Here is a 53915-nt window from a genome sequence, read left to right on the forward strand (position 1 = left end):
TCGACGCCCTGCTGGGCCGCATGGCCGACAGCAAGGACCACGACCAAACACACAAGGAGACATCATGGCCATGACCAAGCACGAGACCGAGATCGTCGCGGACGAGTCGGTCCCGACCATCGAGATCATCCGGGAGGTCGACGCGGCGCCCGAGCAGGTGTTCAGGGCTCACGTCGACCCCGAGCTCTACGCGCAATGGGTCGGGCCGCGTTCGGTGACCACACGGGTGACGAAATGGGAGGCTCGCACAGGTGGTGAGTGGGCCTTCGCCAACGATCGTGACGGCGAGGAGATCGCCTCCTTCTACGGCAGCTTCCACGAGGTGCGCCCGCATGAGCGGATCGTGTGGACCTTCACTTATGAAGACGAGCCCGACGGAGTCGCGCTGGAGACGTTGACCTTCGAGACGCTCGAGGGCGGACGTACGCGGCTGAGGGTGCTGAGCGTGGTGCAGGACTTCGCGACCCGTGACGCCATCCTGTCCAGCGGCATGGACGTCGGGGTCAACGAAGGCTACGACAAGCTGGACGAGCTGCTCGCGAAGGGAGCCTGAGGTGGAGCCAGTACCCACGAGCCCGGCGCAGCGGCACGCCCACGACGCGGCACGCTTCACCGAGCTGGTCGAATCCGCCTCAGCCGGCGACTGGGAGCGACCCAGCCCGGTCGCGGAGTGGACTGCCCTGGACGTCGTGAAGCATCTGGTCGAGTGGTCTCGCGGCTTCCTCGCCGGTGCCGAGATAGAACTGCCGGCCCTGGACGTCGGTGCCGACCCGGCGGCCGCCTGGAAGCAGCACGTCACCGACATCCAGACCATCCTCGACGATCCCGCCGGGAGGGTGCTCAAGAATCCGCACACGGGTGACAAGCCCGTGGATCAGGCGATCGACGAGTTCTACACCGGCGACATCTGGATGCACTCCTGGGACCTCGCCATGGCGCTCGGTCGCGAGCCCGACCTGGGCGAGGAGCGCTGCCGCGCCGCGCTTGCGGCCATGGAGCCGATGGAGCAGGTGCTCCGCGACAGCGGGCACTTCGGTCGGGCTGTGCCCGTCGCTCGCGACGCTTCCGCGCAGGACAAGTTGATGGCGTTCATCGGCCGCGACCCCGCCTGGCGTCCTGAGCACGGGTGACGCCCGGCCCGCCGCGATCAGGCCGCTGCCGACTCGCTCGTCGACGCGGATGTCGGGCGGCGCGACCGGCGGCGACGGCGGAGCCTGACGACGACGGCCAGGACCAGCGCGCCCAGCACCGCGAGAACCACCCAGGGGACGGCCCACACGTGGCCCCCGGCGGAACCGGAGGCGGGCGGCGGTTCGAGGAGTTGGTCGCCGGACGACTCCGGCTGGACGGTCACGTCGACGTCGAGCCGGACCAGCGGCCACACGCCGTCGACCACCGCCGACGTCGTGACGGAGTCGCCGGGGAGCAACTCGGGGAGCAGTTCGCCCGTCACCTCCCGCGCGCCGAGCCCGAACGGGCCGGCGACGCGGACGGTGGGACGCCCGGACAACCTGACGTTGCCGGTGTTGCGGACGGTGTAGTCCACCCGGATCTCGCCGGGGGCACCGACCGGAAGGCCGGAGAACGAGGCGTGGACGTCGGTCACGTCGAGGCGGGGGTCGAGCGTTCCGGACACGCGGACGTAGATGCGGGCGCCGACCCGCCGGTCGACGGTCACCTCACCGGACGAGAGGCCGCCCGGCTCGGTGGCCAGGCTCGCTACGATGCCGCCGGCGTGATCGCCGGGCGTGGCGTTGGCCGGGACCCTGATCCGGAACGGGACGTCCACGCGAGAGCGCGCCGGGACGGTCAGCGGTGTCTCGTCGAGAACCACCCAGCTTCCGACCTCGATGGGCTCCTTGGCCGCCGGTAGCAGGTCGAACCCGCCGTTGGTGCTGCGCACAGCGTCGTGGGCGTAGACGGTGAGGGTGAGCGGCCGTTCCGAGTAGTTGGCGACCGCCACCACGTCGGTGCGGGATGCGCCAGGGTCCAGGACGAAGTCGAACGCGCCGCGGTCGCCGGGACCCTCCGGCCCGGACGGGACGATGCCCCACGTGAGCGGGGCCGCGGATTCCGGTGGCTCGTCTCCTGCGACATCCGAGGCGGTCGCCCAGGAAGCGGCGGCAAGCGCGCCTGCCAGCAGATGACGAAGCAGCGTCACGAGGGTCTCCGGTGGTCGAGGTCGTGTGTGGGACGGCCGGTCGCCTGGGCCGGCCGCCCCACGCGGGTGGTTGACGTGGTCAGATGGCGGTGAAGGTGATCACGGCCTCATAGGTGCCCGGCGTCAGGGTGGTCGGCGCTTCGATGCGCAGACCCGCGCCGAGTCGGCTGGTGCCGGTGCCCGATCCGGGCGGGGCGCTGGCCAGAGGGCTGCTGGCGGTCAGGCCGTCACCGGCCGGGTACCCCGGTGCGACAGCGGTACCCGGCGTGACGTCGCCACCATCGGGCTGGCCGGCGACGTTCGGGGTCCAGCCCAGGTGTCCGCCGGGCAGGACGTCGTCGCCGGCGACGAAGTCACCGACCTGACCGGACACCACCCAGCCAGGTGCGGTGGCGCGGGTGTCGGTGACGGTGACCGGCCGCAGTTCACCGGCCGAGGTCCATCGGTCACCGGCGGAGCTGAGCTCGAAGTCGCTCATCAGGACCTCGTTGTCCTCCGGGTCGAGACTGACCACCAGGGCGCCTTCGTCCTCCGGCAGCGTCGCGACGATGCGCTGGGACAGTGCCGGCGGTTCCGGGTCGGTGTGATCGTCGACGGCGACAGTCACCGGCGCGGATTCGGCCACGACGGCGTGGTCGTCGTCGTAGAGCCTGGCGATGATCTCCAGCCCGTCGTGTTGCGCGGTGGCGGTGAAGCTGTACTCACCGGTGCCGGCATCCGGGACGATCAGCCAGTCCTCGGTCCCGGGTGCGCGGGTGAACCAGTGGTAGTGGTCCAGCTCGGTCTGCGGGTCCTGCACCGCGGTGAGTGTGACGACGTCGCCGGTGTGGTAATGCCCGGCCAGGCCGGAGATGCTCAACGTGGTCGCCGGATCCGGGTCGGGGCCGGGGTCGACGCCGTCGCCCACCTGGAAGGTGTACGTGACCGGCGAGCTCGTGGCAGTGCCACCGGCTGCCAGGTCTCCGGCCGCCTCGACGGTGAGGCGGTAGGTGCCCTCGGCCGTGAAGGCCCAGTTGGCGTGGGCATGGACGTTGACGTTGGCCGGGATGGTGCCGGGGAGCTGGTGGCCGCCGCCGGCGAGGACCGGCAGCGACTGGCCGAACGAGCCGGTCTGCCAGAGGAAGACGTCGCCTGGGCCGTCGACGTCGGTGATCTGGATGCGCAGCGGATTGGTGAAGACCCCGGCGGGCAGGCTCTCGGTGCTCCACCCGGGCCAGATCAGCTCCTGGTCCTGCGTCTGCGGAAGGTAGTAGACGGTCTCGCCGGCGTCGCCGAGAAAGGCGAGGCTCTGTGGAACCGGGTCCGGGAGGGTCAGCGCAGCTTGGGGCTTGACCTGCAGCAGAACGTCTTCGGGAGCATGCCGGACGTGGTGCCCGGTGACGTCCTCCTGAAGCTCGACCACCAGCTGGTCGTTCTCCCATAGCAGCGCGAAGGCATCGATGTGGCCGTGGTCCAGGACCAGGTCGAACTCGCCGGCCGTGGCGCTTCCGGCAGCTCCGGTCGCCAGTACCGCACCGGCGACGATCGGGACGGCCAGCCTTCTGGCGCGTCGGGTGAGCAGTGTCGTCATCACGATCCTCTCTGTCGGAGATCAACACACTAATGAGAATCGTTACGATTAGCAACGATTGTCTCGCGGTGCTGCGGGGCGGACGGCAGAAGTGACAAGAGTGAGAATCGTTATCTATAGTACTGAGAACGCTTCGCATCTATGAGGAGACGACGTTCGCATGCGACGATCCATGCTTCAGGCGGCCGCGGCGGGGGCAGGCGTTGCAGCGCTCCTGTCAGCTCCGGTCGTCGCCGGACTCTCGGCCAGCGCCGACCCCGGTTTACCGCCTGCCCCGACCGAGCGCCGACTGCTCACGACCGAGCACGTCGACGCCATCAACGTCGGGTTCGACGGCGACCGGCTCACGGTGAACTCGAAGATCGGCCCACCGGCCGAGTACGCCGCGGTCGACGACCTGATCTTCCACCTCTCGGACCTCGGGCGGGTGGAAGGTCTGCCCGCGCACTACACCGAGTTCATCGGGACCAGCGACGTCTGGCTGGTTCCCCAGACCCAGGATCCCGACGTCCTGTGGGCGGGCTGGAGCACTGAAGAGATCGGCTCCGGGGTGGTCGATGGCGACGCCGTGGACGTCACGCTGACCGACGTCCGTGGGCCCGGCGAGGTCGAGGTGTGGCAGACCGTCGGGTTCGGAGAGATCAGCCGGATCTTCAGCTCCGACGAGGACTTCTCGACGCGGCGCCAGGGCGTCAACGCGCACGTGCACGCCAACTGGGCCTTCACCCAGCCGGGGGTCTACACGCTCTCGTTCACCGCGTCCGCGACGGTCGGTGGCCAGCCGGTGACCTCCGACCCCGTCGACTACACCTGGGTGGTGGGCGGTGAGCAGGGTACGTTGCCGACGCCTGCGACGTCCATGACGACCCTGACCGCACCGGCGACGGCGGCCGTCGGCCAGGAGACCGTCCTGGAGGTCGACGTCTCCACGGACACCGGCGACGGCGCGCCGCCCGCTCCTGGTGGCCATGTCGAGTTCCGCCGCGGCGACGCGCTGCTGGGCTGGACCGGCCTGACGGACGGCCGGGCCACCCTCCCGGTCACGTTCGACGAACCCGGCGAGCACACCATCACCGCGACGTACACACCGCAGGAGCGGCAGTTCTACGCGACGTCCGCTTCGCAGCCCGTGGTCGTCACGGTCGAGGGCGCGGAGCCGGGGACGGAGGCCGGCGGTGACGACCAGGGGACTGAGACGGGTGGCGAAAATCCGGATGATCCTCCGGGCCAGTGCGAGGACCCCCGCACGGTGCTGACCGACGAGCACGTCGATCTGCTCGCGCCGGTGCTCGACGGCTCTGCCTTCGGCCTGCGGGCGAAGGTCGGTACGGCCACAGACCACACGTTCTATGACCCCGCCGACCTACTGGTCCAGGTGAAGGACCCGGAGGCGGCTACCGCCGTCCCCGACGGTCCCGAGTACGCGTTCCTGGGCGAGGCCGGCGAACCGCTGTGGCTGATCCCGCAGGCCCAGGACCCGAACGTGGTGTGGGCGGGCTGGTCGACCGAGGAGCTGGCACCGGGCGCCTTCGCCGGCGACGCGGTCGAGTTCGCCCTGGTCGGCGTGGAGGGGCCCGGTGACGTCGAGGTGTTCCAGACGGGGAGTCTGGGCTCGGCGCCGACAAGGATCTTCAGCTCCGTCGACCAGCTGGAACCACGCAGCCAGAGCGTGGGTCAGCACGTCCACGCGAACTGGGCGTTCACCGAGCTCGGCGAGTACACGGCCACCTTCGAGGTCAGCGGGACACTCACCGGCGGCCAGAGCGTGACGACCGGCGAGGTCGCCTACACGTTCGTGGTCGGCGACCTGGCGTGCGACCCCGGTTCGCCCGGCGACGAGAACGGCACCGACGCGGGCGGCGACGCGAACGGCACTGACACCGGTGGTGACGCGAACGGCACCGACACCGGTGGTGACGGGAACGGCACCGACACCGGCGGCGACGCGAACGGCACCGACACCGGCGGCGACGCGAACGGCACCGACACCGGTGGCGACGCGAACGGCACCGACACCGGAGGTGACGCGAACGGTACCGACTCCGGTGACGACGCGAACGGCACTGACACCGGTGGCGACGCGAACGGTGCCGACGACGGTGGTGACGGGAACGGCACGGCCTCCGGAGGCGACGGCGCCGGGCCCAAGCCCACGACGAAGCCGACGAGTGACGTCTGTGTCCCCGCGCGTCCGACCTCGGCTCCGTCGGGATCGTCGACCACCCCGAACGGCGGTGGCACCCAGGCGCCGGACGGCGGCGGCGGCGACCAGCCCAGCGACTCGGTCGTGCTGACGAACGAGCACGTCGACCTGATCTCGCCGCGGCTGGAGGGTTCCAGCCTGTTCCTCGAGGCCAAGGTGGGAACGGCTGCCGAGCACACGTTCTACGACCCGGCGAACGTCCTGGTCCAGGTCAAGCCTGAGGCCCAGAGCACCGTTCCGGAGGGGGAGACGTACGCGTTCCTCGGCGCCGCCGGCGACCCGATCTGGCTGATCGGCGAGACCCAGAACCCGGACGTCGTCTGGGCGGGGTGGTCCACCGAGCAGTTGGCCGCCGGCTCGTTCCAGGCCGACGCGGTGGACATGACGCTGGTCGACGTCGAGGGTCCCGGCGTGGTGGAGGTCTTCCAGAGCGCCGGGTTCGGCGATGTGAACCGCATCTTCAGCTCCGAGGAGGCGTTGGATCCCCGGCACCAGAGCGTGGGTCAGCACGTCCACGCGAACTGGGCGTTCACCGCCGAGGGGAGTTACACGCTGACCTTCGAGGTGAGCGGGACGCTCGCCGACGGTCAGAGCGTGACGACCGGGCCGGTGGAGTACTCGTTCGTCGTCGGTGACGTCGCCGGCGCGCAGGGGGCGTCGGCGACCCGGTCGGCGGACGGCGTGGTCCGCCCAGCCGTGTACGTCCCCGCGGCCGACGGGGTCGTGGTCCGGGCCAGCGCCACGCCGACGCCCAGCGCCACGCCGTCGTCGACACCACGTGCCACGCCGTCGTCGAGCAACACGGGTCAGGACGACGAATGTGCCCTGGCGAGCACCGGGTCGCCGTCTGCCCTTCCCGCCTTGGCGGTGATGGGCGGGCTGCTCGTGGTGAGCGGAGCCGTGGCTTCGGCTTCCTACTGGAGGAGCCGGCGCAGCACGCCGTGAGAACAGGCGGAGGTGGCTGCCGTCACGAGCACGGCAGCCACCTCGCTGGTCCAAAGCTGAGGTCGATACATGAGGACGGGTCAGATGTTGCTCTCGATGCGTCGCGCGGCACGGGTCGCGGCCGTCGCGGTGCTGGCTTCCGCACTCGCCGGGTGCGCGACGAACGGGTTGAGCGTTACGGATGACCGTCTCCAGGTCATCACCACCACGGGCCTGTTGGCCGACCTGGCCAGGAACGTCGGAGGCGACCGGGTGAACGTGAACTCCCTGGTGCCCGGCAGCGCTGACCCGCACTCGTACGAGCCGAGCCTGCGGGACATCCGCAACGTCGTCTATGCCGACGTCGCCTTCAGCAACTACATGCTGCTCGAGGAGCAGAGCATCATCAAAGCGCTGGACGCGAACCTGCAGGAGGGCGTGCCGAACGTCTCGCTCGCCGAGGGCGCGGTCAAGTACGCCGCCGAGATCATCCCGCTGGTGGAGAACGTCGCGCTGGACACCGTCTGGTTGGGCATGCGGGTCCGGGGCACCGGCGCGGAGTACGGCGCGAACCGGTCCTCGGACGTCTACCTGAGCGGCACCGAGGTGAACGGGCCCGGCGACCTGGTGACCTACCTGACCGAGTCCTTCGGCAACCCGACCTTCTACGTGAACTCCGCCGACGGGTTCGACGCCTCCAACGGCTACAAGGACGACACCGCGACGCTGCCGCCCGATGCGCACACCCACATGAGCTGGGCGTTCACCGAGCCGGGTGTGTACACGCTGACGTTGTCCGCGAGCCTGGCCGTCACGTCCGACGCCAAGCCGATCCCGCTGGGGGAGGAGACCTTCACGTTCGCCGTGGGGGTCGACCCGCACTCCGTGCCCGGCATGGACGGCGCGGACGTGCTGGACGCCGGTCATGCTGATATCACGGTCGACCTCGACCAGAGCGGATTGTCGATCCTCGCCGACCCGCACGGTGGCGGCGATGCTCACCACACCGTTCACGACCCGGCCGCCACCGTGATCGAGGTCCCGAACAAGGCGCTGCACGACGTCCCAGCGGACCCGGGGTTCCGGTTCCTGGGCCGTCCGGGGGAGCAGATCTTCCAGCTGCCGCAGGCGGTGTTGGGCAAGCACGTCCACGGCGAGATCGATCCGCACCTGTGGCAGAACGTCCGCAACGTGATCTCGTACGTCGAGCTGATGCGCGACACCCTGGCCGGCGCAGACCCGGAGGGTGCCCGTGAGTACCGGGACAACGCGCGCGCCTACATCGCCGAGCTGGAGGAACTCGACGCCTACGTCCGCGAGACCATCGCGGAGATCCCGGCGTCGCGGCGGCACCTGATCACCACTCACGACGCGTTCGGCTATCTCGGCGCCGCGTACGGGGTGGAGATCTCGGGATTCGTCACGCCCAACCCGGCCGCCGAGCCGAGCCTGACGGACCGCCGCAAACTGGCGGAGACCATCCGCAACCTGGACCTCCCCGCGGTGTTCCTCGAACCCAACCTGATCGCACGTTCCTCGACGCTCACCGAGGTCGCCGACGACGTCGGGGTCGCGGTCTGCACGATCTACGGCGACACGTTCGACGACGCCGTCTCCGACTACATCTCGATGATGCGATTCAACGCCGAGTCGCTCCGAACCTGCCTGGCCGATCCACCGGAGAGGGACGAATGAGCAGCGAACCACGCCGCGCGCGGACGAGAGCGATCGGCACGGCGGTCACGGCCTCCATCCTGACGCTGGCCGTACCGGCCGCGGCGGCCGGGTCCGAGGACCCGGCCTTGGACCAGCAGATCGATGCCGATCAGTCGATCGCGACCGAACCCGCGGTGATCAGTGAGGGCCACGTCGACCTCGGGCCGCGGTACGTCGACGGCGAGTGGACGCTGCTGGTCCACGACGACAGTGCCGTCCCCCCGGTGTGGAGGCCGATGGACAGTGCGGTCTTCCAGATCACCGACGCCGCGCTCACCACCGTCCCGGACAACCCGGACTACGCGTTCCTGCCGGCCGAGCCCGGTTCCGACGTCCACGTGGTGCCGCAGGCGCAGCAGCCCGGCGTGGTGTGGGTGGGCTGGAACACCCAGGACCCAGCTGTCCTGGACACCATCGACCGCGGGGCCACGCTGACTCTGCACGGTGTGGAGGGTCCGGGCGAGGTGGTGATGTTCCTGCAGAGCGGCACCCTGGGCGGGCCCGAGGTGCTCTGGGACAGCCGTGATGCATACCCGCAGGACCTGTGGGTCGAGATGAACACCCACACGCACGCCAACTGGGTGTTCTCCGAGCCTGGGGTCTACCTGGTCGAGGTCGAGGTGTCGGCCGACCTGGTCTCCGGGGAGAGCGAATCCGACACCCAGGTGCTCCGGTTCGCCGTCGGCGACCAGACCAGCACCGACGACGCGCTCGCGGCGGACTACGTGCCGGCCGGCGGAACCGGCGAGGACGCGGCCGCCGCACCGGACGACACCACTGTCGACGATCAGGACGACTCCGGCCTGCGGGCCGGACTGCTGACCGCCGTGGCCGTGGCGGCGATGCTGGCCGTCGCGCTCGTGGTCGTCTCGGTCCGTGGCCGGCGTGCGAAGCGGCGGGCAGAGGACGCGCGGGCCGGCTCGGGAGCGTCCGCGGGGGACGGATCGTGACCGTCCTGCAGGTGGAGCGGCTCAGCGTGGCGCTGGGTGGCCGCCCCGTCCTGCACGACGTGGGCCTCAGCGTCGACGCCGGCGAGTTCGTCGGGCTGCTCGGCCCCAACGGTGCCGGGAAGACCACGCTGATCCGCGCGGTCCTGGCGTTGATCCGTATCTCGTCCGGGCGAGTACTCGTCGACGGCCGGCCCTCGAGGCCCGGGCGCTCACCCATCGGGTACGTGCCGCAGCGCCACGAGTTCGCGTGGGACTTCCCGATCTCCGTCGAGAACACGGTGATGACCGGTCGCAACGGTCGCATCGGTGTCTTCCGCCGGCCGGCGGTGGGTGACTGGACGGCCGTGGGCGATGCGCTGGAGCGGGTGGGGATGAGCGACCTGCGGCACCGGCCGGTCGGCGAGCTCTCCGGCGGCCAGCGCCAGCGCGTGCTGGTGGCGCGAGCGTTGGCTCTGCAGCCCAGCGCGCTGCTGCTGGACGAGCCGTTCACCGGTCTGGACATGCCGACGCAGGAACTGCTGAACCAGCTGTTCCTGGAACTGTCGGTCGAAGGAAAGGCCGTCCTGATGACGACGCACGATCTCCTGGGCGCGATGGAGTCCTGCACGAGGCTCGCCCTGCTCAACCGGACCGTCGTCGCCGACGCACCCCCCGACGAACTCCTGGACCGCGGTCCGTGGATGCGGACGTTCGGCGTCGGGGAGAACAGCCCGCTGCTGAAGATCCTGAAGGCGGTCTGAGCGCGTGCCGATCACCGATTTCATCAACGACCTGCTCAACCCCGACCTCGCCTTCCTGCCCAAGGCGCTACTGGTGGCGGTGATGTCGAGCATCGTGTGCGGCGTCGTCGGCTGCTACGTCGTGCTGCGCGGGATGGCGTTCATCGGCGACGCCGTGGCGCATGCCGTCTTCCCCGGCCTGGCGGTGGCGTTCGTCATCCAGGGCAGCCTGGTCATCGGCGGCGCCGTGGCTGGCGTGATCACGGCGCTGTTGGTGGCGGTGTTCTCGCAGAACCGCCGGATCAAGGAAGACTCGATCATCGGCGTGTTCTACGTCGCGGCGTTCGCGCTGGGCATCGTCATCATCTCCCAGGCACCCGGCTACGCCGGCTCGTTGCAGCAGTTCCTCTTCGGCTCCATAACCGGCATCCCGGACGAGGACATCTTCGTCGTCGGCATCACCGGTGCGCTGCTCCTGGCGGTGGTGTTCCTCTTCCACAAGGAGTTCGTCGCCGTCAGCCTGGACCGGGAGATGGCCCGCGCTCTGGGCATGCGGGTGTTCTGGCTGGACATCGTGCTCTACGTCATGGTGACCGTGGCGATCGTCATCTCCGTGCAGACCATCGGCAACATCCTCGTGCTGGCGTTGCTGATCACGCCCGCCGCGGCGGCGCGGCTGCTCACGGATCGACTCGCCGTCATGATGCTGCTCGCCCCGGTCGTGGGCGGGACGTCGGCCGTGCTCGGGCTCTACCTGTCGTGGAGCTACGACCTGCCCGTCGGCGGCACGATCGTGCTGGTGCTTACAGCCGTGTTCCTGCTCGCGTGGACCTTCGCCCCGCGCCACGGCCTCATCGCCAAACGCTGGCGGCAGGCCGCTGTCAGTTCCGTGGCGCCCGGATGAGCGCGGCGCTTCGCGGGTGAACGAGATCGATCGTCATCGACACCAGGACGTTGCTGTTGAACAGGGAGGACAGAACATGACCGTGGCCCTCGGAGCGGACGAATACCAGCGCTCGGCGGAGTACGTCGATGTGCTGCTGGCCGAACACTGGCGGGAGCTCGAACCGCTGGTCGCGGCCGGCCTGCGTGACGTCTCACCTGCCGCGGGACCGGTGGTGGACGTCGGAGCGGGGACCGGGCGCGGCGTGCTGGCGATCGTGAGCGCGCTGCCGGACGCGGAGATCATCGCGGTGGAGCCGTCGGCCGCCATGCGCGCGGTCCTGATGGCGCGGGTGTGCTCGGACGACGACCTGCGCCGCCGGGTGACCGTCAGCGCCGGTGAACTGTCCACGGCGCGGCTGCCGGAACGGGTGAGCGCCGTCGTGGCGATGAACATGATCGGTCACCTCGACCGGAACGCCCGGCGGACGTTCTGGTCCGCGCTGGCCGCACGGCTGGCGCCCGGTGCCCCGGCACTGGTCAACCTGCAGCCGCCGGCCGAGGCGGTGGAGATCCCCGAAACCCCCATGGCCGAGGCGGCCGTGGGGCGCTACACGTATCGCGGTTCCGGCCGGGCCGTGCCGACCGGGGCTGATCGGGTCACGTGGCACATGACCTACCAGGTGCTCGACGGGGACGTGACGGTCGCCGAGGATCAGGTCTCCTACGGGTGGTGGGTGCTGTCCGAAGCGCAGCTGCTGGACGAGGTCGCGGCGGCAGGTCTCCGCGCCGACTCGATCGGCCCCGACGCGGCCGGAGCCTACGTCCTACGGACCGTGGACACCTGACGAGGACCGCGCTGCTATGTGGCTGCGTCGTTGCGCTCGAGCGCTCGGGCGAGCGGGGATCGGCCGAGGGTGATGGTCCAGGCGGCGATGGCGAGAACGGCGACGGTGAGACTCTGCCAGATGTGCGGTTCTGGCTCGCCAACCGCGTCGGAGAACGGCAGCCAGGGTGCCACGCCGGGTGCGGCTTGCTGGATGAGGACGACGGCCAGGTAAGCGCTGACCGCGACGATAGGCCCTCCGATCGTTCCGAGCAGGCAGGTGGCGAGGAGCCCGATCGCAGTGATCATGACGACGTTGACCATGATGTCCAGCCAGGGCGCTTCGGACGGGAAGGTGAAGTGGACCAGCCACGGCCCAACCGCCGGGAGGGCCAGAGCGACGGTGACGGTGATCGCGTAGTACCGGCGCATGGGAGCGGTGCCGGTGCGTCCCCAGCTGTGCAGCCGCGGCGCGATGAACCCGCCGATCAGGGCTCCGTAGACGGCTGGGAGCGCCTCCCACAGCATGGTCCAGCGCGGTGGCTCGGCCCAGACGAGCCGGACCTCGATGAACACGCTGCGGCCGGCCAGCGACACGGCCGCGACGAGCACCCCGACGACGAGGGCGGCCCGGGCCGGCCGCGCGGCCAGGAACAGGCGCCAGCTCTCGATCACGACACGTCGCTCGGGCTGACCTCACAGGTGAGCAGCTCAGTGCGGTTGTCCGCGATCCATTGCCGGACCTGATCGGCTGGCTGCGCGCTCATGCTCTCGAACAATATCTGCGAGTCCGGGGAGAGGTACATGCCGCTACGTGATGCCGAGGTGTAACCGGCTTCGACCCAGATCCACTGCATGACGGCCCGGGCGACGGCGAACTCGTCCGGTTCGCCGGACACGTTCGCCGTGCCGCGCCGCAGCTCGTAGCAGGCTCTCGTGCCGGACAGCTCCATGGCCAGGTGCTGGGCCGCATCAGCCGTCCACGCCTCGCCGTTCTGGAACTGGAAGTGCAGCGCGACGTGACTGGGCGGATTCTCCTCCCACAAGACCGCATCGAGGACCTGCTGGACCGGCTGCGAGACCGCGGGTCCAGCCGCATCGAGGGTCCGGGACACCACTTGCGTCAGCGGGTCCAGGATCGCGGTGTTCGCCTGGTGGACGCACACCTGCACGTGTCCGACGTCCTCACAGGCTCGGGGAGCAGCCACGTCTCGGACCAGCGGATCGATCGGCCGGTTGACCGCGATCATCGCCAGCGCGGCCGGCAGCGCCAGCACCAGCAGGCCGGAGGTAGAAGTCCGCAGCGACGTCGGTGAACGGCCGAAGACCCAGCGTGCCGCGGCGGTCGCGCAGCAGACCGCGAGCAGCACGAAGAAGAGCAACCGGAACAGGGACAACGTCGTGTTCTCCTGATAGCCGGCGACGGCCAGGCCGGTCAGCCACACCGGGGACAGCGCCCAGGCCGTGGATCCTCCTCCTCCGGCCAGCACGAACGCGAACGAAACGATCACGGCCGCGACCACGCTCAGCGATCTGGGCAGCGCGGCACCGGCGAGGTATCCGATCGCGACGAACGCACCCAACGCTGCGACGCTGCCCATCAGGACGAGCAGATCCGGCCCTCCCATCGTGGCTCGGGTCGCGGTGGACACCAGCACGGGTGCGAGGCCGAGCGCGTACCCCAGCAGACCGGCCGCGACGAGCACGGTCAGGTGACGAGCCGCGATCGGGACACCCGACCGCGCCGCCGAAGGCGGGCACACGACGCTGCGTCGCCCGGTGAAGACTCCGGCCGTCCAGGCCGCGCAGCCGGCTAGCAGTGGCCCGGCGACGACCAGCGACTCATGGAACTCGGCCGAGACACTCACCCAATCCGCGACCGGCCAGTTGATCAGCGACCAGCTGTGTATCAACACCGCCAGCGCGACCATGAGCGTTGTGGTGCCGGCGAGCGAGACTGGTGTCGGCCACAGCAGGCGCCGCAGCCAACTCATGCGCCGTCCCCGATGAGGCGTTGGTAGGCGCGTTCCAACGGCGTCGACAGGCCCGAGTCATTGCAGCCGTCGGCGTCGTCGGCGAGGGCTTGCGGCGGCCCGTGATAGACGACCGCACCTTCCCGTAGGACCACCAGGTCGTCACACAGATGTGCGCCGTCCTCGATCAGGTGAGTGGCCAGAACGATCGTGCGGCCCGTGCTGATGGTCTTCAGATACTGCCGCAACCGGACCCGCTGAGACGGGTCGAGCCCCGCCGTCGGCTCGTCCAGCAGCAACACGTCCGGCTCGTGCGCGATCGAGGCCGCCAACCCCAGCCGCTGGCGCTGACCACCGGACAAACGCCGAACCCGGTCGGACGACCGGTCGGCCAACCCGACGACAGCCAGCGCCTTCGCCGCCGCCCGCGCGCAAGACCGCGTATCCACGCCGTGCGACCACGCCGCATAGGCGACGGTGTCACGCAGGGTCATCGACCCGGACAGGTCGAACCGCTGCGGCAACCACCCGATCACCGACCGCGCCGCCGCCCGGCCCGCGGACGAGAGCAGATCGTGGCCGTGGACTGACACCTGGCCCGCGTGCGGCCGGCTCACCGTGGCCAGCACCGACAACAGGGTCGTCTTGCCGGCACCGTTCGGGCCGAGCAGGCCGACGATCCCGCCTCGGACGGTCAGGCTGACCGAATCCAACGCGACACGTCGCCCGTAGCGGACCACCACGTCGGCGACCTCGACGGAAGGAGGATCAGCCATGCCGGCTTAATCTACCGTCAACAGCTGAAGTTGATCATCTTCAAGAGGACCGCTGCGGCGACGACGCCGATCGTGTTGGTGTAGCACACGTTGCTGCCACCCAGGCAAGTCGCGTCAGCGGTCCACGTCACGTTGACGTGCCTCAAGTGGTGGTCAACCCACTTCCCGTTGGCGGCGCCGCCCCACGATGGCCGCGGACGAGGAGGGTTCGTTCCGGTAAGGCTGCTACGTCACAGCCGCTGGTCAGCCGGAGCAATGCAAGCATTCGTGACGACGTCGACCCATACCTCGGGGTGGGTAGACCACAGGTCGTACGGTACGCCCGAGACCTCTACGAAGACTCCTTGCTTGACCAGAGCGGCGAGCTGACGGAGTGGCCATGAGGGGCGGATGTCGTGCTCGGCGGCGACAATGGTCATCGGGACCCGGCAATCAGCCAAGCGCCGCAGTAGGTCGGAGCCGTGGATCCACTCCACGAACGACTCGCTCAGCGCCTGGTGGACCATGGGGTTCCAGTCGATGTCGATCTTGGGTTCAGTGTGCTTCAGGGCCTCGTAGGTTTGGGACCAGGTCCGGTCCTTGTGAAGTCCGTGACCGGCAACGCCGACCACTGCACGGACACGGGAGGGGTGGTCCAAGGCGTAGCAAGCCCGCATTCCGCGCGGCGCGATGTCATCGTGCTCGAGGTAATGGACGCATCCCGGCCCTCCTGACAAGACCACGGCATCAGATCCGCTTCCCGTGACTCCCACGTGCAGGCGGGTCCGGTCCTCGGCTTGCACAGTTACTGAGCGCATGCGCTGATTCTCCCCCGCTCGCTTTGCTCAGGGCCCCCGATCATCGGCAGGGTCGGACGAGTGCGGCTCAGTCGCCTGAGATCGGCAGCGTTGGTCTTCTCAGCTGTTGGTCTGGCCGTTCTCGGCCGCCGCGGCCTCGGCCTTCGCGTCCTTGACGGCGGCCGCCGCCAGCTCGGCCACCTCGTCGGCGGCTGCCGCGGCGTCCAGGCGCGCCGGTCCCTGCGTGACCGACGCGGGCTCGTCGTCGTCGGCGGCGTCGCTGCCCGCCGGAGCTTCGTCGACGGCGCCGGCCGCGCGGGCCGGGCCGCCGAACGCGTCGGTGACCGCGCGGATGGCCTGGGTCAGCTCACCGGGGATGACCCAGAAGGTGTTGTTGTCGCCGTCGGCGAGGTGGGGGAGGGTGTCCAGGTACTTGTACGCCAGCACCTTGGGGTCGGCGTCGTAGCGGTGCACGGCCTGGAAGACCCTCTCGATGGCCTTGGCCTCGCCGTCGGCGCGCAGGATGGCCGCCTGCTGCTTGCCCTGAGCCTCCAGGATCTCCTGCTGCCGGGTGCCCTCGGCGGTGAGGATCCGGGACTGCCGTTCACCCTCGGCGTGCAGGATGACGGCGCGCTTGTCGCGCTCGGCGCGCATCTGCTTCTCCATCGCCTCCTTGATGGTGGAGGGGGGATCGATCGCCTTGATCTCGACGCGGTTGACCCGGATACCCCATTTGCCGGTGGCTTCGTCCAGGACGGCACGCAGCTGGGCGTTGATGTTCTCGCGGGAGGTCAAGGTCTGCTCGAGGTCCATGCTGCCGATCACATTGCGCAGGGTGGTCACCGTGAGCTGGTCGATGGCCTGCAGATAGTTGGCGACCTCGTACGCGGCGGCACGGGGGTCGGTGATCTGGTAATAGAGGACCGTGTCGATGTTCACCACGAGGTTGTCCTCGGTGATCACCGGCTGCGGCTGCGACGAGAACACGTGCTCCCGCACGTCGAGCTTCGTGTTGATGCGGTCGACGACCGGGATGATGAAGTTCAGCCCGGGCTGCAAGGTGGTGCGGTAGCGGCCGAACCGTTCCACGTTGTAGCGGCGGGCCTGCGGAACCACCCGGACGGTGGACACGACAGCGAACACCACCAGGACCGCGACGATGATGATCGGCACCAAGAGTTCCATGTCTCCTCCGATGTCGTTCCGTGCGTCTGCGCTCAGGGGAGCAACTCGCGGGGGTAGACGATCGCCGTCGCTCCTTCGATCTCCATGACATCGACCAACGCGCCGGCCGGAATGACGTGATCGTCGTCCAGCGCGCGGGCCGACCACGTCTCTCCGGACAGTTTGATGAGGCCGCTGGACGCGGTGACCTCCTCGAGCACCACGGCCTTCCTGCCGACCAGGGCGTCAGTTCCCTCTTGCGTCAGTGGCGGATGGCTCATGTGCTGCCGAGCGATCGGGCGCACGATGACCAGCGCCGCGGCGCCCGCGAGCGCGAAGGCCAGCACCTGCGCCAGCCACGGCCCGCCGAGCCCGGCGACGACGGCCGCCACCACCGCGGCGCCGGCGAGGAGGCCGAACGCCAGGGTGAGGGTGAAGAACTCGATCACGCCGAGTGCCGCTGCGGCGATCAACCAGATGAGCCACGGCATGGGACCAACCCCTGACGACTGGGCGTTACGTCCAATTTAGCTCTCGACCAGCGCCGTGTGCACCTGCCGGCCGCGCCGCGTTCCAGCGGTCACGCCCTAGTCGGGCCGCTGGTACACGTCAGGGATGCCGTCGGAGTCTTCGTCGGCCAGCTCTTCGGCCGCGTACACCTTGTACCGCCGGTTGCGGGCCAACAGGATCGACGACGCGAGCAGCGCGGCGAGGACCGACGCTGTCAGGATGCCGATCTTGCCGTGATCGGTGTGCGGGCTGCCCGCGCCGAAACTGAGCTCGGCGATGAGCAGCGACACGGTGAAACCGATCCCGGCCAGCAGGGAGACGCCGAGGAGGTCGATCCAGCGCACGGACCGGTCCAGCTCGGCTCGCGTCACCCGGGTGACGATCCACGTCGTGGCCATGATGCCGAGCGGTTTGCCGGCCACCAGCCCGGCGACGATGCCGATCGTCACCGGGTCGGTCGCCGCGGACACGATCTCGTCCCGCCCGCCGATCGCCACACCCGCGGCCATGAAGGCGAACACGGGCACGGCCACGCCGGTGGAGAGGGGCCGGAAGCGGTGCTCGAAGAGCTCGGCCAAGCCCGCCGCGGGCCGGTCGGGCGCGCCGCGCAGCACCGGGATGGTGAACCCGAGCAGCACGCCGGCGATGGTGGCATGGACTCCCGACGCGTGGACCAGTGCCCAGAACACGATGCCGATGGGAAGCAGGATCAACCATGCCGCGCCCGTGCGCCGGCCGAAGAACACCGGGTGCCGCTGGGCGAGCAGCGCGAACAACGCCAGTGGCAGCACGCCGATGAGTAGCGGAACGAGGTTGAGATCGTCGGTGTAGAAGACTGCGATGATCGTGATCGCGATGAGGTCGTCGACGACAGCCAGGGTGAGGAGGAACAGCCGCAGAGCGCTCGGCAGGCTGGACCCGATCACGGCCAGCACAGCCACGGCGAACGCGATGTCCGTGGCCGTCGGGATCGCCCAGCCGTGCATCGCCGCTCCGCCGGCGTTGACGGCGACGTAGATGAGCGCCGGTGCGAGGACGCCGCCGACGGCCGCCGCGACCGGCACGACCGCCGTCGAGACCGACCGCAGGTCCCCGGCGACGAACTCCCGCTTCAGCTCGAGGCCGACGAGGAAGAAGAACACCGCGAGCAGTCCGTCCGACGCCCAGTGCCCGAGGGTGAGGTCCAGCTCCCACGGCTCGTACCCGAACCGGAAGTCGCGCAGCGCCTCGTAGCCGTCGGACAGCGGCGAGTTCGCCGCCACCAGGGCGGCGAACGCGGCGCCCACCAACAGGAAACCACCGACCGTCTCCTTGCGGAGGATCTCGGCGACGCGTGTCGTCTCGCCGTAGCTCCTTCGGCCGAGGATTCGGCGGACGGGGCGTGGCACCTCGGACCGGGACGTGGGCACGGCGGCTCCTCACGGGTTTTTCGAGTCCAACACCGACCTCGCCGACCAAACTTCCCCGGCGCACCCGGGACCATGTTATCGCTGGCGACGCCACCGGCCGCCACGTTGCCGTGGTGTCAGGACGGCCCGTGGTCCAGGACGCAGAACTCGTTGCCTTCGGGGTCGGCCAGGACGGTGAAACCCTCGTGACCCGTCTGCCCGACATCGGCACGGGTGGCGCCCAGCCCGAGGATGCGCTCGACCTCGTCCTCGGCCGTGCCCGCGGTCGCCACCAGGTCCGGGTGGTTGCGGTTCTTGTCCCGCTTGGGGCCGGCGCTGGGCTGCAACCACACGCTCAACGCGCCCGGCGGTGATCCCTCGGCCGGCCGCAGATGCACACCGTCGCCGTCGTCGTCGATCTCGTAGCCGAGCACGTCGGACCAGAACCGGGCCATGCGGTCGATATCGTGGACGTCCAAGGTCCACTGCCGGATCAGACTGGGCATCGTTCCTCCGTCTCTCGAGCCGTTGTCCGGGCCCGTACCCGTTGCCGCAGTGATCGATGTGCGCCGGCCGGGAGCAGCCTGCCGGTGCCCATGATCGGCTCGGGGCTGGGTAAGGATGGGGCATCGGAGAGCGTAGGAGTAGAGGGAGTGGCCTGATGCCGAGATCCGGGTGCTGCGCCGGTGATGTCGTTCGCGTGTTGCGGCAGGCGGCGTAGCCGATGAACGACGACCCACGCGACGGGGACGACCTGCCGATGCTCGATTCACTCGACGATGTCCTGCGGACGGTCGACGACCGGCCCGGCCTGTTCGTCCGGTACTCGAAGGGGCCGTCCGTCGATCTGCGCAACGGCCCGAGCCGCGACTACGAAGCCGATGTCGACCTGCCGGGCTGGTCGGTCACCACCGTGGAGCCTGAGCCGTGGTGGACACGATCCACGGCGGACTGGGTCGCCCGGCGGCTGTGCAAGTACGACGAGCTCGACCAGGAGGACAGGTTTCCCTGGCTGCTCACCGCCCGGGTCGTCGGCTACGGCCCCGACCACGAACCGCTGGTCACCGAGATGCGCCCGGTGGCCCGGGTGGGCCGAAACGCGCTGGCCGAGGCCAGGAGACGCTACGAGGAGCGCTTCGACGTCGGCCGGGGCTCGGCCGGCTGACGCGGATCCGGCGGACGCCACCGGCTTACGCGTGCCGCGTGAGTCGGCCTCGCACCTGGGTACGTGCCAGGTGTAGGTGAACACACGCCAGAGGTACGGAGGTGTGATGATCATGCCGGCGAAGCAGGAGATGCCGTCGACCATCCAGCGTTCCCCGAAGCGGGCGCAGGAGGTCTGGGCCAAGGCCCACGACTCGGCCGTCGAGACGTATGGCGAAGGGGAGCGGGCGCACCGCACCGCGTTCTCGGCGTTGAAGCACGAGTTCCAGAAGGTCGGTGACCACTGGGAGCCCAAGAACGGCAAGGGCCCGTCGGACCGGCAGGCCAGCCGCTCGGCGCCGGAGTCGCGGACCCGGCCGCGAAAGACCGCGGGCGGCGTGGACGCGAACGCCTCGAAGAGCGACCTGTACGAGACCGCGCGTGACCTCGGCGTGCAGGGTCGCTCGACCATGACGAAGGACGAGCTGATCGAGGCGATCGACAAGGAGAACAAGAGGCGGACGCGCAAAGCCCGCGAGTGACCGGGACGCTCGCGCTAGTTCATCGCCAGGAATCCGAGGACGCCGAGGATGAGCAGGCCGGTGAGCAGGACCGCGACCACCGCGACGAAGAGTGTCCGCGCCGGCCATCTGCCGCGGTGTTGTTCGTCCAGGTCCTGCTCACCGGCCTGCTGCCGTCCCGGAGCCTCGGACGCGGGACGCTGCGCGGGGTCCTCGTACCCTCCCGCGCTCTCCTGGCGCTGACCACCGGGCTGCTTGTCGTGATCGTCGTCTCGTGGCATGGCTACTCATCTCCGGCGTAAGCCGCTACGCGCACCGGCGTCCTAGGTGTTCGGGGGCGCCGCGCTGATGTCGGCCACGGCGGAGCGCGGGTCTCGCGCGAGTGCGACGTCGCCCAGCGACACCAGGCCCAGCGCACGGCCCTCGTCGTCGACGACCGGCAGGCGGCGCACCGCGGCGTCGCGCATGAGCCGCACGGCGTCGTCGACCGGAGTGCTCGGGTGGGTCGTCAGCAGGTCCGCGCTGCAGACGTCGCCGACGGTCGTCGTGGTGGGGTCCAAGCCCTCGGCGAGAACCCGGACCACCAGGTCCCGGTCGGTGACGAAGCCTTGCACCAGCTCGCCCTCCGCGGCCAGCAGGCCTCCGATGTCGTTGTCGCGCATGGCCTCCGCGGCTTCGACGACGGATGCCTCGACGGGCATCGTCACGGCCGGGCGGGTCATGACGTCGGCCACGGTCTGTGGTTGCGTCCCGCGGACGTCGCTCGGCGGGGCGGCCCCGGAAGGCGAGCGTTCCGGCCAGTCCTCGAGGCGATCCCTGCTGGCGCGCTCCATCTCCTGCAGGTCGCGTTCGACGTCGTCGTCCGGCCCTGGGCCCGGGTTGCCGTCTCGTTGCATGTCGGCCTCCTGGTTGCGGCGGGGTCCGTACGACACCTGGCGTACCCGGATCCGGGGGCGTCAATCGGCCCCGGTCCCGCCCGATCGACCCGGCGTCAGTGGCTGAAGTCGCCTCGGTAGTACTCGAAGATCCAGCCGGTCGCGGCGATCGCGGCAAGCGCGACACCGATGATGAAGATGAACCAGGCGAACACGAGACCCAGGAACACCACGGCCGCGGCCGCACCGGCGGCCAGCGGCCACCACGAGTGCGGGCTGTAGAAGCCGTACTCGCCGGCCAGCTCCTCGACCTCGGCGTCCGCCCGGTCCTCCGGCCGCGGCGGGATGCGCCGGGACACCAGCGCGAAGTAGAAGGCGATCATTCCACCGAGACCGAACGTGAGCGCCAGCGTGGTCGTCCCGGTCGGGTCCCTGGACAGGACCCAGTACGTCGGTGTCACGACGGCGAAGAACAGTGTCACGACGATGAAGATCATGGCCTCGACCTTCATGCCATGTCCTTCCGTCGTCCGGTTCTCCGCGTCGGACCGAGCCGGCGCCCTCAGCCGCGCAACTGCGGGAGGACCGACTCGCCGTAGGTGCGAATGGTGCCCAGCGGGTTCCTCCCGGCCACGTTCATCACGACGATCGCGGTGGCGCCGAACTGCTGCAGGGCCTTGATCTTGCGCACGTGGTCCTGAGGGTCAGGGGACAGCAGGCTCCCGGTCGCGAACGTCAGGTCGGACACCTGATCGCGGCCGTTGGCGTGGATCTGGCCCGGGTCGTGGATGTCGTCGCTGTAGTGGGCCTTGACCTGGGTGGCCTTCCACTCGCGAGCGCTGTCCAGGGCCGCGTCCTGGGTGTCGTCGATGGCGGCGGCGGCCTGCAGGACGATCTCACCGGGTTCCTTGCTCGCCTCCTCGCAGGCTCGCCGGTAGCCGGCGATGACGCTCGGCACCGAGCGCGGGTCGGCCAAGGTCCACACGCCCTCGGCGAGCCGGCCGGCGATGCCGGCGGCGCGCTCGCCGAACGCCGACATGAAGATCGGTGGCCGACGCTCGGGCAGGTCGTACAGCCGCGCCGACTCGGTTCGGAAGTACCGGCCGCGGTACGTCACGGTCTCGCCGTCGAGCAGCCGCCCGATGATGGTCAGTGCCTCTTCGGTCCGGTCCAGTTGCTCCGGCACCGACGGCCAGCTCATGCCCGCGGGCACCTCGTTCATCGCCTCGCCGGAACCGACAGCCAGGAAGGCCCGGCCCGGGCACAGGATCTCCAACGTGGCCACTTGCTGCGCGACGACGACCGGGTTGTACCGGTGGACGAGGGAGGTCACCGCCGGACCCAGCGCCGCCGTGCTGGTCACCTGGCCGGCCGCTCCCAGCCACACCCAGGCGTTGCCGCATGCCGCCGGCGCGGGACTGCCCGGTTCCCACCATGGCGCCAGGTGGTCGCTGCAGCAGATGATGTCGAAGCCGGCGCGCTCGGCTTCGCCGGCCTGCCGCAGCAGCTCGTCGGCGGAGAACCGCTCGTGCGCGAGAGCTACGCCGTACGCGACGTCCTCGGGCTGGCGCCGCCGCGCCCACAGCAACCCGCGCACCGCCTCGACGACGCCCATGATCCCGCCTCGCTCCCTTCCGTTTCCAGCCGCAGTACCCACGAACCCGGACCATTACCTCGCGGTCACGGCCGGGTCGAGTCGTCACGCTCCGGCGGAACGTCGGTCTGGCGCCGTCTGCCGAGCGCGAGGTCGGCCAACCGGCGCAGCGACTCCTCGTTGCGTGGACGCAGGAACAGCCCCTGCACAGCCGTCGGTATTCGCCGCACCGGTCCTTCAGTTGCCTCTTCGGCCAGGGTCATCTCCGTGCCGCCGCCGGGTACGGGCGTCAGGATCAGGCGGACGCGGGCGGCACCGACGGGCCACATCCGGGCGGCCAGCTCGATGTGGGACCCGGGGCGGACCGCCCTCACGGTCGTGACGTCCTGGATCGACACCGGCCACGGGCCGATGCTGTGGTGCAGCCGGCTCCCGACGGCGGGCCATTCCGGGTCGACGGCGCGGATGTGCGCGGCACCGACCACCCAGTTCGCGAACGTCCAGCCGTCGCCGACGACCGCGAACACGTCGTCGGGAGAGGCGTCCACGCGGCGCGACACCTCGATCACGACGGCGCCCCCGTGGTACGGCCGGAGGTCCGGCCCAGGACGACGCCGAGGACGACCATGAGGATCGCGAGACCGAGATGGAGCCAGTTGTCGGCGTTGTTGAGAGGCACGAAGTTGGCGGTGCTGTCGTGGTCGACGAACAGGCCGTAGAGCCAGAGCACCGCATAGACGAGCCCACCCCAGACGAGGAAGGCACGGGCGCCGCCCGCACTCCGCGCCAGCACCAGGCCCGCCACCCCGAACAGCAGGTGCACGATGTTGTGCAAAATCGACACCTGGAACACGCCCAGGAGCATGGCCTCCGACTCGTGGCCGGCGAACTCCAGCGTGTCCATGTCGGTGGTGACCCCGGGAACGAAACCGAGCACGCCTACGGCGAGGAAGACGACCCCCACCACTGTGGCGGCGAGCTGTACCGGCGTCGCCGCCAGGCCGGACTTGCCGATGTCTTCTGTCATGTCACGATCCCTCCCCCTCGATGGGTCCGGGCCATCGCCTGCCCGGACCCATGTGGTGGGTGCCCCTCCGCCGCGCCCTCAAACCTCTGCAGTGCCGACCCGAGCCAGCGTTTCCGCCGCCCGCCATCGGGAACGGACACTTCGTGAGCGCGAGGAGGGGGAAGCCAGATGATCGGTATCGAGCTTCGGAGCCCGGATTTCAGTGACCACACGCCCATCCCGGGCCGGCACGCCCACGACGACGAGAACGTGTCGCCGTCGCTGGAGTGGATCGGCGTTCCGACGGAGGCGGTGGAGCTGTTGTTGCTGTGTGAAGACCCCGACGCCCCGAGCGGCCCGTTCCTGCACTGGCTCGTGACCGGCATCGACCCACACGCCGCCGGCGTGCCGGAGAACCAGACGCCGGCCGGCGGGCGCGAATGGCCCAATGACTTCGGGGAAGTCGGCTGGGGCGGCCCCGCGCCGCCGCCGGGCGATCCGGCGCACCGCTACTTCTTCAGGCTGTACGTCCTGTCGGAGCCGGCCGACCTGCCGGACGAGCCGACGGTCGAGGACGTGTATCGCGCGGCGGACTCCGCGGCGCTCGGGCGCGGCACGTTGGTGGGGCTCTTCCAGCGCTGAGCATGCGCCCGATTGTGTGAACGGCCGTGCTGGTCCGGACCAGCACGGCCGCCGGGAGGGTCGGGACACGTCGGGGTCGCCGCAGGTCCCTGGCGAATGTCGGTCGCGCGTATGCACCCGCCGGGCCTGGCATGCCGATGGAAAGCGTGAGTAGACGGACCTTTCTGTCCTCAGGGGGTTGATTACGAACCCGTCACGTGTTTCGGTGGGTACACGTGGTCAAGCAAGTCGCCACGACACACGATATCTGGACAGGTGTCGGCATGCGGACCCAATCGTCGTTTCACCAACGCACGAGCCCCGACCAGAGCCCCGCAAATCTCGATCGCGGTGAGCTGACCAACGACATGTTGCGCCGGGCCGCCCAGGCCGGCGGGCAGGAGCGGCAGCGGCTGATCGACGAGGTGGTCCTGCTGCATCTGCGGCTGGCCGAGTCGATCGCCCGCCGGTACAGCAACCGCGGGATCGACCGGGACGATCTGGTCCAGGTGGCCAACCTCGGCCTGGTCAACGCCGCGCAACGGTTCGACCCCGACCTCGGCAAGGACTTCGTGTCCTTCGCCGTGCCGACCATCACCGGTGAGGTCAAGCGGTACTTCCGCGACCACGGCTGGACGGTGCGCCCGCCGCGGCGAGTGCAGGAACTGCATGCCGCGGTCGCCGCCGCGACCGCCGAGCTGACCCAGACCCTGGGCAGCGCACCCACGCCGGCCGACCTGGCCGAGCACCTCGGTGTCGAGGTCGACGACGTGCTCGAGGCCAGCGCGTCGCACGAGTGCTTCACCGTGGCCTCCCTGGACTACCGCGGCGGGGGCGGCGAGGACACTCCGCTGGCGGATTCGCTGGGCGAGTCCGAGGCCGGGTTCGCCCGCGCCGAGGCCGTCGTCGCGCTGGCCCCGGCCTGCCGCGACCTGCGGCCCCGCGACCGGCGCATCCTCTACCTGCGCTTCTTCCGCGGCTGGACCCAGCAGGAGATCGCCCAGGAGCTGGGTGTCACCCAGATGCAGGTCTCCCGCCTCCTGGCCCGCATCCTTCGCGAACTGCGCACCGCTATCGGGGTCGACGGCGCCGAGGTGCCGATGCCGCATCGGCGCCGATCGGCACGGACGGCTGCCGAATCTGCTTGAAGCGTGGCCAGGTTCGTGCGTCACTCGCCGTTTCTGGGTCGCGATCGGAAGGAGGGCTCCGTGAGGGAATACGGTTTGCGGATGCCGCTGCGCCGATGGCTGTTGGAGCCGGGTTCTTCTCTCAAGGTGATCGTGGCGCTCCTGCTCGTCACCATCGTCAGCATGGCGGCACTGATGATGGTGCGTAGCGCCACGCAGACCGACAGCGGGGACGGCGCCGAGTTCACCTCGGCAGCCGTCCGGCCGCCGTCCGCTGGTGACGGTGGCCGGGATGGTCCCGGTTCGTGACCGTCCGCACGGTCCGGTACCATGGAAGGGCGCGTGACGCTTCCGCGCCCCCGACGTAGGTAAGACCCGGCACCAGAGTGCTGGCCCGCACCACCCGCTCGACCTCACCTGCCGTCCCGGCTGTGCCGGGTGCCGGTGCGCGCCGTCGTCGTCGCCGCTGAGTGAGCGCCGCTGACCGCCAGCACCATCCGCGACTGGTTCTTGCTGCCACGCGGGTGTGCCGCACCGGAGGATCATTCTTTGCCCAGGACGCCCGACCCTGCCTTGCCCGTGAGCCCTCGCCCGTCGGACCCGCAGACACGCGCAGGCACCCACTGGGCCCGGTTCCGCCGGGCGTGGTTGTCGAATCCGAAGAACGACGTCCTGGCCGGCGTGCTCGTCGCGCTGGCGCTGATCCCTGAGGCGATCGCGTTCTCGATCATCGCCGGGGTGGACCCGAAGGTCGGCCTGTACGCGTCGTTCTCGATCGCGATCATCATCTCGATCGCCGGTGGACGACCGGGCATGATCTCCGCCGCGACGGGTGCGATGGCGCTGGTCATGGTTCCGCTGGTGCGTGAGCACGGTGTCGAGTACCTGTTCGCCGCCACGGTCCTGACCGGCGTGCTGCAGGTGCTGCTGGGGCTACTGGGTGTCGGGCGGCTGATGCGGTTCATCCCACGCACGGTGATGGTCGGGTTCGTCAACGCGTTGGCGATCCTGATCTTCCTGGCCCAGGTGCCGCACGTGGTGGGGGAGTCATGGCCGGTGTACGTGCTGGTCGCCGCGGGGCTGGGGATCATCTACCTGCTGCCCCGGGTGACCAAGGCCGTGCCGTCGCCGCTGGTCGCGATCGTCGTCCTCGCGGCCGCTGCCGTGACGTTCGGCATCAACGTCCCGACCGTGGGTGACATGGGGGAGTTGCCGAACGCGCTGCCGGTCGTCGGCGTGCCGGCCGTGCCGTTCACCCTCGAGACGCTGACGATCGTGCTGCCGTTCGCGGTGACGCTGGCGTTCGTCGGCCTGCTGGAGTCGCTGCTCACCGCGCAGATCGTCGACGACTTCACCGATACGACGTCGGACAAGGCCCGCGAGGCCCGCGGGCAGGGCATCGCCAACGTGGCCACCGGGTTCCTCGGCGGGATGGCCGGCTGCGCGATGATCGGGCAGTCGGTCATCAACATGAAGTCCGGCGGGCGGACCCGGCTGTCGACGCTCGTCTCCGGGGTCGGGTTGCTGGTCCTGATCCTGGTGCTCGGCGACCTGGTGGCCGCGATCCCGATGGGCGCGTTGGTCGCGGTGATGGTGATGGTGTCGATCTCCACCTTCGACTGGTCCAGCATCCGGCCCGGCGCCCTGCGGCGCACCCCGCTCAGCGAGACCGCCGTCATGGTCACCACCGTCGCCATCGTGGTGGCCACCCACAACCTCGCCTACGGTGTCGTGGCCGGTGTGCTGCTCGCGGCGATCTTCTTCGCCCGCCGCGTCGCGCATCTGGTGGAGGTGTCCAGCGTGCTCGACCCCGACGGCGGCATCCGCGTCTACGCGATCACCGGTGAGCTGTTCTTCGCCTCCACGAACGAGCTCGTCCATTCCTTCGACTACGCCGACCCCGTCCCGCGGGTCGTCATCGATCTGACCGACGCGCACGTCTGGGACACCTCGGCGGTGGCCACCCTCGACGCGGTGGTGGCGAAGTTCGCCGCCCGCGGTGTCGACGCGGAGATCATCGGCCTCAACACCCACAGCGCCCACCTGCACGAACGCACTACGGGCCAGCTCAACGGCGCCCACTGAGCCTGTGCCGTACCGAGGTGGTGCTCGGTACGGCGGTGGATCGACAGGGCCTGCGCGGCGTGTGCCACGGCGTCGTCGGGGCGGCCGACGCGAGCTCGGCCTCCCGCCAGCGTGATCAACGCGTCGGCACGATGTACATGGTGGCCGGTGCGCGGTCACGTCCAGCGGAGCACTGGCCGTCCACGTTCGGTGTCGAACGTCCAGACGTCGGTGAAGTCCCAGCCCATGGCCTCGTACGTCGATTGGCGAGCAACCTGGGCGGCGGTGCGGGTCTGGCCGTTGAGGGTGTCCGGCCCCGTCGCGGGGACGGACTGGTGGGCGGCGACGACGGCATCGGAGGCGGCGTTGCCGACCAGCGTGGCGGTATGCCCCGCGAGCACGCGGGCGACCACCCGGTGGGCGTATCCGGTGGCGACCACCCGCGAGTTGAGCGCCATGCTGTGGCGGACGGTGGTCCCGATGTAGGCGTATCCGCTGATCCCACCGGCGTTCGCGTTGTCCAACACCTCGACGTGGCCGGTGGCGTAGGCGCGCTCGGTGAGGCTGCCGGCTCCGGAAATGCCGACGACGCCGCCGGCCTGGCGCCCACCGGTGGCGAACACGCTGGCGGTGGAGTAGCTGTCGCGCAGTTCGCCGTAGGAGTAGCCGATCACCCCGCCGACGGTGGATCCGCCGGCGATGGTGCCCGACGTCGCCACCCGCTCGACCGTGCCTCGGCTGGTGTTGACCAGGATGCCGACGTTCGAGGCGGCGGTATCGACGACGGCGCCCTCCACCGCGACATCGTGGAGGTGACCGTCCTCGGTGACCAGCGGGAAGAGCCCGCCGGTGGACGACGTGAGGCCGGTGATCCGGTGGCCGGCACCGTCGAACTCGCCCGAGAAGCCGGTGCGGGCGACGGTGAGGCCGGGATGACCGCTCAGGTCGAGGTCCGCCGCCAACCGGTACCGCTGGTCGGGGAAGCGGGTCACCTCGGCGAGGTCGGCGACCGCGGACGCGAGGTAGGCGCCGTCGCTGTCCCGCGGCAGCGCCGGGGTGCCCGGCTCGGACGGCGGCGGCGTCACGTCCTCGGTGACCGCTCGCAGTACCGGGCGCAGGCCGTCGTCGTCCCAGGCCCAGACGGTGTCGAAGTCCCAGCCGAGCGTGTCGCGGTAGAACGCCGGATCCTGGACCTGTGCCGCCGTCGCGGTGGCGCCCATCAGGTTGTCGGCGGCGGGCTGGTCCGGGACGCCCGGCACGTCGGCGGCCACACTCTGCGCCGCCCAGTTGTTGGCCAGGGTGGCGGTGTGGCCGGCCAGCACCCGCCCGAGCACCCGGTGGGCGTAGCTGGGAGCGGTGACGGCTGGGTTCAGCGCGACGGCGTCGCGCAGCACGGTGCCGGTGTAGCCGTAACCGGCGACGCCCCCGGCGTTGCGGGTGGACGCGCCGACCGGGCCCGCGGCGTACACGCGCTGCGTCGTCGAGCCGGCCAGGGCGACGCCCACGGTGCCGCCCGCCTCGGTGCCGTAGCTGTGCACGCGGGCGGTGGAGTACGCGTCGCGCAGCACGCCGGCGTTGTCGCCGACGATCCCGCCGGCCCGGGAGCCTGCCGTGATCAGGCCGGTGGTGTACACGCGCTCGACGGTGCCCGTGTTGGTGTCGGCGAGGATGCCGCCGCGGGCCGTCGCGGTCGAGATGTCGGCGCCGACGATCGCCAGGTCGTGGATGGTGCCGGCGTTGACGCCGACGAGCCCGCCGTGCGTGGTGGCCAGCCCGGTGATGGTGTGCCCGTCGCCGTCCAGGTCGCCGGTGAACGCTTCCGTGTCGCCGATCTGGGCGACTTCCTGGCCGGTCAGGTCGAGGTCGGTGGTCAGCCGATAGGACGCGGCGGGGTCGATGGCCACCTTGCCGAAGTCGTCGGCGGAGTCCAGGAGGTAGGGATCCGCGGCCGTGCCGGAGCCGGTCAGGCCCTCCTGCAGCACCAGCGCGGGCCGCAGCTCCTCGCCGCGGTCCGGGCCGTCCCAGAAGTGCAGCTTCACGGTGTCGTTCGCCGCGACCGGCAGCGCGGGGTCGAAGGCGACCCACTGCTCGGCGCCGCGGTGGTCCAGCTCGACCTCGGCGAGGCGCCGGTCCAGGACCTCCTGACCGGCGGCGTCGTAGCGCACCGCCTCGACGGCCACGGCGTCGCGGCTGCCCGGGTGGCTGATCAGCCCGACGCCCCCGACGGCACCGTCGGCGAGCTCCGCGGTGCTGACGCTCCACTCTCCGCGGGGGCGCGCGATCGTCGCGGTGTCGACGAGCCGTCCGTCGACGGTGTACGTCGCGATCGACAGCTCCCGGCCGGTGGCCCGCAGCACACTGCCCATCGGGACGTCCTCGTCGTCGACGACGTCGTCCCAGGGCTTCTCGGCGTTGTCGCCGGCATTCGGCCCACCGGGGCCGAGCGTCACGAACGTCGTCCCCGCGGCGACCTCGTCCGGGGTCCGCGCGAGCCGGCCGTCGTAGATGGTGGAGCGCTTGTAGACGTTGTCGTGGCCGCCGACGTACAGGTCGATCCCGAGCCGCTGGAACACGCGGGAGATCTCCTCGCGCCGCTGGCGCATCCCGGGGCCGTCGGCGCCCGTGCCGCCGAAGAACGACCGGTGGCCCACGACGACGTTCCACGGCTTGCCGGCGGCGTGGATGTCGCCGACCAGCCACTCCAGCTGGGCGTCGAGGTCGTGGACGGTGTTCAGCACGGCAACGTGGACGTCGCCGCGGTCGAACGAGTAGTTCGTCTCGCCGATCGGGCCGTCGCCCGGCAGGGCGTACATGCTCGAGAAGATGGCGTTGCGGTGCGGCGACAGGAGGTTGTACTCGAGGTCGCCGGCGCTCTCCGCGTCGCCGGCCACCGGTGCCAGCTGCAGCCCGAGGCCGTCGTACGCATGGGCGAAGGCGTCCTCCCAGTACTCCCGGTTGGCGCCGCGCGGCACCAGGTCACCGGTCTGCACGACGGTGTCGCCGCCGGGTGCCTCGTCCCGCAGCCGTGCCAGCAGGTCGGGTAGCAGCCGTAGGTCGGCGGGCTCGCGGGAGTCCGCGGCGAGATCGCCGAGCAGGTAGATCGGGCGGTTCTGCCCGCCGCCGGCCAGGAACGAGCCCCGCACGTCGGTCCACGCCGCGTCGTCGTGCGGCCGGGGCGGTGCGCCGTCGACCGCGACGCCGAAGCGGTACTCGTAGCGGGTCGTGTCCCGCAGCCCGGTCAGCTCGAACTCGTGGCTGCGCAGCGGCTGCCCGGTCACGGTGTCCTGGTAGACCTCGCCCGGCTTGCCGACGGTGTTGATCTCGTACGTCGTGTCGCCGGTCGACGTGAGCACGGGGGTGCTGCGCCAGGTGCGGTGACCGGCCGGCCGGACCTGGGCGTACACCCGGTCGACGGTGGCGTCGGTCGTCACGCTGAGGCCGGCGGTCCCGGGCTCGGCGCCGACCGTGGCGACGGTGCCGGTGTACTGGAAGACCCCGGCCGGGTCGGCGTCCTCCTGGGACACCTCCAGGCGCAGCAGCTCCGCACCGATGTTGCCGGCGGCGTCCGTCGCCTTCACCACGACGACGTGGTCGGAGTAGCCGCGGACGACGAAGCCGCCGTCCTCCACCGGCACCTGGCCGTTGTCGTCCCAGACCTCGTACGTCACAGCCGGCCGCTGCCCGCTGTCGTCGTCGGCGGTCACCTCGGGCAGGGCGACCCGCTCGCCGAAGGCCACCGCGGACGGCACGCCGGACTCGACGGTGATCGTGGGCGCGTAGTCGGCGCCGCGGGTCGTCTCACCGACCCAGACCGGCGCGGAGACGACGACGTCGCCGTCGGCCTGGGTCGCGACGACGTAGAAATAGTCGCCGTCGGCGGCTGGCAGCGCCTGGGTGACCCGCACCTCCCGGCCGGAGACGCCAGGGACGTCGTAGGCCACCGCACCGCCGTTCGTGAGAACCCGGACCGACGTGAAGGACTCCGCCGCGTCGGCGTCCGTGAGCGCGATGTCGAGGGCGACGCCGGTGGTGTCGGGCGGCAGCACCGAGCCCATCAACTGTCCGTTGGCACCGAACTCCAGGACCGTGTTGACGTCCTGGGTGGAGTACATGCTCCGCTCCCGCATCGCCTGGTAGACCGCGTCCTGGGTCTTCTCCGCCGCCCAGACGCCGGTGATGGACTCGTCGCCGGTCACCCAGGTGGCGCTGTGCTCGTCGCCGTTCCACACCGGCGCGAGGTGCCAGCCCCGGTCGAGGGCGACCTGGAACTGCGCCAGGTTGACGGCGTTCTTGACCTCGATCAGCTGGACGCGCTCGTCCACCGCGCGATCCAGGTGAGCGAAGCCGGCGAACGAGCCCTTGCCACTCGGGTCGGGGTGGTTGAACTGCGCGATGGCGTCCGGGTCCTGCTTGAGCCGCGCGTAGAAGGTCGGCAGGTCGTACTTCAGGTCGCCGGTGGCGGCGCCGAACGAGAGCGAGTCGCCCTCACTCCGGGCCGTCACCAACCAGTCGGTGTTGAACAGGTTCATGTGGCCGGAGTCGTCGTACCAGGTGATCTCCTCGGCCGGGATCGTCACCAGGTCGTCCTGCGAGGCGTTGTACGAGTCCGTCACCTCGTGCAGGTGCCGCCACTCGTCGGAGACCGCCTGCCGCCAGTCGGTGGTGAAGTCGTCGCTGTTGCGCCGGTCGTACAGCACGTCGTGCTCGGAGACGGTGAAGAAGTCGGCGTCGCTGTGAGTGGCGACGTGCTCGAACGCGTCCAGCGGTGTCTGGACGCCGTCGCTGATCGCGGTGTGGGCGTGGAACTCACCGGTGTAATGGCGCTTGCCGAGGTACGTCGGTTGGTCGTCCGCCGCGGCGGCGACGGTGGGTGGAAGCGCCGGGAGCGCGGCCGCGGCGACGATGAGAACCACTGCGGATGCCACACGGGAACGGACCGACACCTGCGACTCCTCTGCGCATACGGGAATGATGCGGCAAAACAGCCGAAAGGTTGCCGGTCGAGCATGACCACTACCTGCTGTCCGGGGCGACAGGAGGTGACGCAGCGGTGAACGGTGGTGCGTCGCACGCTCGTGCGGTCAGTGCGGTGGGTTCTCGGCGTCGTCGTGTTCGAGCTCGTCGATGAGGCCGTCCAGCCAGGCGCCGAGGGCCTGTCGCTGCTCCTCCGGCGGGACGTCGCGTCCCCGCGCGTGAGCCGCGAAGTGGTCGGCCAGTCCGATGGCGTCGAGGTCCAGCCCAGGGTCACGCCAGAAGTCGTCGTCGAACGGGTCCGTGTCGGATGACGTCGTCACATCAGCCCCTTCCGCCGTACGTGCATCCGGTTTGGGGGTATACGCCGATATCCGGCGGCACGTCTGGCGGCCATGGTACCCACTGGTCTATACCGACCGCATCGCCGGCGTTCCGCGCGGGGTTCGACGCCGTTGCTGTCAGTACAGGATTCCGTGTACTGTCGCACGCATGACGGTGAGTACCGCGGTGACCCTGTCGCACGCCGAGGCGGTGACCCGGCTGGGGCACGCGCTGTCCGACGAGACCCGGACCCGGATCCTGCTGGCGCTGCGCGAGGCGCCGGCTGTCCCGTCCGACCTGGCCGAGGCGCTGGGGGTGTCACGGCAGGTCATGTCGAACCAGCTGGCCTGCCTGCGTGGGTGCGGCCTGGTCGTGGCCGGCCGGGACGGCCGCCACGTCTGGTACGAGCTGGCCGACCGGCACCTTGCCCACGCGCTGGACGAACTGCTGAAGGTGATGCTGTTCGTTGACCCGGACTGCTGCTCCTCGGACGCCTGCGAGTGCGCATGAGTCTCCCTCTCGCGGGTGCGGAGCCTAGTGCGGCGCGGCGCGCGGTGCTGCGCCGCCGGGTGCGCCTGGTCGTGGCGGCCACCATCAGCTACAACGTGGTCGAGGCGGTCGTCGCGATCGCCGCCGGGACGGTGGCCGGCTCGGCGGCGCTGGTCGGCTTCGGCCTCGACTCCACCGTCGAAGTGCTGTCGGCCGCCGCCGTCGCGTGGCAGTTCGCCGGCCGCGACCACGAGGCCCGGGAGCGGACCGCCCTACGGATCATCGCGGTGTCGTTCCTCGCACTGGCCGCCTACGTCTCGGTGGAGGCGGTACGGGCCCTGGCCGACGCGGCCGAGGCCGACCACAGCACCGTGGGCATCGTGTTGGCGGCGGTGAGCCTGGCGGTGATGCCCGGGCTGTCGTGGTTCGAGCGGCGCACCGGCCGCGAGCTCGGCTCCGCGAGCGTGGTCGCGGATTCCAAACAGACCCTGATCTGCAGTTATCTCTCCGCCGTGCTGCTGGTCGGCCTACTGCTCAACTCGGTGCTCGGGTGGTGGTGGGCCGACCCGTTGGCCGCACTGGTCATCGCCGGCTTCGCGGCGCGTGAGGGCTGGGAGGCCTGGCGCGGCGACGCGTGCGCCGCGGGTGCCGGCGCCCTGCTGCACGACCCCGAGGCGGAGGCCGGCTGCGGGGACGGCTGTGACGACGGCTGCTGCGGCTGACGGCGCACGGCGCCGAGCCGACGGCGACGAGCAGGGTGCCGCTCGAGGCCGCCGCTAGCCGAGGCCGTCCGCGACCAGTACGGCGAGCAGAGCGACGTCCGGGCCGGCGATCACCTTGTTGACCGACTGGACCGACACGGCGCCCATCGGCGTGGAGATGAGCGTGAGCCCGGCAGCCGGCCGGCGAGCGGACCGGCGGCGGAGCAGGATCGCGACCGGCAGTGCCGCGAGCACAGCGCCAGCCGCCGGTGGGAGTGAGAACCCGATGACGGCGGTGGCGGCGAGGACGAGACCCGCGGCGACGCACGGTGCGGCCAGGGCGGCCGACGTCTCGTGGGCACCGGCGCCCCAGATCCGCGGCAGTGCCTCCGAGGTGAGCCACGTCTCCGCGGCCCGTGCCGTCGTCATGACCAGGGCGAACTGCGTCAGGACGAGGACGGTCACCGCTGGGGTACTGCCGAGGATCTCGTTGGCGGCGAACGCCAGCGGCACCGCGAGGACGCCGATGGCCGCTACCGGCCGGGTACTGCGCAGCAGCACCACCGCGCTCAGCCCGAGCGGCCGCGGCCACCGGTAGGCGGCGGCCGGAATCGGCCGCCGGCGCGTCGTCTGGTCGCGTTGCCGGACGAGGCGGACGACCTCGCCCTCCATGAGGGTGAAGCCAGCGCTCACCGCCCAGCGATGCCGGGCACCGCGGTACAGCTGCCAGCGTGGCGTCAGTTCGGCGGCCCTGCCGCGCCTGGCCGTGGCTCCGCGCCGGATGGCGGCGACGAGCGCGGCGGTGACGACGATGCCGGCGACCGCCCCGGCGGCCACCACGCCGGCCGGGCCCCACGCCTCACCGGCGGCGACGCTCACCCCGGCGGCGCCGGCCGCGAACGCGGCCCAGCGGGCGGGCCCGTCCAGGTCGCGCCGCTGCAGGTACATCGTCGCGACGACCAGGAGCTCGAGCGTCAACCAGACCGCGACGGACGGCCCGACGGCGGGAAGACCGACGGCGGCCAGGGCGAGGCCGGCCACCACGGCGACGAGGGTCGCGAGCGCCATGGACACGAGCAGCACCTGGGCGGCGGCGCTGCGCAGCAACTGCGCCGGGTGCTGTCGCCACACCAGCCAGTGCAGGCGCGCCGCGGGCACGGCGAGCGGGCCGGCGAAGTGCCAGCCCGCGATCCAGGCACCGACCACGAAGCACAGCAGCGAGACGGCGACCCAGCCGGGGGAGTGGCCGCGGTCCCTGGCGCCGGCCAGGATCTCCGGGACACCGCTGGCCGCGACGGCGTACAGCACCATCGCGGTGAGAGCGGCACCGACGGCCAGTTCGTACCAGCCGCCGGCCGTGCGTGGCCTCACCTGCGTTCCGACGGGGTCAGGTCGAGCACCGGGCAGCCGAGCCGGTCGACGAGTCCGATGGAGTGACTGGACAACACGATGCAGCGGTCCGGCGTCGCCATGGATGTCAGTTCGGCCGCCAACAGATCGATGCCGTCGGCGTCGAGGTGCTGTTCGGGTTCGTCCAGCAGGAGCACCCGCCACGGCCGGACCCGGGCCGCGGCCAGCGCGGCACGGCGGCGCTGACCCGCACTGAGCGACTCCGGCAGCCGGTCGCGCAGGCCGGCCACGCCGAACGCCTCGAGCGCGGCGCCGACGGCGTCGTCGTCCCCGCCGGAGGCCATCAGGAGGATGTGGTCGGCGACGGTGAGATCCGGCAGCCAGGTGAAGTCGTCGAGGATGCCGAAGACGGACCGCCAGTGCACCGCCGACGAAGGGTCCGAGCGCCGGCCGTCCAGGGCGATGGTCCCGGCGTCGAGGGGAGTGGCCCCGGCCAGGCATTCCAGCAGGGTCGACTTGCCGGAGCCGTTGGGCCCCACCAGCGCGACGACACCGCCGCCGGCGACGTCGAACGTGAGGTCGTCGAAGACCATCAGGTCGCCGTAGGTCTTGCGCAGCCCGGCGGCGTGCAGCACCGGCCGCTCGCGGTCACCGGTGCTCTCCGGCAGGACACTCATCCGGCCGCCAGCGCGAGTTCCCACCGTGTCGACGGTCCGAGCTGCAGGTGCTCGGTGACGCCGGCGGGCTGGAAGCCGGCGCGAGTGAGCGAGGCCGCGGACGCGTCGTTGCCGTTCGTGGTGACGGCCCGGACGAAGGCGACCGGCTGGGAGCGAAGCCAGCGCACGACGGTACGGATGGCGTCGGTCACGAGGCCGCGGCCGCGGCCGTCCGGCGCCAGGAAGTAGGAGATCTCGGCGGCTCCGTCGGTGATCTCGGCGACGGTGAGCTCGTCGCGTTCGGTGGTGAAGGCGAGAACGGTCTCGTCGCGGGCCGCGACGTACCAGTCGGCGTCGCCGGCGCGCCATGCCCGCAACGTGACCCGATCACCGCGCAGTCTGCCGACCTCCATGGTTCGATCCTGCCAGAGCCGGCCGGGGCGACGGAGGAGTGGCCGTGCCGGCTCGGTTGCGCCGTCAGCGGCGTGGCGCGGGGATGCCGGCGAGTTCGGTGACGGTGGTCGCGGCCCATTCACCCACGGAGGCGACGTAGGCGTCAGCGGGCCGGGCGACGACGTCCGCGGCGGTCATCGACCACCGTGTGGGCCAGGCGCCGGGCACGTGGTCGCGGGAACCCGGCGTGCCGGACGTGACCTTCGTGCCGCGGGTCCGGCGGCGCACCTCACGGCGGAGCATCGCGACCGGGATCGGGCTCTCGACCATCTGCGCCACGCGATCGCGGAGGCCGAACAGAGCCTCGGCGGTCAGGCGCGACGGGTGCTGCAACTGGTAGGCGCCGATGGCGTAGAAGTGCGCGCGCAGCGACGCCTCGCCGCCGTCCAGAACGATGGTCTCGATCTCGAGCAGCTCCGCGACCCGGTCCCAGCAGTCACCGGACGCTGGCAGCGGGCCGCCGCATTCGGCACACGCGCCACCCACCGCGTCTCGATCGGCCGCCGTCACGGTCACCGACGATACCGCTCCCAGCATCACGGAGTGAGCAGCACCTTGACCATGCCGTCGGCCTTCTTCTGGAACCGGTCGTAGGCGGCCGGCGCCTCCTCGAGCGGCAGCCGGTGCGTGTGGAAATGCTCGACTCCGAGCGGGTCGTCGTCGCCGGTCAGCAGGGGCATGATGTCGTCGGACCACCGCCGCACGTTGGCCTGACCCATGCGCAGCTGGATCTGCTTGTCGAACAGCGTGAGCATCGGCAGCGGGTCGGCCATGCCGCCGTAGACGCCGGCGAGCGAGATCGTCCCGCCGCGGCGAACCGCGTCGATGGCCATGTACAGCGAGGCGAGACGGTCCACGCCGGCCTTCTGCATCATCGGCTCGGCGATGGCGTCGGGCAGGAAGCCCGCGAGCTTCTGCGCGGCCTGGGCGACCGGGGAACCGTGGGCTTCCATGCCGACGGCGTCGATCACGGAGTCCGCGCCGCGGCCGTCGGTGAGGTCACGCACGGTGCCGGCGAGGTCGTCCTCGGCGTCGGGATCGAGCACGACCGCGCCTCGCTCGGCCACCCTGGCCCGCCGTTCGGGCACCGGGTCGGCGGCGATCACTCGATGGCCCCGATGCGCTGCGATGCGGCTGGCCATGTCGCCGATCGGTCCCAGACCCAGAACGAGGACGGTGCCCTCGCGCGGGACGCCGGCGTACTCGACCGCCTGCCAGGCCGTAGGCAGCACGTCGGACAGGTAGACGAACCGCTCGTCCGGCCCCTCCGGCGGCAGCGAGATGGGGGCGTACTGCGCCTGCCGCACCTGCAGGTACTGCGCCTGCCCGCCCGGCACCTGACCGTACAGCTTGGTGTAGCCGTACAGCGCCGCACCCATCCCGTGCTCGCGTACCTGGGTGGTCTCACACTGCGTGTGCAGACCCTGCTGGCACATGTAGCAGGTCCCGCAGCAGATTTGGAACGGCACTACGACCCGGTCGCCCGGCGCGATGCCCGTCACCTCGCTGCCGATCTCCTCGACGATGCCCATGGATTCGTGCCCCAGGATGTCGCCGGGCTTCATGAACGGCGACATGGGTTCGTACAGGTGCAGGTCCGACCCGCAGATCGCGGTGGTGGTGACGCGGATGACCGCGTCCGTAGGCGCGTCGATGCGTGGGTCCGCGACGTCCTCGACCCGGACGTCGCGGATGCCCTGCCAGGTCACTGCCCTCATCACACTGCCCCATCTCGTGGTGTCCGACACGGATGCACTCCGCGTACCCGTCGGCGCCGCGGCCATGCTGGGCGCCGACGGCGCGCGTGAGGCGGGGCTGCTCGGGTATGACGCGGGCATGGGGATGAACCTTCCGAAACCACGCGGAGAACTGAGTCAACTCGTGTCCACGGCGCTGCGGGGCCGGGACTCGTCGTGGGAGACCGCGATGCGGGCCGGCCCGTCGGGCCCGGACGACCTGCACGTGACGCTGTGGATGCTGTACGAACTCAGCTACCGGGGCTTCGCCGACGTGGACGACGACCTGGAGTGGCACCCGGACGCGGTGCGGGTGCGCCGGACGCTCGAGCGCCGGTTCGAGGACGAGCTACGCACGGACTTCGCCGCCCCGGAACCGGCCGGGCCGTTCGCCGATGCGCTGGCCGAGTTCATCGACGCCGACGACGGAGCGTCGGTGGCGTCGTTCGTGCAGCGCTCCGCCACCCGCGAGCACGTGCTGGAGCTGTTGCGGCATCGGTCGATCTACCACCTGAAGGAGGCCGATCCGAGCACGTGGGTGGTGCCGCGGCTGCCGGTGGCGCCGAAGGCAGCCCTGATGGAGTTGCAGTACGACGAGTACGGCTGCGGCGACCCCAATCGGCTGCACGCCCACCTGTTCACGCTCGGCCTGGAAGCATCCGGGTTGCGCTCGGATTACGGCGCCTACATCGACGACGTCCCCGTTGAGGTGTTGATGCAGAACAACGCCATGTCGCTGTTCGGCCTGCATCGGAGGCTGCGTGGTGCCGCGATGGGACACCTCGCGGCGTTCGAGGCGACCAGTTCGCTCCCGTCGCGCCGGATGGCCCAGGGCTTGGAACGCCTCGGCTTCCCCGCGGAGATGGTCGCCTACTACACGGAGCACGTCGAGGCCGATGCCGTCCACGAACAGTTGGCCATCCGGACCATCTGCGGCGCGCTGGTGGCGCAGGAGCCGGCTCAGGCAGCTGAGATCATGTTCGGCGCGTCGACCTGCCTCGGCCTGGAAGACCGCTTCGCCCGCCGGATGCTGACGGAGTGGGGAGCATGAGCACCTTCGAGCACCCCGATGTCGTCGTCTGCCCCGGCGGTCCGCTACTGCTGCGTGGGCGGCATGTCGTGGAGGATGCCGAGGGGCAGACTCACGTCACCACGCGGCCCGTGAGCGCGGTGTGCCGGTGTGGCAAATCGGCCACCCAACCCTGGTGCGACGGCACCCACAAGGTCATTCCCGACAAGCAGAAGCCGTGAACCGGCGGAGGAGCACCAGGACGCCGTGCGGCTGGTAGGACCGCACGGCGAGAACGTCCAGGTCGGCCGCATGGTCGCGCACGGAGAGCGCCTGCTCCAGCGTCCCCAGCTGCGCCAGGGCCGAGCCGCCGTCGGCGAGGTGCGCGTCGATGGCCGTCAGGCAGCGCCGCATCACGTCCAGGCCGTCGGCTCCGCCGTCGATCGCGGCCACCGGGTCCTCCGGGAACCGCCCGACGGCGTCGCTGGGCACCCACGGGGGGTCGGCGAGGATGAGCGCGTAACGCTCGCCGGGCCGCAGTGCTTCGTCGATCGTCCCCTGGCGGACCTCGACGCGGCCCACGCCCCGGCCGGCCGCTCGCGCGGCGTTGGCGCGAGCGTGGCCACAGGCCACCGGATCGGCGTCGACCTGGACGAGGTGGCGCCCACTGCCGGCCACGGCGAGCAGCCCGATCTGTCCGGCGCCGGCACACAGTTCCAGCACCGGCCCGGGTGGCGCGGCGCGCAACAAGTCGGCGGCCCACCGGGCCTGGTTGACCGTCCACGGCCGCGGCCGCAACACCCGGTCGTCGAAGCCGATCGACAGCGACCCGAACGTCATGTATTCGTGGACGGCGGCCGCGGGCGGTGAAGTCGTCGCAGGGTTCATGCTGTGGCGTGCGCGGCGTTGTCGCTGACCGAACCGACGCCCTCTTCCTGTGCGCAGTGGGCGCAGCAGTAGACCTGGGCGCCCGCCTGAATGCCGTGGCCTATCACCCGGCAGCCGCAGTGCGCGCACTGCGGCGCGCACTGGTGAATGGCGCACTCGAAGCTGTCGAACACGAACTCCTGGCCGTCGGCCGTGCGCAGCGTGAAGGCGGCCTCGTAGTCGTTGCCGCAGACGGTGCACTGCATCGTGGGTCCTCTCATCGGTGGTACCTGGTCGTTGGGTGTCCAGTACCCGCGTCTCGGTACGTGATTCGCCCTCGTGCACGACGGCGCCGGCCTGGAGGTGATCTTGGCTCGTTTCCGGCCGATGCCACCGGGTAGTAGCAGGCCGGGGGCGAACCGGAGGAGGCGTCATGCGGAATCTGCGTCGCTGGGGTGCGGTGTACGTCCTGATCCTGCTGTTCCTCGGATCGTGGCTGGGCCAGTTCCTGACTCAGCTGGCGCAGTTTCGAACGATCAGCAGGCCCACGGGGAGCCCTTCGCCTGGTCCGACTACTTCGCGACCTTCTTCTCCTCGACGTTCGAGAACTGGCAGAGCGAGTGGCTCCAGCTGGTTTTCCAGGCCGTGCTGCTGCTGGCGGCCAAGCACCTGATCTTCCAGGCGGACGCCGAGGACCTGGAACGGATCGAGCGGAAGATCGACAACATCCACGAGCACGTGGGGGCCGGCGAGGTCGGCCCGGAGAAGGGCGACGACGCCGCGATCAGGCCGGAGCGCTCGACCTGAGGCGACCACGCTCCGTCGGCGGCGATTCGCCCCGTTTGAGTGCCTTCGGCAGTGGTACCTGACGAGGATCGTCCGCGACTCTGCTCTGGAGGTCCCATGCCGAACAAGGAACGAGACTCCGTCCGCCGCAACCTCCTCGCCGCACTCATGCGCAAGGCGGACGCCGACCTCTATCCGTCGTCGACGATGCTCGACGTGATCGAGTCGCTCCTCACGGAGGAGGACCTTCCTCAGTACGAGCGGCTGCTGCTGTCGCACATCGACGGCGACGCCTACCCGAGCATCCCGATGATCCGCCGGCTGCAGCGGTTCGCCTGACCGCCGTCGTTAGCGGCCGCCCAGGCCGGGTATGGCCGATTCGTACTGAACTAGGACGAAATGTCCACGAGGGGAGTGCGTGATGAACACCGGGGCACGGATCGCCGCAGCGGCGGCCAGCGGCTACATCCTCGGCCGCACCAAGAAGCTGAAACTGGCCATCGCCGTAGGCAGCATGCTGGCCGGCAAGCGGCTGGCGACCGATCCGCGGGGGATGCTGCGGCAGGCCAACGAACTGGTCGAGAGCCGGCCGGAGCTGGCCAAGCTCTCCGAGCAGGCACGCACCACCCTGCTGACCGCCGCGCGCGGCGCCGCGGTAGGCGTCGTCAGCCAGCGCATCGACCGCCTCAGCGACTCGATCCGCGACCGGTCCGAGCGGCTGACGGGTCAGGTGGACGAGAGCGCGGAATCGGATGAGGAAGACGAAGGCCCGGCCCGTGGCGACGAGCAGGTCGACGAGGGCGGCGACGAGCAGGCTGACGAGGGCGGCGACGAGCAGGCTGACGAGGGCGGCGACGAGCAGGCTGACGAGGGCGGCGACGAGCAGGCTGACGAGGGCGGCGACGAGCAGGTCGACGAGGGCGGCGACGAGCAGGCTGACGAGGGCGGCGACGAGCAGGTCGACGAGGGCGGCGACGAGCAGGCTGACGAGGGCGGCGACGAGCAGGCTGACGAGGGCGGCGACGAGCAGGCGGAGGAGCCGGCCGAGAGCCGGCCACGCGAGCGAGCCGCCAAGAAGGCCCCGGCCAAGAAGGCCCCGGCGAAGAAGGCACCGGCGAAGAAGGCTCCGGCCAAGAAGGCGTCATCTCGCCAGAGCGGATCCACTGCGAAGCGGTCCGCGACCAAGAAATCCACCTCGCGGACACGGTCTCGTTCCGCCGGGTCGAAGGGGTGACCGCGATGACGACCGACACCGAGAAGAAGGACCAGGGCCAGGGCGCGCGCGGGCTGATCGACGAGTTGCCGCTGGACCGCCTGAAGGAGGAAGCGAAACGGGGCCTCACGTCGCTGGGCGAGTGGGCCTTGCAATCAGCCGGTGACCGTCTCACGAGTGCTACCAGCAAGCTCGATGACATCGCCGAGGGCGGGCCGGTGGCGCAAGCCGTCGCCGGTGCTGCCGGTGGTGGTGTGGCCGGCGCCGCGAAGGGTGCGCTCTCCGGCATCAAGGACAAGATCACCGGCATGTTCTCCGGTGGTGGTGGCGACGGCGGCGGCGGCAAGGCCACGAAGGCCACCAACATCGTCGAGGAAATCGACATCGGCGCACCCATTGACCTCGTCTACAACCAGTGGACGCAGTTCCAGGACTTCTCGGGCTTCATGAAGAAGGTCGAGAGCGTCGAGCAGAAGTCCGACGAGAAGCTGGATTTCAAAGCGCAGGTGTTCTGGTCGCACCGCACCTGGTCTGCGACGATCCTCGAGCAGGTCCCTGAGGAACTGATCGTCTGGCGGTCCTCCGGCCCCAAGGGTCACGTCGACGGGGCGGTCACGTTCCACGAGTTGGCGCCGCGGCTGACGCGGGTGGTCATCGTGCTCGAGTACTACCCGCAGGGCCTGTTCGAGCGCACAGGGAACATCTGGCGGGCACAGGGCCGGCGTGCCCGGCTGGAGCTCAAGCACTTCCGGCGCCACGTCATGGTGCATCTGCTCCGCGACCCCGACGCGGCCGTCGAGGGCTGGCGCGGGGAGATCCACGAGGGCGAGGTCGAGGTCACCGACGAGGAAGCGCGTGAGGGCGAGGCCGAGGAGGCCGAGGCCGAGGACGAGGACGAGGAGTACGAGGGCGAGCCCCAGGACGAGTACGAGGACGACGAGGAGCCCGTGGACGACGAGGAGGACGTCGTCGAAGCGGATGAGGACGAGGACGTCGACGAGGACGAGGACATCGACGAGGACGAGGACGCCGAGGAGGACGAGGACGCCGCTGACGAGGACGACGAATACGACGAAGAGGAGGCCGCCGAGGAGGACGAACTCGTCGAGGACGAGGAGCCGGCTGAGGAGGAGCCGGACGAGGAACCGGCTCCGCGCCGCCGGCGCCGGTCCCGGTGACCGCCCTACGCGACGTCAGCACGACCGACGAAAGGTGAGCACATGACCATGGTGAACCAGCGAGGCTCCGGAGGCGGCGGTCAGCTCCAACGCCCGTCGTCGAGCGGGCTCGCCGACGTCATCGACATCATCCTCGACAAGGGCCTGGTGATCGACGCCTACGTGCGCGTCTCGCTGGTCGGCATCGAGTTGCTGACCATCGACGCCCGCGTCGTCGTCGCCAGCGTGGACACGTATCTGCGCTTCGCGGAGGCCACCAACCGGCTCGATCTCTACGAGCACGGTGGCAAGGACCTCACCGACCTGATGGGTGACGGCGTGCAGTCAGCGGCCAAAGGGAAGACCTCCGGCGCGCTCGAAGGCATCAAGGAGGCCTTCACCGGTGACGACGAGGACGAGGGCCGGGAGGACAAACGTCCGGCGAAGAAGGCCGCATCGCGGCGGCGAAGGAGCGAGAACGGATGACGCTCACCCAACCGAAGGTGACAACGGACGAGGCGGCGGGCGAAGCGGCCGTGGTCACGGCGCGGTACGTGTACGCGATCGTCCCGGCGGACACGGTCGTGCCGGCGGGCCTGAAGGGCATCGACGACGCGCCCGTCGAGGTGGTGCCGCACGGTGACATCGCGGCGGCGGTCGGCACGCTGGTCACGGGCCGTGCGTACGGTCGCCGTGAGGATCTGCTGGCGCACAACCGGGTGATCGACACGCTGGCGAAGCGGGGCCCGGTCGTCCCGGTCCGCTTCGGCTCGGTGCTCGCCGACGCCGAGCTGGTGGTGGCGGAGTTGCTGGCGCCGAATGCCGAGTTCTTCGCCGGCGTCATCGACGAGCTGGCGGGGCATCAGCAGTTCGTCCTCCGGGCCCGGTACGACGAGGAGGCGGTGCTGGCCGAGATCGTCAGCGAGAACCCGGAGATCGCGCGGCTGCGCGACCAGACCCGGGAACTCACGGTCGAGGCGAGCTGGAACGAACGGGTCCGGCTCGGCGAGCTGGTCGCCCGCGCGCTGGAGGTCAAGCGCGACGTCGACAGCTCCGCGCTGCTCGACCTGCTGGCGCCGCATGCCGCGAGCTGGAACATCCGCTCCGCCGGCGAGGTCGATCACCTGGTCGACATCGCCTTCCTCGTGGCCGACGAGCAACGCGACGGGTTCGAGGCGGCTGCCGAGCAGGCGGCGAAGAGGCTCGCCGGGCGTGGCCGGGTCCGCCTGGTCGGGCCGACCGCGCCCTATGACTTCGTTCCGGGCGACGAGCCGTGGGTCTCTTGACCGGCCTGATCACGCTGCCGCTCGCGCCGGTGCGCGGCGTCGTCGCTGTCGCCCGCGTGGTCGCAGCGGAGGCCGAACGTCAGTACCGCGACCCGGCCGCGGTGCGGCGCGCCCTGGAGCAGGTCGACCAGGACCGCGAGGCCGGCCTGTTGTCCGAGGAGGAGGCCGCTGCCATGGAGGACGAGCTCATCGGGAGGCTGCTGTGAAGGCCGGCGACGTGGCCGCGCGGGCGGTCGAGGAGCTGCACGGCCTGAGCGGCCGGGTCGCCGAGGGTGTCACCGGGATCGAACGCACCGACGACGGATGGCGGGTGCGGGTGGAGGTCGTCGAGCTGGAACGCATTCCGCAGTCCACCGACCTCCTCGCGGAGTATGCCGTCGACCTCGACGAGGACGCCGGGCTCACCGGCTACCGGAGAGTCCGGCGGTACACCCGTGGCGCGTCGAGGGAGGACTGACATGGCCGAGTCGCGAGAACGGGCACCGCTCACGCGACCGTACGGATCCGCCATGGCGGCTCCGCCCCAGCCGGCGAATCTCGCGGACATCCTGGAACGCGTGCTGGACAAGGGCATCGTGATTGCCGGCGACATCCGGATCAACCTGCTCGACATCGAGTTGTTGACCATCCGGATCAGATTGCTGGTGGCCTCGGTCGACAAGGCACAGGAGATGGGCATCGACTGGTGGCGTCACGATCCGATGCTGTCGGGGAACGGGCGGTCCGGGGATGAGTGACACCGGGTGCTACCTCTACGCGATCGCCAAGCCGGTCGACGACGACGTCATCGGTGGCCTGCGCGGCGTGGCCGGCGAACCGGTCCGGACCGTGCGGCACCGAGATCTGGTGGCGGTGGTGGGCACCGTCGACACCGGCGCGGACGGTGGGTTCGGTGCGGATGCACTGCGTCACCACCTGAACGATCTGCAGTGGCTGGAGGGGATGGTGCGGGCTCACCACGCCGTGGTCGACGGGGTCGCCCGGGTGGTGCCCACCGCGCCGCTGCGTCTGGCCACGATCTGCGACGACGACGACGGCGTGCGCGACCGGCTCGACCGGTGGCACGACGGCTTCCGGCGCGCACTCGACGAGGTGACGGGCCGGGCGGAATGGAGCGTGAAGGTGTACGCGCCGCCCGCCACCGAGGCGTCGCCCGAGCCGGCGCCGGCGGCCCCGATCGGCGCCCCGGGGTCGGGTGCGGCGTATCTGCGCCGCCGCAAGGCCGCCGCCACCCGGCGGGAGGACGCGCTGGCCGCGTCGCTCGCCGCGGCCGACGACGTCCACGCCGCGCTGTCCCACGCCGCGGCGGATGCTCGCCGGCTGGCCGTGCAGGACCAGCGGCTCACCGGCAGCGACACACCGATGAGCCTCAACGGTGCCTACCTCGTGGCGAACGACCGCGCCGACGAGTTCATGGACGTCGTGCACAGCCTGCGGGAACGGCACCCACGCTGCCGCCTCGACGTCGCCGGGCCGTGGCCCGCGTACTCGTTCGTGACCGTGGAGGAACAGTGACCGTCGCCCCGGCGCTCACGCCGTCCCGGCCCGAGGGCGCGCAGATCGCCCTGGTGGACCTCCTCGACCGGCTGCTGGCCACCGGCGTCGTGCTGGCCGGCGACATCACCATCTCCCTGGCGGGGGTCGACCTCGTCGAGGTCCGGCTGCACGCCCTGATCAGCTCTGTCCGGGCGGGTGAGCGGGATGACTGACCCCGTCCACGTCCTGCCCCGGCGCCTGGACACCACCGCAAACTCGGTCGAGCGGGACCTGTTCAAGCTGGTTCTCACGGTGATCGAGCTGATCCGTCAGCTGATGGAGCGCCAGGCCCTGCGCCGCGTCGACGAAGGCGACCTGACCGACGAGCAGGTGGAGAGCCTCGGCGTGGCGCTGATGCGGCTGGACGAGGCGATGAGCGAGCTGCGCGGCCGGTACGGCCTGACCGTCCGCGACCTCGACATAGACCTCGGCCCGCTGGGCACGCTGCTCGGCGACGGCTGAGACGCAAGGGACGCGCTGGTTCACTCCGGCGGTGCCACGCGCGGTAGTGGGCGGACGGCGGGGCCGGAGAGGACCCGTCCGTCGGTGTCGAAGCGCGAGGCGTGACACGGGCAGTCCCAGGTCCGTTCGGCGTCGTTGAACACGACGAGGCAGCCGAGGTGGGTGCAGCGCGCGGACAGGCAATGGAGCGAGCCTTCGTCGTCACGGTAGGCCGCGATCGCCCTCGTGCCGGCGGTGATGACCCGGCCGCTGCCCGGCCGGAGCGCGGCCGGCCCTGGCCGGGTGGCGAGCGTGTCGACCCGGTCGCCGATCAGCCGGGCGGCCACATAGGCATTGGCGCGGACGAACTCGGTGGCTGACTGGCGCACGGTACGGCGGGTGGGGTCGAAGACCCCGGCCAGAGGGTTCTCCTCGCCGGTGATCAGGTCGCGGAGCAGGAGGCCGGCCAGCGTGCCGTTGGTCATGCCCCAGTGCCCGAAGCCGGTGGCCACCCAGACGTTGCGGGTGCGCGGGTGGAAGCGGCCGATGTAGGGGAGTGAGTCGACGGTGGTGAGGTCGTGGGCGAGCCAGCGGTACCGGTACTCCCGGACCGGCAGCCGGTCCTGGGCCCACGCGTGCAGCTCGTCGTAGTGCCGGGCGACGCTGGTGCGAGCGCCCACCCGGTGTGGCTCACCACCCACGATGACCAGGACCCGCCCGTCGTCGAGTGGCGTGGTGCGGATCGAGTGCCGGTCCTCGGTGGAGATGTACATGCCGGCGGGGACGTCGTCGGGATCCGCCGGGCCGGCGACGACGAGGTCGCGACGCGGCTCGAGGCGGGCGAAGAAGACGCCCCGGTCGAAGATCGGATAGTGGGTGGTGACGACGACGTGCCGGCCGCGTACCGGTCCGGAGGTGGTCTCGACGACGCACGGGTCGCCCTCGGTGAGCCCGGTGGCGCGGGTGCCGGTGACGATCTCGCTGCCGTCGCCGGGAATGCGGGCGGCGAGCGCGAGCAGCCAGCGGCGCGGGTGGAACTGGGCCTGTCCGGTAAACCGGACGGCCCCGGCCACGGGGAACGGCAGCTCGGTTCCGGTGACGAACTGCGCCGGCAGGCCGGCCTCCGCCGCCGCGCCGGCTTCACGGCGCAGCCCGGGAACCGACGACTCGTCCTCGACGTAGGCATAGCTGTCGCGCCGGGACAGGTCGGCTTCGGCGCCGATCGCCGCGGCCTCGGTCTCGATCCAGTCGATCGCCAGGTGTTGCCCGGCGCCGTAGGCCCGTGCGGTGTCCGGCCCGAAGGAGCTGGTGAGCGTGGCGTACATCGCGCCGTGCTGGCTCGTCACCTTCGCCGTCGTGTGCCCGGTGACTCCGGCGGCCAGCCGGTCGTCGGCTTCGATCAGCGCCACCGTCATCCCGGCCTGCTTGAGCAGGTAGGCCGTGGTGATGCCGGCGATTCCGGCGCCCAGGACGACGACGTCGGCCTCTTGCGGGTGCTCGGCGCGTCCCAGCGAAGGGTCGCCGGTGCTGTCCAGCCAGTAGGAGCGGGGTTGCATCGGTGCCTCCAAAGGGCGCGGTTGGTCGGGCTGGTGCCGGTCAGCGCCGGCGTTCCATGCCGGCATGGGCATCGAGGAGCTCTCGTGCGTGGCGGCCGGGCGGGCCCTCACGTCGCAGGGCCTCGCGCATCGGCTCGAGCTTCTGCGCACCGGCTGGGAAAGGCGGCAGCAGCGGCACGTCCGGGTCGACGACGGCCTCGATCAGAACCGGACGGTCGGCGGCCAGAGCGGCGTCCCATGCGGCGTCAACGTCCCGCGGATCGTCCACCCGGATCCCGCGCAGCCCCAGCAGGTCGGCGTAGCGCGCGTACGGGACGTCGGGCAGCGACTGGCTGGCGTCGAACCGGGGCTCGCCCTCGGTCTCTCGTTGTTCCCAGGTGACCTCCGCCAGCTCGCGATTGTTCAGCACGAGCACCACGAACCGCGGATCCTCCCAGCCGGGCCAGAGCCGGGCGACGGTCACCAGCTCGTTCAGTCCGTTCATCTGCATTGCGCCGTCACCGCTGAGTGCCACGACCGCAGCGCCGGGCCGGTCCAGCTTCGCGGCCAGGCCGTACGGCAGCGCCGAGCCCATGGACGCCAGCGTGGAGGAGAGGTGTGCCTGGACACCGGTGGGCAACAGCAGGTGCCGCGCGTACCAGTAGGTGATCGAGCCGACGTCGACGCTGACCCTGGCGTTCGCCGGCAGCCGGGAACTCAGCGCACGCACGACCTGCTCGGGATTCACCGGGTCGGCCGCGAGCGCGGCCCGCTCCTCGGCGATGTCACGCCACTCGGTGACGGCGGCGTCGACGTCGTGCCGCCAGGTGTCGTCGGAGTGTTCGGGAAGCAGGGGTAGGAGGGCCCGCATGGTCTCGGCGGCGTCGCCGGCCAGGCCCACCTCGACGGGGTACCGGTTGCCCAGGTGCCGTCCGTCGATGTCGACCTGCACCGCCCGGGCCTGCCCGGGCGCGGGGTAGAACTCCGTCCATGGGTCGTTGCTGCCGACGATCAGCAGTGTGTCGCACGAGTCCAGCAGGAAACCGGACGCGGACGTGCCGAGATGCCCCATGACACCGCAGCTGTAGGGGAGCGACTCGTCCCACCACGGCTTGCCGAGCAGGCTCGTGGTCACGCTTGCGCCCAGCCGTTCGGCGACCGCTCTGACCTCGTTGCCGGCGTCCCGGGCGCCCTGGCCGACCAGGACGGCCACCCGCCGCCCGGCGCCGAGGACGTCTGCGGCGGCGCGCAGGTCGTCGTCGGCCGGTACGACGCGCGGCGCCCGCCACTCGGGCGCGGTGACGACGACGCCGTGCTGCTGCGGCAGTTCGTCCGGCACCGGCTCGGTCTGGACGTCGTGCGGCACGATCGCCACACAGGGCGAGCGAGTGGCCAGCGCGGTCCGGAAGGCGCGGTCCAGCACCATCGGCGCCTGTTCCGCGGCCAGGACCGTCTGGACGAACTGGGCAGCCACGTCCTTGAACAGACTGGTCAGGTCGATCTCCTGCTGGTACTCCGCGCCCAGCACCGTGGTGTGCTGCTGCCCGACGACGGCGACCACCGGCACGTGGTCGAGCTTCGCGTCGTACAGTCCGTTCAGCAGATGCACCGCGCCCGGACCCTGGGTGCTCGTCACGACACCCACCGTCCCGGTGTACTTGGCGTGCCCCACAGCCATCAGGGCCGCGTTCTCCTCGTGCCGGGCCTGCACGAACTCCGGGTCGCCACCGGCCCGGCGCAGGGCACCCATCACGCCGTTGATGCCGTCGCCGGAGTACCCGAACAGCCGGCGCACACCCCACTGACGCAACCTGTCGACGATGAGATCGGCGACCACTCGCTGTTCAGCCACGGCGCTCAGCTGTTCTTTCGCGCCGCCGCCTTGCCGCCCTTGCTGCCGGCCTTCTTCTTCTGCGCGGTGGTGCCGCCCTGCGAGCTGTCCCCGCCGGAGCCGCTCTGCTTGCCGCCACGGCTGGACGCGCCGGGGGAGTTGGCGATGCGCGCCGCCCGCTCCTTCGACATGCCCTTGTCCTTCAGGGCCTCGTACTGCTTCTCGTTCTTGACGTTCGCCGACTTGCTGGGCATGAGAACCTCCTTCGACCGCGTACGCCACGACCCGTACCCGGCCGGCCTGCGTTGACACGGGCAGCGGAGTGAAGTGCTGGCGCCGGGGTAGTCGGCGATCATGCGTATCGACGAGTCGGCAGGCCTGGTCCGGTGCGGATATCTGTGGGCGTCGCGGCTGCGCGGTGGGCGGCCGGCGGTTCCGGTCCGGTTCCTGGGACGCGAGTCTGTGCTCGTCGGCGGGCCGGACGGCGTGCGCCGCTTCTACGACCCGCTGCTCCGGCGGCGTGGCGCGGTCCCGCCGCCGGTGAGCGACGTGCTGTTCGGCCACGGATCGATCCACGGCCTGGACGGCGCGGAGCACCACCACCAGAAGGCGATGTTCCTCGACGTGCTCGCCCCCGCCGCGGTGGCGCGACTGCGTGATGGGGCGCGCGAGCAGTGGCGGGAGGCAACGCGGACATGGGAGGCGGGCCGCCCCGTCGTCCTGTTCGACCAGGCCGTCCACGTCTTGACGGCCACCGCGCTGCCGTGGGCGGGAGTCCCGGCCGAGCCCGCCGGCACGGGCCGGCGGGCGGGTCAACTGGCAGCGCTGCTGGACGGCTTCGCCAGCCCTGGCCCGCGCTACGCGAGGGCCGTCCTGGCCCGCCGGTCGCTGGAGCGCTGGGCCACCCGCCTGATCCGGGCCGCGCGCGCTCATGAGGTGCATCCACGGCCGGGCACCGCCCTGGCCGCCGTGGTGCACGCGCACGACACACATGGACAACTGCTGCCGGAGCGAGCCGCCGCGGTCGCCCTGCTGAACGTCGTGCGGCCCATGGTGGCCGTCGCGTGGTTCATCGCTTTCGCCGGGATCGCCCTGCACCACCAGCCGTTCTGGCGCGACCTCATCGCCGCCGGCGACCCGACCGCCCGGGCGGCCTTCGCCCACGAGGTGCGCCGCCGCTACCCGTTCGTGCCGGTCCTGGCCGCGCGGGCTCCCACGGCCCAGGACGTCCTCGGCGTCGGTGTGCCGGACGGCGGTTACGTGATCCTCGACGTGCACGGCACCGACCACGACCCCCGGCGCTGGCCCGAGCCGGACCGCTTCGATCCCGGCCGCTTCCTCGCGCCCCCGGCCGACCCGGACAGCCTCGTGCCGCAAGGCGGAGGGGACGTGGCGACCGGCCACCGCTGTCCGGGCGAGACGGTCACGCTCGCGATGATCGAGCAGGCCGTCGAGCACCTGGCGACCACCGGTTACGACCTGCCGGCCCAGGACCTGCGTGTCGACCTGACCCGGATCCCGGCGCGGCCGCGCAGCGGAGTGGTCATCACGCCCGCCGGCTGACCCGGCGCGCCCCCATTGTCGGACGCCACGTTGGATGACGACCTGGGCGTCAGGACCCCTCGCCGGTCCTGCCGTAGCCGCGACCTTCTTCGCCACCGCCTCGGTGAACACCCGCAACGCCTGCTCCTTACCGAAGGAGCGGCATCCGACCCATGACGGTTCGTCACGGTGATCTTCGTGGGTGGACGCCGGGGGCGGGCGGCGGTGCTGATCGGTAGGTGTGGCCGGTGGGGGTGGTGGTTTCGACGATGTGCTGGTACGGGTCGGCGAGGCGGGTGGTCCAGCCGGGCATCTGTTTGACGTAGTTGCCGCGTTCGCACACGCCGCGTCCGTTGTGGCGGGTGGTGGATCCGCCGGTGGCGTGCGCCCGGATGTGGTCGAGGTGCCGGATCGGGACGTCGCAGTACGGGTCGCGGCAGGTGCGGTCGCGGTAGATCAGCAGGGTGGCCAGAGCGCCGTCGAAGCGGCGCCGCCGCGGGTCGGTGTGGGCGATGATGGCGGTGGCTGGGTCGGTGAACAGCCTGCGTAGGAACACTCGTGCCCGCTCGGCGTCGCCGGTGGCGCGGTCCGCGGACGAGTCATGGTCGCTGCCGCCGTGGGCGATGGTGCGGGCCAGGGTGGCCGGGATGGGGCCGTAGCCGGTCAGGTCGGCGGGGGTGTCGTCGTCGGCCAGCAGGGTGGTGTCGGTCATGACCAGCCCGATTTCGGCGGATACGGCGTCGGGGCTGGCCTGGCCGGTGAGGCGTTGGACCAAGGTGTCGGCCATGATCTGGTCCCGGCTGCGTTCGTCGCCGGCGCTGGTGAGGGTGTCGGCGTGCCGGCGCAGTGCGGCGTAGGCGGCGACGCCCTGTTCGCAGGGCAGGAGCGCGGTCAGCACGGTCATGGTGTCCGGTGCCGGGCGCACCCAGACGCGGCGGTCTTCCCTGGCCCGTCCTGCGCGTGCGACCGCGGCGGCCGGGTCGGCCTGGATGGCCAGCCGTCGCGCGGCGGCGTGGGCTCGTTTCGGGCTCAGCCCAGCCATCTGCCCAGCCAGCTGCTCGTCGACGAGCCGCCGGTCGGAGGCGGTGAGGTGGGAGGTTTCGGTGACCACGATCGTGGCCACGTGCTCGGAGATCTCACCGCGGCGCCACAGCGCGAACGTGCTCGGCAGCTGTTCGATCAGTGCGCGGGCCTTGGCGACGTGCCGGGCCGCGGCAGCCGGGGACACCCGGCGGGCCAGTCCTACCTGTTCGGGTACCCCGCGACCGGCGTATCGGGCCCGTATCCCCATGGCGGTGTTCGCGGCCTGCTGCGAGGCGGCGAACTGAGCGATGATGTGTGCTTGTGCCGCACCGGCGGCGGCTTTCACCTTCTCCAATGCCGCGATCGCATCGATGCGGTCGGCGTCATCGGTCACCGCCGAGGGCAGCTCGCCCAGCCGGTCCACCACACCGGTCAGCTCTCTCACCACTTCTTCGAACACACGTCCAGATTATCGCGCCGGACTGACAAGGTCCCCGACAAGCGGGCCAGCCAGCAGAGAGCCCGGTTCACCTCGACGAGTTCCCGCGGCCGGCCCGGCGTGGTGTTGGTCGGTGCGAGCACGCGACGTCGTGCAGGACGGCGTCCCAGTCGCGCAGGAACCGGTCGAGCCCGTACCGGGAGAGCGCGGCCGTCCGTGCGGCGCGGCCCGCGGCCCGGGCGGCGGGCGGGTCGGCGAGCAGCCGGGCCGCGGTGGCGGCCAACTGGTCCGGGCGGACCGACACGCAACCGGCCTCCTGCGGCACCGCGGCCGCGGCCTCTGTCGTTCCCAGCACGACCACGGGCAGGCCCAGATGCATGGCCTCCAGGAGTGACAGCCCCAGCGAGGTCCACCGGTGGGTGTGGACGTAGACGCGGCGGCGGGCGAGGGCGGCGTGCATCGCGTCCTGGGAGAGATCGGGGAACGTCCTGAGCCGCTCGTCGGGCAGGCGCAGTTCGGCGTGCAGCCGGTCGGTGGCCATGCCGAAGACGTCCAGCGGCGCCGACGACGCGAGTGACCCCAGCAGGTCGGTGCCGACGGCCCGGCCACGCCGCACCGGCTCGTTGACGACGACTCCGGCGCGTGGCAGCTCCCCGGTGTAGCGGTAGCCGGGATCGATGATGCCGTGCTCCACCACGACGGTGCGGGCGTCGCCGTTGTCCCACACGAGCCGGTTGAAGTGGGTGACGTGCACGATCGGGACGGCGTGCTGGTCGGCCATCGGGTGGCGGGTGGTGACGGCGCCGCCGCCGGGCGTGTTGTGCTCGAGATACACCGCGGGCAGGTCGACCCCGGGCCGCCGGCCGGTCCATTCCCAGCACAGCCGCAGGTCGCGCGGGCGCTGCAGGACGACGACGTCGATCTCACGGTCGCGCAGCTCCCCGGCCGGCACTTCCACGGCGGAGTCGGGCCACAGGTGGGTGTCCGCCCGGCCGCGGCCGTCGGCGTCCCGGTCCGCTGTCACCGGCACGAGGTAGTCGTGGCCGCCCTGGACCAGAGCCGTCGTGTAGGCGCCGTGCAC

The 53915-nt window shown here is 70.8% G+C and carries 61 protein-coding genes and 1 pseudogene (2 of these 62 cut by a window edge); 32 read left to right on the top strand and 30 right to left on the bottom strand.

The genetic code is table 11. The features are described from left to right. The 3 genes in view from JIAGA_RS0121065 to JIAGA_RS0121075 are tightly spaced (at most 1 nt apart) and all read left to right on the top strand, a layout consistent with a single transcriptional unit that may run on beyond the window. Positions 1–74, top strand: partial view of an ArsR/SmtB family transcription factor gene (locus tag JIAGA_RS0121065; protein ID WP_026877174.1) — the final stretch only. It extends 301 nt beyond the left edge of the window; 74 of the gene's 375 nt are visible here — the last part of the coding sequence; its start codon lies beyond the left edge, outside the window; it ends in the stop codon at positions 72–74. Then, on the top strand, positions 65–553 hold the full coding sequence (locus JIAGA_RS0121070; protein ID WP_026877175.1) for an SRPBCC family protein: 489 nt from the start codon (positions 65–67) through the stop codon (positions 551–553). Before JIAGA_RS0121065 ends, JIAGA_RS0121070 begins: the two co-directional genes overlap by 10 nt. A 1-nt stretch (position 554) precedes the next feature. Beyond that, positions 555–1130, top strand: a complete 576-nt coding sequence (locus JIAGA_RS0121075; protein ID WP_026877176.1) for a TIGR03086 family metal-binding protein — start codon at positions 555–557, stop codon at positions 1128–1130. A 17-nt stretch (positions 1131–1147) separates the two neighbouring features. Here the strand turns inward: JIAGA_RS0121075 and JIAGA_RS31460 are convergent, their stop codons facing one another. Further along, entirely contained in the window at positions 1148–2161 is a 1014-nt protein-coding gene (locus tag JIAGA_RS31460; RefSeq protein ID WP_051426349.1) for a WxL protein peptidoglycan domain-containing protein, read from the bottom strand. 79 nt (positions 2162–2240) lie between these two features. Next, positions 2241–3731 carry a choice-of-anchor M domain-containing protein gene (locus JIAGA_RS0121085; RefSeq protein ID WP_035812806.1) on the bottom strand — a complete coding sequence of 497 codons (1491 nt, stop codon included), beginning with the start codon at positions 3729–3731 and terminating at the stop codon, positions 2241–2243. A 160-nt stretch (positions 3732–3891) separates the two neighbouring features. On the opposite strand from JIAGA_RS0121085, the gene JIAGA_RS33385 reads away from it, so the two are divergent. From JIAGA_RS33385 to JIAGA_RS0121115, 6 genes are all read left to right on the top strand, one after another. Then, positions 3892–6879 carry a TIGR03773 family transporter-associated surface protein gene (locus JIAGA_RS33385; RefSeq protein ID WP_084469907.1) on the top strand — a complete coding sequence of 996 codons (2988 nt, stop codon included), beginning with the start codon at positions 3892–3894 and terminating at the stop codon, positions 6877–6879. Between the two features lie 69 nt (positions 6880–6948). Further along, entirely contained in the window at positions 6949–8553 is a 1605-nt protein-coding gene (locus tag JIAGA_RS0121095; RefSeq protein WP_211239774.1) for an anchored repeat ABC transporter, substrate-binding protein, read from the top strand. Then, positions 8550–9524 carry a choice-of-anchor M domain-containing protein gene (locus tag JIAGA_RS0121100; RefSeq protein WP_026877180.1) on the top strand — a complete coding sequence of 325 codons (975 nt, stop codon included), beginning with the start codon at positions 8550–8552 and terminating at the stop codon, positions 9522–9524. The genes JIAGA_RS0121095 and JIAGA_RS0121100 overlap by 4 nt, the downstream gene beginning before the upstream one ends. Next, on the top strand, positions 9521–10264 hold the full coding sequence (locus JIAGA_RS0121105; protein ID WP_026877181.1) for an anchored repeat-type ABC transporter ATP-binding subunit: 744 nt from the start codon (positions 9521–9523) through the stop codon (positions 10262–10264). Before JIAGA_RS0121100 ends, JIAGA_RS0121105 begins: the two co-directional genes overlap by 4 nt. Positions 10265–10268: 4 nt before the next feature. Beyond that, positions 10269–11147: an anchored repeat-type ABC transporter permease subunit gene (locus JIAGA_RS0121110; protein WP_026877182.1), complete on the top strand. Its 879-nt coding sequence runs from the start codon at positions 10269–10271 to the stop codon at positions 11145–11147. Positions 11148–11223: 76 nt separating this feature from the next. Continuing rightward, entirely contained in the window at positions 11224–11973 is a 750-nt protein-coding gene (locus tag JIAGA_RS0121115; RefSeq protein ID WP_035812807.1) for a class I SAM-dependent methyltransferase, read from the top strand. A 14-nt stretch (positions 11974–11987) separates the two neighbouring features. On the opposite strand, the gene JIAGA_RS0121120 is transcribed toward JIAGA_RS0121115, so the two are convergent. The 8 genes from JIAGA_RS0121120 to JIAGA_RS0121160 form a co-directional block, all read right to left on the bottom strand. Then, the gene (locus JIAGA_RS0121120; RefSeq protein WP_026877184.1) at positions 11988–12626 is read right to left on the bottom strand and encodes a hypothetical protein; all 639 of its coding nucleotides are present in this window, start codon (positions 12624–12626) and stop codon (positions 11988–11990) included. Continuing rightward, positions 12623–13945, bottom strand: a complete 1323-nt coding sequence (locus tag JIAGA_RS0121125; RefSeq protein ID WP_026877185.1) for a DUF5336 domain-containing protein — start codon at positions 13943–13945, stop codon at positions 12623–12625. Before JIAGA_RS0121125 ends, JIAGA_RS0121120 begins: the two co-directional genes overlap by 4 nt. Then, positions 13942–14700, bottom strand: coding sequence for an ABC transporter ATP-binding protein (locus JIAGA_RS0121130; protein ID WP_051426350.1), 759 nt, complete (start codon positions 14698–14700; stop codon positions 13942–13944). The genes JIAGA_RS0121125 and JIAGA_RS0121130 overlap by 4 nt, the downstream gene beginning before the upstream one ends. A 230-nt stretch (positions 14701–14930) precedes the next feature. After that, complete coding sequence (locus tag JIAGA_RS0121140) at positions 14931–15482, bottom strand: alpha/beta fold hydrolase (protein WP_026877187.1); 552 nt, start codon at positions 15480–15482, stop codon at positions 14931–14933. Between the two features lie 114 nt (positions 15483–15596). After that, positions 15597–16661: an SPFH domain-containing protein gene (locus JIAGA_RS0121145; RefSeq protein ID WP_026877188.1), complete on the bottom strand. Its 1065-nt coding sequence runs from the start codon at positions 16659–16661 to the stop codon at positions 15597–15599. A gap of 32 nt (positions 16662–16693) precedes the next feature. Next, positions 16694–17131, bottom strand: coding sequence for an NfeD family protein (locus JIAGA_RS0121150; protein WP_026877189.1), 438 nt, complete (start codon positions 17129–17131; stop codon positions 16694–16696). 96 nt (positions 17132–17227) lie between these two features. Beyond that, positions 17228–18559 (bottom strand): Na+/H+ antiporter NhaA, encoded by a 1332-nt coding sequence (nhaA, locus tag JIAGA_RS0121155; RefSeq protein WP_051426352.1) that lies wholly within the window; start codon positions 18557–18559, stop codon positions 17228–17230. A 116-nt stretch (positions 18560–18675) separates the two neighbouring features. Continuing rightward, the gene (locus JIAGA_RS0121160; protein ID WP_026877191.1) at positions 18676–19044 is read right to left on the bottom strand and encodes a VOC family protein; all 369 of its coding nucleotides are present in this window, start codon (positions 19042–19044) and stop codon (positions 18676–18678) included. A gap of 218 nt (positions 19045–19262) precedes the next feature. Here JIAGA_RS0121160 and JIAGA_RS0121165 point away from each other — a divergent pair, with 218 nt between their 5' ends. Continuing rightward, complete coding sequence (locus tag JIAGA_RS0121165; protein ID WP_026877192.1) at positions 19263–19703, top strand: DUF6098 family protein; 441 nt, start codon at positions 19263–19265, stop codon at positions 19701–19703. Positions 19704–19815: 112 nt separating this feature from the next. Next, positions 19816–20223 carry a ChaB family protein gene (locus tag JIAGA_RS0121170; RefSeq protein ID WP_026877193.1) on the top strand — a complete coding sequence of 136 codons (408 nt, stop codon included), beginning with the start codon at positions 19816–19818 and terminating at the stop codon, positions 20221–20223. A 14-nt stretch (positions 20224–20237) separates the two neighbouring features. On the opposite strand, the gene JIAGA_RS0121175 is transcribed toward JIAGA_RS0121170, so the two are convergent. From JIAGA_RS0121175 to JIAGA_RS0121200, 6 genes are all read right to left on the bottom strand, one after another. Next, complete coding sequence (locus JIAGA_RS0121175) at positions 20238–20483, bottom strand: hypothetical protein (protein WP_026877194.1); 246 nt, start codon at positions 20481–20483, stop codon at positions 20238–20240. A gap of 42 nt (positions 20484–20525) precedes the next feature. Then, positions 20526–21098: a CBS domain-containing protein gene (locus tag JIAGA_RS0121180; RefSeq protein WP_211239775.1), complete on the bottom strand. Its 573-nt coding sequence runs from the start codon at positions 21096–21098 to the stop codon at positions 20526–20528. A 95-nt stretch (positions 21099–21193) separates the two neighbouring features. Continuing rightward, entirely contained in the window at positions 21194–21589 is a 396-nt protein-coding gene (locus JIAGA_RS0121185) for a cytochrome c oxidase subunit 4 (protein ID WP_026877196.1), read from the bottom strand. A gap of 50 nt (positions 21590–21639) precedes the next feature. After that, on the bottom strand, positions 21640–22692 hold the full coding sequence (locus tag JIAGA_RS33390; protein WP_051426353.1) for an LLM class flavin-dependent oxidoreductase: 1053 nt from the start codon (positions 22690–22692) through the stop codon (positions 21640–21642). 65 nt (positions 22693–22757) lie between these two features. Further along, positions 22758–23219 carry an SRPBCC family protein gene (locus tag JIAGA_RS0121195; RefSeq protein ID WP_211239776.1) on the bottom strand — a complete coding sequence of 154 codons (462 nt, stop codon included), beginning with the start codon at positions 23217–23219 and terminating at the stop codon, positions 22758–22760. Between the two features lie 17 nt (positions 23220–23236). Continuing rightward, the gene (locus JIAGA_RS0121200) at positions 23237–23698 is read right to left on the bottom strand and encodes a DUF4383 domain-containing protein (protein ID WP_051426354.1); all 462 of its coding nucleotides are present in this window, start codon (positions 23696–23698) and stop codon (positions 23237–23239) included. A gap of 168 nt (positions 23699–23866) precedes the next feature. Between JIAGA_RS0121200 and JIAGA_RS0121205 the strand changes: the two genes are divergently transcribed. The 4 genes from JIAGA_RS0121205 to JIAGA_RS31480 all read left to right on the top strand — a co-directional run bounded on the left by JIAGA_RS0121205 (position 23867) and on the right by JIAGA_RS31480 (position 27510). After that, positions 23867–24319: a YbhB/YbcL family Raf kinase inhibitor-like protein gene (locus JIAGA_RS0121205; RefSeq protein ID WP_026877199.1), complete on the top strand. Its 453-nt coding sequence runs from the start codon at positions 23867–23869 to the stop codon at positions 24317–24319. 263 nt (positions 24320–24582) lie between these two features. After that, the gene (locus JIAGA_RS31475; RefSeq protein WP_084469911.1) at positions 24583–25446 is read left to right on the top strand and encodes a SigB/SigF/SigG family RNA polymerase sigma factor; all 864 of its coding nucleotides are present in this window, start codon (positions 24583–24585) and stop codon (positions 25444–25446) included. A 60-nt stretch (positions 25447–25506) separates the two neighbouring features. Further along, the gene (locus JIAGA_RS0121215) at positions 25507–25734 is read left to right on the top strand and encodes a hypothetical protein (RefSeq protein WP_157553386.1); all 228 of its coding nucleotides are present in this window, start codon (positions 25507–25509) and stop codon (positions 25732–25734) included. A gap of 270 nt (positions 25735–26004) precedes the next feature. After that, positions 26005–27510, top strand: coding sequence for a SulP family inorganic anion transporter (locus JIAGA_RS31480; RefSeq protein WP_051426355.1), 1506 nt, complete (start codon positions 26005–26007; stop codon positions 27508–27510). Between the two features lie 155 nt (positions 27511–27665). Here the strand turns inward: JIAGA_RS31480 and JIAGA_RS0121225 are convergent, their stop codons facing one another. Together JIAGA_RS0121225 and JIAGA_RS0121230 are read right to left on the bottom strand one after the other, a co-directional pair. Continuing rightward, positions 27666–32432, bottom strand: a complete 4767-nt coding sequence (locus JIAGA_RS0121225; RefSeq protein ID WP_157553388.1) for a CehA/McbA family metallohydrolase — start codon at positions 32430–32432, stop codon at positions 27666–27668. A gap of 138 nt (positions 32433–32570) precedes the next feature. Further along, positions 32571–32783 (bottom strand): hypothetical protein, encoded by a 213-nt coding sequence (locus tag JIAGA_RS0121230; RefSeq protein WP_026877202.1) that lies wholly within the window; start codon positions 32781–32783, stop codon positions 32571–32573. Between the two features lie 169 nt (positions 32784–32952). Between JIAGA_RS0121230 and JIAGA_RS0121235 the strand changes: the two genes are divergently transcribed. After that, entirely contained in the window at positions 32953–33294 is a 342-nt protein-coding gene (locus tag JIAGA_RS0121235; protein ID WP_026877203.1) for an ArsR/SmtB family transcription factor, read from the top strand. Continuing rightward, positions 33291–33995, top strand: a complete 705-nt coding sequence (locus JIAGA_RS0121240; RefSeq protein ID WP_026877204.1) for a cation diffusion facilitator family transporter — start codon at positions 33291–33293, stop codon at positions 33993–33995. The genes JIAGA_RS0121235 and JIAGA_RS0121240 overlap by 4 nt, the downstream gene beginning before the upstream one ends. Positions 33996–34049: 54 nt before the next feature. On the opposite strand, the gene JIAGA_RS0121245 is transcribed toward JIAGA_RS0121240, so the two are convergent. From JIAGA_RS0121245 to JIAGA_RS0121265, 5 genes are all read right to left on the bottom strand, one after another. Continuing rightward, positions 34050–35345, bottom strand: coding sequence for a hypothetical protein (locus JIAGA_RS0121245; protein ID WP_026877205.1), 1296 nt, complete (start codon positions 35343–35345; stop codon positions 34050–34052). Then, on the bottom strand, positions 35342–36001 hold the full coding sequence (locus JIAGA_RS31485; protein WP_051426356.1) for an ABC transporter ATP-binding protein: 660 nt from the start codon (positions 35999–36001) through the stop codon (positions 35342–35344). The genes JIAGA_RS0121245 and JIAGA_RS31485 overlap by 4 nt, the downstream gene beginning before the upstream one ends. Beyond that, positions 35998–36393 (bottom strand): GNAT family N-acetyltransferase, encoded by a 396-nt coding sequence (locus tag JIAGA_RS31490; RefSeq protein WP_035812808.1) that lies wholly within the window; start codon positions 36391–36393, stop codon positions 35998–36000. The genes JIAGA_RS31485 and JIAGA_RS31490 overlap by 4 nt, the downstream gene beginning before the upstream one ends. A gap of 64 nt (positions 36394–36457) precedes the next feature. Next, a complete protein-coding gene (locus JIAGA_RS0121260; RefSeq protein WP_157553390.1) occupies positions 36458–36943 on the bottom strand; it encodes a DUF5946 family protein in 486 nt (161 codons plus the stop codon). Positions 36944–36969: 26 nt separating this feature from the next. Beyond that, positions 36970–38151: an alcohol dehydrogenase catalytic domain-containing protein gene (locus JIAGA_RS0121265; protein ID WP_026877207.1), complete on the bottom strand. Its 1182-nt coding sequence runs from the start codon at positions 38149–38151 to the stop codon at positions 36970–36972. A 19-nt stretch (positions 38152–38170) separates the two neighbouring features. Between JIAGA_RS0121265 and JIAGA_RS0121270 the strand changes: the two genes are divergently transcribed. Together JIAGA_RS0121270 and JIAGA_RS34040 are read left to right on the top strand one after the other, a co-directional pair. Next, positions 38171–39220 carry an iron-containing redox enzyme family protein gene (locus JIAGA_RS0121270; RefSeq protein WP_211239777.1) on the top strand — a complete coding sequence of 350 codons (1050 nt, stop codon included), beginning with the start codon at positions 38171–38173 and terminating at the stop codon, positions 39218–39220. Continuing rightward, on the top strand, positions 39217–39420 hold the full coding sequence (locus tag JIAGA_RS34040) for a CDGSH iron-sulfur domain-containing protein (RefSeq protein WP_084469913.1): 204 nt from the start codon (positions 39217–39219) through the stop codon (positions 39418–39420). The genes JIAGA_RS0121270 and JIAGA_RS34040 overlap by 4 nt, the downstream gene beginning before the upstream one ends. On the opposite strand, the gene JIAGA_RS0121275 is transcribed toward JIAGA_RS34040, so the two are convergent. Next, complete coding sequence (locus JIAGA_RS0121275; RefSeq protein WP_026877209.1) at positions 39395–40066, bottom strand: class I SAM-dependent methyltransferase; 672 nt, start codon at positions 40064–40066, stop codon at positions 39395–39397. The genes JIAGA_RS34040 and JIAGA_RS0121275 overlap by 26 nt on opposite strands. Next, on the bottom strand, positions 40063–40311 hold the full coding sequence (locus JIAGA_RS0121280) for a hypothetical protein (protein WP_035812809.1): 249 nt from the start codon (positions 40309–40311) through the stop codon (positions 40063–40065). Before JIAGA_RS0121280 ends, JIAGA_RS0121275 begins: the two co-directional genes overlap by 4 nt. 226 nt (positions 40312–40537) lie before the next feature. On the opposite strand from JIAGA_RS0121280, the gene JIAGA_RS31495 reads away from it, so the two are divergent. From JIAGA_RS31495 to JIAGA_RS0121340, 12 genes and pseudogenes are all read left to right on the top strand, one after another. Continuing rightward, positions 40538–40852, top strand: coding sequence for a DUF6766 family protein (locus tag JIAGA_RS31495; protein WP_211239778.1), 315 nt, complete (start codon positions 40538–40540; stop codon positions 40850–40852). Positions 40853–40948: 96 nt separating this feature from the next. Beyond that, on the top strand, positions 40949–41170 hold the full coding sequence (locus JIAGA_RS0121290; RefSeq protein WP_026877211.1) for a hypothetical protein: 222 nt from the start codon (positions 40949–40951) through the stop codon (positions 41168–41170). A gap of 82 nt (positions 41171–41252) precedes the next feature. After that, the gene (locus JIAGA_RS33395) at positions 41253–42065 is read left to right on the top strand and encodes a hypothetical protein (RefSeq protein ID WP_026877212.1); all 813 of its coding nucleotides are present in this window, start codon (positions 41253–41255) and stop codon (positions 42063–42065) included. A gap of 5 nt (positions 42066–42070) precedes the next feature. Then, positions 42071–43222: an SRPBCC family protein gene (locus JIAGA_RS31505; RefSeq protein ID WP_051426712.1), complete on the top strand. Its 1152-nt coding sequence runs from the start codon at positions 42071–42073 to the stop codon at positions 43220–43222. A 42-nt stretch (positions 43223–43264) separates the two neighbouring features. Continuing rightward, entirely contained in the window at positions 43265–43687 is a 423-nt protein-coding gene (gene gvpJ, locus JIAGA_RS0121305) for a gas vesicle protein GvpJ (RefSeq protein WP_026877213.1), read from the top strand. Beyond that, positions 43684–44487, top strand: coding sequence for a GvpL/GvpF family gas vesicle protein (locus JIAGA_RS0121310; RefSeq protein ID WP_026877214.1), 804 nt, complete (start codon positions 43684–43686; stop codon positions 44485–44487). Before gvpJ (JIAGA_RS0121305) ends, JIAGA_RS0121310 begins: the two co-directional genes overlap by 4 nt. Continuing rightward, the gene (locus JIAGA_RS0121315; RefSeq protein ID WP_026877215.1) at positions 44475–44693 is read left to right on the top strand and encodes a gas vesicle protein GvpG; all 219 of its coding nucleotides are present in this window, start codon (positions 44475–44477) and stop codon (positions 44691–44693) included. The genes JIAGA_RS0121310 and JIAGA_RS0121315 overlap by 13 nt, the downstream gene beginning before the upstream one ends. Continuing rightward, the gene (locus JIAGA_RS0121320; protein WP_026877216.1) at positions 44690–44944 is read left to right on the top strand and encodes a gas vesicle protein GvpO; all 255 of its coding nucleotides are present in this window, start codon (positions 44690–44692) and stop codon (positions 44942–44944) included. The genes JIAGA_RS0121315 and JIAGA_RS0121320 overlap by 4 nt, the downstream gene beginning before the upstream one ends. Before the next feature lie 52 nt (positions 44945–44996). Further along, positions 44997–45209 (top strand): annotated as a pseudogene (gvpJ, locus tag JIAGA_RS31510) (gas vesicle protein GvpJ); the annotation flags it as partial. Positions 45210–45216: 7 nt separating this feature from the next. Beyond that, positions 45217–46002, top strand: coding sequence for a GvpL/GvpF family gas vesicle protein (locus tag JIAGA_RS34755; RefSeq protein WP_026877217.1), 786 nt, complete (start codon positions 45217–45219; stop codon positions 46000–46002). Further along, entirely contained in the window at positions 45999–46196 is a 198-nt protein-coding gene (locus JIAGA_RS34760; protein WP_051426357.1) for a gas vesicle protein, read from the top strand. Before JIAGA_RS34755 ends, JIAGA_RS34760 begins: the two co-directional genes overlap by 4 nt. Next, on the top strand, positions 46189–46485 hold the full coding sequence (locus JIAGA_RS0121340; protein ID WP_026877218.1) for a gas vesicle protein K: 297 nt from the start codon (positions 46189–46191) through the stop codon (positions 46483–46485). Before JIAGA_RS34760 ends, JIAGA_RS0121340 begins: the two co-directional genes overlap by 8 nt. A gap of 20 nt (positions 46486–46505) precedes the next feature. On the opposite strand, the gene JIAGA_RS0121345 is transcribed toward JIAGA_RS0121340, so the two are convergent. Genes JIAGA_RS0121345 through JIAGA_RS0121355 form a run of 3 tightly spaced genes read right to left on the bottom strand, consistent with a single transcriptional unit; the run spans position 46506 to position 50084 of the window. After that, positions 46506–48020, bottom strand: coding sequence for an FAD-dependent oxidoreductase (locus JIAGA_RS0121345; protein WP_169738917.1), 1515 nt, complete (start codon positions 48018–48020; stop codon positions 46506–46508). A 40-nt stretch (positions 48021–48060) separates the two neighbouring features. After that, on the bottom strand, positions 48061–49851 hold the full coding sequence (locus tag JIAGA_RS0121350; protein ID WP_026877220.1) for a thiamine pyrophosphate-requiring protein: 1791 nt from the start codon (positions 49849–49851) through the stop codon (positions 48061–48063). Positions 49852–49856: 5 nt separating this feature from the next. Beyond that, positions 49857–50084: a DUF7218 family protein gene (locus JIAGA_RS0121355; RefSeq protein WP_026877221.1), complete on the bottom strand. Its 228-nt coding sequence runs from the start codon at positions 50082–50084 to the stop codon at positions 49857–49859. A 100-nt stretch (positions 50085–50184) separates the two neighbouring features. On the opposite strand from JIAGA_RS0121355, the gene JIAGA_RS0121360 reads away from it, so the two are divergent. Continuing rightward, positions 50185–51393, top strand: a complete 1209-nt coding sequence (locus JIAGA_RS0121360; protein ID WP_035812811.1) for a cytochrome P450 — start codon at positions 50185–50187, stop codon at positions 51391–51393. A gap of 163 nt (positions 51394–51556) precedes the next feature. Here JIAGA_RS0121360 and JIAGA_RS31515 read toward each other — a convergent pair whose 3' ends face one another. Together JIAGA_RS31515 and JIAGA_RS31520 are read right to left on the bottom strand one after the other, a co-directional pair. Next, a complete protein-coding gene (locus JIAGA_RS31515; RefSeq protein ID WP_211239779.1) occupies positions 51557–52840 on the bottom strand; it encodes an HNH endonuclease in 1284 nt (427 codons plus the stop codon). 82 nt (positions 52841–52922) lie between these two features. Continuing rightward, on the bottom strand, positions 52923–53915 hold the 3' portion of the coding sequence (locus JIAGA_RS31520; RefSeq protein WP_051426358.1) for a glycosyltransferase. It continues 21 nt past the right edge of the window; only the last 993 of its 1014 coding nucleotides appear in the window; its start codon lies off the right edge, out of view; its stop codon occupies positions 52923–52925.

This window comes from Jiangella gansuensis DSM 44835, assembly GCF_000515395.1.
GTDB classification, from domain to species: Bacteria; Actinomycetota; Actinomycetes; order Jiangellales; family Jiangellaceae; genus Jiangella; species Jiangella gansuensis.

Excerpts from the sequence above, each read along its gene's own strand:
- JIAGA_RS0121070 (WP_026877175.1), top strand. The coding sequence starts at position 65 with ATGGCCATGACCAAGCACGAGACCGAGATCGTCGCGGACGAGTCGGTC.
- JIAGA_RS0121085 (WP_035812806.1), bottom strand. The coding sequence starts at position 3,731 with ATGACGACACTGCTCACCCGACGCGCCAGAAGGCTGGCCGTCCCGATC.
- JIAGA_RS33385 (WP_084469907.1), top strand. The coding sequence starts at position 3,892 with ATGCGACGATCCATGCTTCAGGCGGCCGCGGCGGGGGCAGGCGTTGCA.
- JIAGA_RS0121095 (WP_211239774.1), top strand. The coding sequence starts at position 6,949 with ATGAGGACGGGTCAGATGTTGCTCTCGATGCGTCGCGCGGCACGGGTC.
- JIAGA_RS0121100 (WP_026877180.1), top strand. The coding sequence starts at position 8,550 with ATGAGCAGCGAACCACGCCGCGCGCGGACGAGAGCGATCGGCACGGCG.
- JIAGA_RS0121115 (WP_035812807.1), top strand. The coding sequence starts at position 11,224 with ATGACCGTGGCCCTCGGAGCGGACGAATACCAGCGCTCGGCGGAGTAC.
- JIAGA_RS0121125 (WP_026877185.1), bottom strand. The coding sequence starts at position 13,945 with ATGAGTTGGCTGCGGCGCCTGCTGTGGCCGACACCAGTCTCGCTCGCC.
- JIAGA_RS0121130 (WP_051426350.1), bottom strand. The coding sequence starts at position 14,700 with ATGGCTGATCCTCCTTCCGTCGAGGTCGCCGACGTGGTGGTCCGCTAC.
- JIAGA_RS0121145 (WP_026877188.1), bottom strand. The coding sequence starts at position 16,661 with ATGGAACTCTTGGTGCCGATCATCATCGTCGCGGTCCTGGTGGTGTTC.
- JIAGA_RS0121150 (WP_026877189.1), bottom strand. The coding sequence starts at position 17,131 with ATGCCGTGGCTCATCTGGTTGATCGCCGCAGCGGCACTCGGCGTGATC.
- JIAGA_RS0121160 (WP_026877191.1), bottom strand. The coding sequence starts at position 19,044 with ATGCCCAGTCTGATCCGGCAGTGGACCTTGGACGTCCACGATATCGAC.
- JIAGA_RS0121165 (WP_026877192.1), top strand. The coding sequence starts at position 19,263 with ATGAACGACGACCCACGCGACGGGGACGACCTGCCGATGCTCGATTCA.
- JIAGA_RS0121170 (WP_026877193.1), top strand. The coding sequence starts at position 19,816 with ATGCCGGCGAAGCAGGAGATGCCGTCGACCATCCAGCGTTCCCCGAAG.
- JIAGA_RS0121175 (WP_026877194.1), bottom strand. The coding sequence starts at position 20,483 with ATGCCACGAGACGACGATCACGACAAGCAGCCCGGTGGTCAGCGCCAG.
- JIAGA_RS0121180 (WP_211239775.1), bottom strand. The coding sequence starts at position 21,098 with ATGCAACGAGACGGCAACCCGGGCCCAGGGCCGGACGACGACGTCGAA.
- JIAGA_RS0121185 (WP_026877196.1), bottom strand. The coding sequence starts at position 21,589 with ATGAAGGTCGAGGCCATGATCTTCATCGTCGTGACACTGTTCTTCGCC.
- JIAGA_RS33390 (WP_051426353.1), bottom strand. The coding sequence starts at position 22,692 with ATGGGCGTCGTCGAGGCGGTGCGCGGGTTGCTGTGGGCGCGGCGGCGC.
- JIAGA_RS0121200 (WP_051426354.1), bottom strand. The coding sequence starts at position 23,698 with ATGACAGAAGACATCGGCAAGTCCGGCCTGGCGGCGACGCCGGTACAG.
- JIAGA_RS0121205 (WP_026877199.1), top strand. The coding sequence starts at position 23,867 with ATGATCGGTATCGAGCTTCGGAGCCCGGATTTCAGTGACCACACGCCC.
- JIAGA_RS31475 (WP_084469911.1), top strand. The coding sequence starts at position 24,583 with ATGCGGACCCAATCGTCGTTTCACCAACGCACGAGCCCCGACCAGAGC.
- JIAGA_RS0121235 (WP_026877203.1), top strand. The coding sequence starts at position 32,953 with ATGACGGTGAGTACCGCGGTGACCCTGTCGCACGCCGAGGCGGTGACC.
- JIAGA_RS0121240 (WP_026877204.1), top strand. The coding sequence starts at position 33,291 with ATGAGTCTCCCTCTCGCGGGTGCGGAGCCTAGTGCGGCGCGGCGCGCG.
- JIAGA_RS31485 (WP_051426356.1), bottom strand. The coding sequence starts at position 36,001 with ATGAGTGTCCTGCCGGAGAGCACCGGTGACCGCGAGCGGCCGGTGCTG.
- JIAGA_RS31490 (WP_035812808.1), bottom strand. The coding sequence starts at position 36,393 with ATGGAGGTCGGCAGACTGCGCGGTGATCGGGTCACGTTGCGGGCATGG.
- JIAGA_RS0121265 (WP_026877207.1), bottom strand. The coding sequence starts at position 38,151 with ATGAGGGCAGTGACCTGGCAGGGCATCCGCGACGTCCGGGTCGAGGAC.
- JIAGA_RS34040 (WP_084469913.1), top strand. The coding sequence starts at position 39,217 with ATGAGCACCTTCGAGCACCCCGATGTCGTCGTCTGCCCCGGCGGTCCG.
- JIAGA_RS0121275 (WP_026877209.1), bottom strand. The coding sequence starts at position 40,066 with ATGAACCCTGCGACGACTTCACCGCCCGCGGCCGCCGTCCACGAATAC.
- JIAGA_RS0121280 (WP_035812809.1), bottom strand. The coding sequence starts at position 40,311 with ATGCAGTGCACCGTCTGCGGCAACGACTACGAGGCCGCCTTCACGCTG.
- JIAGA_RS0121290 (WP_026877211.1), top strand. The coding sequence starts at position 40,949 with ATGCCGAACAAGGAACGAGACTCCGTCCGCCGCAACCTCCTCGCCGCA.
- JIAGA_RS33395 (WP_026877212.1), top strand. The coding sequence starts at position 41,253 with ATGAACACCGGGGCACGGATCGCCGCAGCGGCGGCCAGCGGCTACATC.
- JIAGA_RS31505 (WP_051426712.1), top strand. The coding sequence starts at position 42,071 with ATGACGACCGACACCGAGAAGAAGGACCAGGGCCAGGGCGCGCGCGGG.
- gvpJ (WP_026877213.1), top strand. The coding sequence starts at position 43,265 with ATGACCATGGTGAACCAGCGAGGCTCCGGAGGCGGCGGTCAGCTCCAA.
- JIAGA_RS0121310 (WP_026877214.1), top strand. The coding sequence starts at position 43,684 with ATGACGCTCACCCAACCGAAGGTGACAACGGACGAGGCGGCGGGCGAA.
- JIAGA_RS34755 (WP_026877217.1), top strand. The coding sequence starts at position 45,217 with ATGAGTGACACCGGGTGCTACCTCTACGCGATCGCCAAGCCGGTCGAC.
- JIAGA_RS0121340 (WP_026877218.1), top strand. The coding sequence starts at position 46,189 with ATGACTGACCCCGTCCACGTCCTGCCCCGGCGCCTGGACACCACCGCA.
- JIAGA_RS0121345 (WP_169738917.1), bottom strand. The coding sequence starts at position 48,020 with ATGCAACCCCGCTCCTACTGGCTGGACAGCACCGGCGACCCTTCGCTG.
- JIAGA_RS0121355 (WP_026877221.1), bottom strand. The coding sequence starts at position 50,084 with ATGCCCAGCAAGTCGGCGAACGTCAAGAACGAGAAGCAGTACGAGGCC.
- JIAGA_RS0121360 (WP_035812811.1), top strand. The coding sequence starts at position 50,185 with ATGCGTATCGACGAGTCGGCAGGCCTGGTCCGGTGCGGATATCTGTGG.